General features: G+C 36.3%; 50 protein-coding genes, 4 tRNA genes and 2 rRNA genes (1 of these 56 running past the window's edge). 27 read left to right on the top strand and 29 right to left on the bottom strand.

Translation table 11 applies throughout. The annotated features are described in order from the left end of the window. Window positions 1-72: 72 nt before the first annotated feature. From AAFQ93_RS02100 to AAFQ93_RS02070, 7 genes are all read right to left on the bottom strand, one after another. On the bottom strand, window positions 73-339 hold the full coding sequence (locus tag AAFQ93_RS02100; RefSeq protein ID WP_000128621.1) for a Veg family protein: 267 nt from the start codon (window positions 337-339) through the stop codon (window positions 73-75). After that, window positions 336-1,694 carry a replicative DNA helicase gene (gene dnaB / locus AAFQ93_RS02095; protein WP_000852500.1) on the bottom strand — a complete coding sequence of 453 codons (1,359 nt, stop codon included), beginning with the start codon at window positions 1,692-1,694 and terminating at the stop codon, window positions 336-338. Before dnaB ends, AAFQ93_RS02100 begins: the two co-directional genes overlap by 4 nt. A gap of 42 nt (window positions 1,695-1,736) precedes the next feature. Beyond that, complete coding sequence (gene rplI, locus AAFQ93_RS02090) at window positions 1,737-2,189, bottom strand: 50S ribosomal protein L9 (protein WP_000864204.1); 453 nt, start codon at window positions 2,187-2,189, stop codon at window positions 1,737-1,739. Continuing rightward, on the bottom strand, window positions 2,186-4,159 hold the full coding sequence (locus AAFQ93_RS02085; RefSeq protein ID WP_375555473.1) for a DHH family phosphoesterase: 1,974 nt from the start codon (window positions 4,157-4,159) through the stop codon (window positions 2,186-2,188). The genes rplI and AAFQ93_RS02085 overlap by 4 nt, the downstream gene beginning before the upstream one ends. Window positions 4,160-4,307: 148 nt before the next feature. Further along, on the bottom strand, window positions 4,308-4,850 hold the full coding sequence (gene hpf / locus AAFQ93_RS02080; RefSeq protein WP_045762429.1) for a ribosome hibernation-promoting factor, HPF/YfiA family: 543 nt from the start codon (window positions 4,848-4,850) through the stop codon (window positions 4,308-4,310). A gap of 79 nt (window positions 4,851-4,929) precedes the next feature. Next, entirely contained in the window at window positions 4,930-5,592 is a 663-nt protein-coding gene (locus AAFQ93_RS02075; protein WP_223140380.1) for a ComF family protein, read from the bottom strand. Next, entirely contained in the window at window positions 5,589-6,887 is a 1,299-nt protein-coding gene (locus tag AAFQ93_RS02070; protein ID WP_223140379.1) for a DEAD/DEAH box helicase, read from the bottom strand. The genes AAFQ93_RS02075 and AAFQ93_RS02070 overlap by 4 nt, the downstream gene beginning before the upstream one ends. Window positions 6,888-6,942: 55 nt before the next feature. Here AAFQ93_RS02070 and AAFQ93_RS02065 point away from each other — a divergent pair, with 55 nt between their 5' ends. The 3 genes from AAFQ93_RS02065 to cysK all read left to right on the top strand — a co-directional run bounded on the left by AAFQ93_RS02065 (window position 6,943) and on the right by cysK (window position 9,061). Next, the gene (locus tag AAFQ93_RS02065; RefSeq protein WP_223140378.1) at window positions 6,943-7,578 is read left to right on the top strand and encodes a YigZ family protein; all 636 of its coding nucleotides are present in this window, start codon (window positions 6,943-6,945) and stop codon (window positions 7,576-7,578) included. Between the two features lie 16 nt (window positions 7,579-7,594). Continuing rightward, a complete protein-coding gene (locus AAFQ93_RS02060) occupies window positions 7,595-8,038 on the top strand; it encodes a PH domain-containing protein (RefSeq protein WP_045762425.1) in 444 nt (147 codons plus the stop codon). A gap of 96 nt (window positions 8,039-8,134) precedes the next feature. Further along, on the top strand, window positions 8,135-9,061 hold the full coding sequence (gene cysK, locus AAFQ93_RS02055; RefSeq protein WP_153224651.1) for a cysteine synthase A: 927 nt from the start codon (window positions 8,135-8,137) through the stop codon (window positions 9,059-9,061). 121 nt (window positions 9,062-9,182) lie between these two features. On the opposite strand, the gene tsf is transcribed toward cysK, so the two are convergent. The 13 genes from tsf to yfmF all read right to left on the bottom strand — a co-directional run bounded on the left by tsf (window position 9,183) and on the right by yfmF (window position 21,961). Then, the gene (gene tsf / locus AAFQ93_RS02050; RefSeq protein WP_000808094.1) at window positions 9,183-10,223 is read right to left on the bottom strand and encodes a translation elongation factor Ts; all 1,041 of its coding nucleotides are present in this window, start codon (window positions 10,221-10,223) and stop codon (window positions 9,183-9,185) included. A gap of 78 nt (window positions 10,224-10,301) precedes the next feature. Further along, window positions 10,302-11,084, bottom strand: coding sequence for a 30S ribosomal protein S2 (gene rpsB / locus AAFQ93_RS02045; protein WP_000268462.1), 783 nt, complete (start codon window positions 11,082-11,084; stop codon window positions 10,302-10,304). Window positions 11,085-11,519: 435 nt separating this feature from the next. After that, the gene (locus AAFQ93_RS02040) at window positions 11,520-12,734 is read right to left on the bottom strand and encodes an aminoacyltransferase (RefSeq protein WP_375555472.1); all 1,215 of its coding nucleotides are present in this window, start codon (window positions 12,732-12,734) and stop codon (window positions 11,520-11,522) included. A 198-nt stretch (window positions 12,735-12,932) separates the two neighbouring features. Then, window positions 12,933-14,150: a peptidoglycan hydrolase PcsB gene (pcsB, locus tag AAFQ93_RS02035; protein WP_045762422.1), complete on the bottom strand. Its 1,218-nt coding sequence runs from the start codon at window positions 14,148-14,150 to the stop codon at window positions 12,933-12,935. 91 nt (window positions 14,151-14,241) lie between these two features. After that, complete coding sequence (gene mreD / locus AAFQ93_RS02030) at window positions 14,242-14,736, bottom strand: rod shape-determining protein MreD (RefSeq protein ID WP_001237921.1); 495 nt, start codon at window positions 14,734-14,736, stop codon at window positions 14,242-14,244. Continuing rightward, entirely contained in the window at window positions 14,733-15,554 is an 822-nt protein-coding gene (mreC, locus tag AAFQ93_RS02025) for a rod shape-determining protein MreC (RefSeq protein ID WP_375555471.1), read from the bottom strand. The genes mreD and mreC overlap by 4 nt, the downstream gene beginning before the upstream one ends. Before the next feature lie 21 nt (window positions 15,555-15,575). Further along, window positions 15,576-16,370, bottom strand: coding sequence for an energy-coupling factor transporter transmembrane component T family protein (locus tag AAFQ93_RS02020; RefSeq protein WP_375555470.1), 795 nt, complete (start codon window positions 16,368-16,370; stop codon window positions 15,576-15,578). Further along, a complete protein-coding gene (locus AAFQ93_RS02015) occupies window positions 16,363-17,202 on the bottom strand; it encodes an energy-coupling factor transporter ATPase (protein WP_223140373.1) in 840 nt (279 codons plus the stop codon). Before AAFQ93_RS02015 ends, AAFQ93_RS02020 begins: the two co-directional genes overlap by 8 nt. Beyond that, window positions 17,187-18,014, bottom strand: a complete 828-nt coding sequence (locus AAFQ93_RS02010; protein ID WP_375555469.1) for an energy-coupling factor ABC transporter ATP-binding protein — start codon at window positions 18,012-18,014, stop codon at window positions 17,187-17,189. The genes AAFQ93_RS02015 and AAFQ93_RS02010 overlap by 16 nt, the downstream gene beginning before the upstream one ends. 2 nt (window positions 18,015-18,016) lie before the next feature. Continuing rightward, complete coding sequence (gene pgsA, locus AAFQ93_RS02005; RefSeq protein WP_375555468.1) at window positions 18,017-18,556, bottom strand: CDP-diacylglycerol--glycerol-3-phosphate 3-phosphatidyltransferase; 540 nt, start codon at window positions 18,554-18,556, stop codon at window positions 18,017-18,019. 12 nt (window positions 18,557-18,568) lie between these two features. Next, the gene (rodZ, locus tag AAFQ93_RS02000) at window positions 18,569-19,393 is read right to left on the bottom strand and encodes a cytoskeleton protein RodZ (protein WP_075226780.1); all 825 of its coding nucleotides are present in this window, start codon (window positions 19,391-19,393) and stop codon (window positions 18,569-18,571) included. 37 nt (window positions 19,394-19,430) lie between these two features. Next, the gene (gene yfmH, locus AAFQ93_RS01995) at window positions 19,431-20,714 is read right to left on the bottom strand and encodes an EF-P 5-aminopentanol modification-associated protein YfmH (protein ID WP_223140370.1); all 1,284 of its coding nucleotides are present in this window, start codon (window positions 20,712-20,714) and stop codon (window positions 19,431-19,433) included. Further along, complete coding sequence (gene yfmF, locus AAFQ93_RS01990; protein ID WP_375555467.1) at window positions 20,711-21,961, bottom strand: EF-P 5-aminopentanol modification-associated protein YfmF; 1,251 nt, start codon at window positions 21,959-21,961, stop codon at window positions 20,711-20,713. Before yfmF ends, yfmH begins: the two co-directional genes overlap by 4 nt. A gap of 161 nt (window positions 21,962-22,122) precedes the next feature. Here yfmF and yaaA point away from each other — a divergent pair, with 161 nt between their 5' ends. Beyond that, window positions 22,123-22,491 (top strand): S4 domain-containing protein YaaA, encoded by a 369-nt coding sequence (gene yaaA / locus AAFQ93_RS01985; protein WP_223140368.1) that lies wholly within the window; start codon window positions 22,123-22,125, stop codon window positions 22,489-22,491. Window positions 22,492-22,493: 2 nt separating this feature from the next. Further along, entirely contained in the window at window positions 22,494-23,585 is a 1,092-nt protein-coding gene (gene recF / locus AAFQ93_RS01980; protein WP_375555466.1) for a DNA replication/repair protein RecF, read from the top strand. A 54-nt stretch (window positions 23,586-23,639) separates the two neighbouring features. On the opposite strand, the gene guaB is transcribed toward recF, so the two are convergent. Then, complete coding sequence (gene guaB / locus AAFQ93_RS01975; RefSeq protein ID WP_045762410.1) at window positions 23,640-25,118, bottom strand: IMP dehydrogenase; 1,479 nt, start codon at window positions 25,116-25,118, stop codon at window positions 23,640-23,642. A gap of 162 nt (window positions 25,119-25,280) precedes the next feature. Further along, the gene (trpS, locus tag AAFQ93_RS01970) at window positions 25,281-26,306 is read right to left on the bottom strand and encodes a tryptophan--tRNA ligase (RefSeq protein WP_223140366.1); all 1,026 of its coding nucleotides are present in this window, start codon (window positions 26,304-26,306) and stop codon (window positions 25,281-25,283) included. 205 nt (window positions 26,307-26,511) lie between these two features. On the opposite strand from trpS, the gene AAFQ93_RS01965 reads away from it, so the two are divergent. Both AAFQ93_RS01965 and AAFQ93_RS01960 read left to right on the top strand, forming a co-directional pair. After that, the gene (locus tag AAFQ93_RS01965; protein WP_045762408.1) at window positions 26,512-28,134 is read left to right on the top strand and encodes an ATP-binding cassette domain-containing protein; all 1,623 of its coding nucleotides are present in this window, start codon (window positions 26,512-26,514) and stop codon (window positions 28,132-28,134) included. A 61-nt stretch (window positions 28,135-28,195) separates the two neighbouring features. After that, the gene (locus AAFQ93_RS01960) at window positions 28,196-30,745 is read left to right on the top strand and encodes a YfhO family protein (RefSeq protein ID WP_223140365.1); all 2,550 of its coding nucleotides are present in this window, start codon (window positions 28,196-28,198) and stop codon (window positions 30,743-30,745) included. 31 nt (window positions 30,746-30,776) lie between these two features. Here AAFQ93_RS01960 and AAFQ93_RS01955 read toward each other — a convergent pair whose 3' ends face one another. Continuing rightward, complete coding sequence (locus tag AAFQ93_RS01955; protein ID WP_223140364.1) at window positions 30,777-33,440, bottom strand: YhgE/Pip domain-containing protein; 2,664 nt, start codon at window positions 33,438-33,440, stop codon at window positions 30,777-30,779. A gap of 128 nt (window positions 33,441-33,568) precedes the next feature. Here AAFQ93_RS01955 and AAFQ93_RS01950 point away from each other — a divergent pair, with 128 nt between their 5' ends. Beyond that, window positions 33,569-34,111 carry a TetR/AcrR family transcriptional regulator gene (locus AAFQ93_RS01950; RefSeq protein WP_001158257.1) on the top strand — a complete coding sequence of 181 codons (543 nt, stop codon included), beginning with the start codon at window positions 33,569-33,571 and terminating at the stop codon, window positions 34,109-34,111. 212 nt (window positions 34,112-34,323) lie between these two features. On the opposite strand, the gene AAFQ93_RS01945 is transcribed toward AAFQ93_RS01950, so the two are convergent. From AAFQ93_RS01945 to rlmH, 6 genes are all read right to left on the bottom strand, one after another. After that, a tRNA-Asn gene (locus tag AAFQ93_RS01945) sits at window positions 34,324-34,397 on the bottom strand. Between the two features lie 120 nt (window positions 34,398-34,517). Then, the gene (comE, locus tag AAFQ93_RS01940) at window positions 34,518-35,270 is read right to left on the bottom strand and encodes a competence system response regulator transcription factor ComE (protein ID WP_049530388.1); all 753 of its coding nucleotides are present in this window, start codon (window positions 35,268-35,270) and stop codon (window positions 34,518-34,520) included. Further along, complete coding sequence (gene comD, locus AAFQ93_RS01935) at window positions 35,267-36,586, bottom strand: competence system sensor histidine kinase ComD (RefSeq protein WP_045762404.1); 1,320 nt, start codon at window positions 36,584-36,586, stop codon at window positions 35,267-35,269. Before comD ends, comE begins: the two co-directional genes overlap by 4 nt. A 22-nt stretch (window positions 36,587-36,608) precedes the next feature. Continuing rightward, the gene (gene comC, locus AAFQ93_RS01930; RefSeq protein WP_080936286.1) at window positions 36,609-36,743 is read right to left on the bottom strand and encodes a competence-stimulating peptide ComC; all 135 of its coding nucleotides are present in this window, start codon (window positions 36,741-36,743) and stop codon (window positions 36,609-36,611) included. A gap of 165 nt (window positions 36,744-36,908) precedes the next feature. After that, window positions 36,909-36,982, bottom strand: a tRNA-Arg gene (locus tag AAFQ93_RS01925). Between the two features lie 43 nt (window positions 36,983-37,025). Continuing rightward, a complete protein-coding gene (gene rlmH, locus AAFQ93_RS01920) occupies window positions 37,026-37,505 on the bottom strand; it encodes a 23S rRNA (pseudouridine(1915)-N(3))-methyltransferase RlmH (RefSeq protein WP_000695942.1) in 480 nt (159 codons plus the stop codon). Window positions 37,506-37,688: 183 nt separating this feature from the next. Between rlmH and AAFQ93_RS01915 the strand changes: the two genes are divergently transcribed. From AAFQ93_RS01915 to AAFQ93_RS01825, 19 genes are all read left to right on the top strand, one after another. Beyond that, window positions 37,689-38,873 carry a S1C family serine protease gene (locus AAFQ93_RS01915; RefSeq protein ID WP_000793272.1) on the top strand — a complete coding sequence of 395 codons (1,185 nt, stop codon included), beginning with the start codon at window positions 37,689-37,691 and terminating at the stop codon, window positions 38,871-38,873. A 56-nt stretch (window positions 38,874-38,929) separates the two neighbouring features. Further along, window positions 38,930-39,688 (top strand): ParB/RepB/Spo0J family partition protein, encoded by a 759-nt coding sequence (locus tag AAFQ93_RS01910; RefSeq protein ID WP_045762401.1) that lies wholly within the window; start codon window positions 38,930-38,932, stop codon window positions 39,686-39,688. A gap of 221 nt (window positions 39,689-39,909) precedes the next feature. After that, a complete protein-coding gene (gene dnaA, locus AAFQ93_RS01905) occupies window positions 39,910-41,265 on the top strand; it encodes a chromosomal replication initiator protein DnaA (RefSeq protein WP_045762400.1) in 1,356 nt (451 codons plus the stop codon). Window positions 41,266-41,422: 157 nt separating this feature from the next. Then, window positions 41,423-42,559, top strand: coding sequence for a DNA polymerase III subunit beta (dnaN, locus tag AAFQ93_RS01900; protein WP_045762399.1), 1,137 nt, complete (start codon window positions 41,423-41,425; stop codon window positions 42,557-42,559). A gap of 66 nt (window positions 42,560-42,625) precedes the next feature. After that, window positions 42,626-42,820, top strand: coding sequence for a DUF951 domain-containing protein (locus AAFQ93_RS01895; protein WP_000285188.1), 195 nt, complete (start codon window positions 42,626-42,628; stop codon window positions 42,818-42,820). Between the two features lie 85 nt (window positions 42,821-42,905). Further along, window positions 42,906-44,021, top strand: a complete 1,116-nt coding sequence (gene ychF, locus AAFQ93_RS01890) for a redox-regulated ATPase YchF (protein WP_045762398.1) — start codon at window positions 42,906-42,908, stop codon at window positions 44,019-44,021. 72 nt (window positions 44,022-44,093) lie between these two features. After that, entirely contained in the window at window positions 44,094-44,663 is a 570-nt protein-coding gene (gene pth, locus AAFQ93_RS01885) for an aminoacyl-tRNA hydrolase (protein ID WP_375555465.1), read from the top strand. Continuing rightward, window positions 44,656-48,159, top strand: a complete 3,504-nt coding sequence (gene mfd / locus AAFQ93_RS01880) for a transcription-repair coupling factor (protein WP_375555464.1) — start codon at window positions 44,656-44,658, stop codon at window positions 48,157-48,159. Before pth ends, mfd begins: the two co-directional genes overlap by 8 nt. Window positions 48,160-48,222: 63 nt before the next feature. Beyond that, window positions 48,223-48,489: an RNA-binding S4 domain-containing protein gene (locus tag AAFQ93_RS01875; protein WP_001234970.1), complete on the top strand. Its 267-nt coding sequence runs from the start codon at window positions 48,223-48,225 to the stop codon at window positions 48,487-48,489. Beyond that, window positions 48,482-48,850 (top strand): septum formation initiator family protein, encoded by a 369-nt coding sequence (locus tag AAFQ93_RS01870; RefSeq protein ID WP_000277028.1) that lies wholly within the window; start codon window positions 48,482-48,484, stop codon window positions 48,848-48,850. Before AAFQ93_RS01875 ends, AAFQ93_RS01870 begins: the two co-directional genes overlap by 8 nt. A gap of 6 nt (window positions 48,851-48,856) precedes the next feature. Next, entirely contained in the window at window positions 48,857-48,979 is a 123-nt protein-coding gene (locus AAFQ93_RS01865; protein WP_282434682.1) for an SP_0009 family protein, read from the top strand. Continuing rightward, window positions 48,972-50,240: a serine hydrolase gene (locus tag AAFQ93_RS01860; RefSeq protein WP_375555463.1), complete on the top strand. Its 1,269-nt coding sequence runs from the start codon at window positions 48,972-48,974 to the stop codon at window positions 50,238-50,240. Before AAFQ93_RS01865 ends, AAFQ93_RS01860 begins: the two co-directional genes overlap by 8 nt. Beyond that, the gene (gene tilS / locus AAFQ93_RS01855; RefSeq protein WP_375555462.1) at window positions 50,237-51,514 is read left to right on the top strand and encodes a tRNA lysidine(34) synthetase TilS; all 1,278 of its coding nucleotides are present in this window, start codon (window positions 50,237-50,239) and stop codon (window positions 51,512-51,514) included. Before AAFQ93_RS01860 ends, tilS begins: the two co-directional genes overlap by 4 nt. Before the next feature lie 4 nt (window positions 51,515-51,518). Beyond that, window positions 51,519-52,061 carry a hypoxanthine phosphoribosyltransferase gene (gene hpt / locus AAFQ93_RS01850; protein ID WP_375555461.1) on the top strand — a complete coding sequence of 181 codons (543 nt, stop codon included), beginning with the start codon at window positions 51,519-51,521 and terminating at the stop codon, window positions 52,059-52,061. 16 nt (window positions 52,062-52,077) lie between these two features. Next, entirely contained in the window at window positions 52,078-54,036 is a 1,959-nt protein-coding gene (gene ftsH / locus AAFQ93_RS01845; protein WP_223140359.1) for an ATP-dependent zinc metalloprotease FtsH, read from the top strand. Window positions 54,037-54,448: 412 nt separating this feature from the next. Beyond that, window positions 54,449-54,520, top strand: a tRNA-Glu gene (locus AAFQ93_RS01840). Window positions 54,521-54,762: 242 nt separating this feature from the next. After that, window positions 54,763-56,308 (top strand): 16S ribosomal RNA (locus tag AAFQ93_RS01835). 50 nt (window positions 56,309-56,358) lie between these two features. Then, window positions 56,359-56,430: transfer RNA gene (locus tag AAFQ93_RS01830), tRNA-Ala, on the top strand. A 126-nt stretch (window positions 56,431-56,556) separates the two neighbouring features. Further along, a 23S ribosomal RNA gene (locus tag AAFQ93_RS01825) occupies window positions 56,557-57,671 on the top strand; it runs 1,787 nt beyond the window's last position. The 16S and 23S rRNA genes sit together here with 2 tRNA genes alongside, the layout of an rRNA operon.

Genomic DNA, 57,671 nt, shown 5'->3' with positions numbered 1-57,671 from the left:
AGGTTGACCTCATCTATATCATTCGAAAGAAAATAAAAAAAGTGAGAAATCTTCTCACTTTCATGATTAGCCTTAATCCAAATAATGAATCAGGTTCTTTTCTGTTAAAATATCTGAATAGGTGAAAGATTCAACATAGACATTAGCCTGTTTGTCTCCTTCAACATTTCCAAACTCAACGATGAAGAGCGATGGGTAAACCTCAATTAGTTTTCCCAAACGATTCTTTTGGCGTTTACGACCATTTTCTAAGGTCATTTCTACCACTTGTCCCTCATGCGCCTTAATTTCTTCTTTGATTTTTTTCATTTTAGCCACATCTGTAAATGCGTCTGTCATCTTGGTTCCTCCATCTTCGAAATACTTGAAAATTTATTATATTCTTTTTGGAAAATCAATTCTACCGTTCCGCGAGCACCGCTACGGTTTTTCTCGATAATCACTTCTACTTTATTATTTGGAATGCCTTCCTCCTCTTCACCACCGCGCTCATAATAGTCATCACGATAGAGAAAGGCTACGATATCAGCATCCTGCTCAATAGATCCAGATTCACGAATATCAGACAAAACTGGTCTCTTATCTTGACGTTGCTCTACACCACGAGAAAGCTGACTGAGAGCTATAACTGGAACTTTGAGTTCTTTTGCTAGGATTTTCAACTGACGGGAAATCTCAGATACTTCTTGTTGACGATTTTCTCGACCAGTCCCTGTGATCAGCTGAAGATAGTCAATCAAAATCAAGCCTAGATTACCTGTTTCCTGAGCCAGTTTACGGGAACGAGAGCGAATTTCTGTGATCCGAATCCCTGGTGTATCATCAATGTAGATACTTGCATTAGCCAGATTACCCTGAGCAATCGTATACTTGCGCCATTCTTCCTCAGTCAATTGACCTGTACGGATAGAATGCGACTCTACCAAGCCTTCTGCAGCCAACATACGATCGACCAAACTTTCAGCACCCATTTCCAGAGAGAAAATAGCAACTGTCTTGTCTAATTTGGTTCCGATATTTTGCGCAATATTCAAAGCAAAGGCTGTCTTACCCACCGCAGGACGAGCTGCCAAAATAATCAATTCTTCCTCATGCAGACCTGTCGTCATGTGATCTAAATCTCGATAACCTGTCGCAATACCCGTGATATCTGAAGTCTGTTGCGAACGAGCTTCTAAATTCCCAAAGTTGATATTCAATACATCGCGAATATTTTTAAAGCCATTTCGATTGGCATTCTCACTAACGTCAATCAAGCCTTTTTCTGCACGAGCAATAATTTCGTCAGCAGGTTGAGAAGCTTCATAGGCTAGGTTTACAGACTCTGTCAACTTAGCAATTAGACGTCGAAGCATAGCCTTTTCTGCTACAATTTTAGCATAGTATTCCGCATTGGCAGAGGTTGGCACCGAATTGACAATCTCAACCAGATAAGACAAGCCTCCGATAGTTTGTAAATCACCCTGGCTATCTAGTATCGTCCGAACTGTGGTTGCATCAATAGCATCTCCACGATCAGATAAATCAACCATAGCCTGAAAAATCAAACGGTGAGCATACTTAAAGAAGTCCTGTGAATCGATATATTCTCGGACAAAAACGAGTTTAGTCTCATCAATAAAAATGGCTCCTAAAACAGATTGTTCTGCCAGGATATCTTGAGGCTGAACACGCAGTTCTTCAACTTCTGCCATCAGACTTTCCTTCCTTTTACAATATTGTCAACCAATCGTAAATTAAGCTTCCTTGACACGAAGATTGATTACACTTGTTACATCTTGATAAATCTTAACCGGAACATCAATCAAACCAACTGCTCGGATTGGTGATTGAACTTGAATGTGGCGTTTATCAATTTTAATACCAAATTGTTTTTGCAATTCTTCTGCAATCTTCTTGTTAGTAATTGACCCAAAAGTTCGTCCGTCTGGACCAACTTTTTCGACAAACTCAACGATTGTTTCTTCTGCTTCCAGTTTTGCTTTAATTTCCTTCGCTTCTGCAAGCATCTCTGCATGTGCTTTTTCTTCTGATTTTTGCTTACCACGCAACTCACCAATGGCTTGAGCTGTAGCTTCCTTAGCAAGGTTTTTCTTAATTAAAAAGTTTTGTGCATATCCAGTTGGTACTTCTTTAATTTCACCTTTTTTCCCTTTACCTTTAACATCTGCTAAAAAGATTACTTTCATTCTTCTGACTCCTTTTCTTTTGTTTCATTAAAAATAACAGTTTTCAGTTTATCTCCTGCTTCTTGCAGGCTCATATCTGTCAAACGTGCTGCAGCTAAGTTAAAGTGACCACCGCCACCTAACTCTTCCATAATTCGTTGGACATTGATCTTACTTCTGCTTCGCGCAGAAATGGAGATTGCTCCTTGACTATTTTTAGCAACTACAAAGCTGGCCTCTATACCAGACATGGCAAGCATAGCATCAGCAGCCTTACTAATAACAACCATATCGTACTCTTTATCCTCCAAAGCTTGAGCAACCAGGATTGATGGCTGTACCATTTGCCCTTGTAAAATTAATTCATTTACCAATCGATATTCTTCAAAATCAGTGGCCGAAATTTCCTGAATGACAATGCTATCACTCCCTCTCGTTCTGAGATAACTTGCAACATCAAAAGTTCGACTAGTTACCCGAGAGGTGAAATTTTTAGTATCCAACATCATTCCCCCCATAAGAACACTAGCCTGAATACGACTCAAACGTTTCTTCTTAGAGTTTTGAAATTGAATCAATTCTGTTACTAGTTCACTAGCACTACTAGCTCCACTCTCGATATAGGTAATGACCGAATTATCTGGAAAATCTTGGTCACGACGATGATGGTCAATGACAATTGTCTGGGTAAACAAGTCATAAAACTCTTTGGATAAGGTTAAAGCTGTCTTAGAATGGTCAACCATCACCAGTAAGGATCGTTTGGTAACCATTGTCATCGCTTGATTTAAAGGAAGAAGTTTTGAAACACCCTCATCTTCCAAATAATTGACAGCTCGAGCGATATCTGGAGACAGCTGTGTAGGATCATAAACCACATAACTATCTTCTAGTACATTACTCGAAAACAACTGCATTCCAACTGCTGAACCAAGAGCATCCATGTCAAGATTCTTGTGACCAACAACAAAAACTCGATCGACACTTTTAAGTTTATCTGAGATAGCTGTCATCATAGCACGAGTTCGTGTCCGAGTTCGTTTAACAGATGCTGCTGAACCGCCTCCAAAGTAGATTGGATTTTTGGTTTCATCATTCTCTTTTACAACTACTTGGTCACCACCACGAACTTCGGCTAAGTTGAGATTGAGGAGAGCAACCTTCCCAATCTGGTCATGATTACCATCACCATAGGAAACTCCTATACTCATCGTTAGTGGTAAATTCCGTTGCTTAGCTTCCTCACGAAAGGTATCAATTACAGAAAACTTATCCTGCATCAAGTGATCAAGTACAGTGTAGTCAGTAAATAGATAAAATCGATCCATACTCACTCTACGAGAAAACATGGCATGTTTCCCAGCAAATTCTGAAACAAAATTTGCAACAAAGCTATTAATATGACTAATATCTGATTCAGACGTTTCATTTTCCAAATCATCATAGTTATCAACTGAGATAATCCCGATTACCGGTCTACTTGTCACAAGCTCAGCAGTAGCCTCATACTCACCAGAAACATCAAAAAAGTATAAGACACCTGAATTTCTATCTAAATGCACTGCATAACGTTTCTCCCCAACAATGGCATAAGCCCCTGGAGTAGAAATCGAACTCTTTAAAATTTTTTGAAATTGAGGAAAATCAATTTCTCCATCCTCAGTTGTTAAAATTAATTCCGCATAGGGATTGAACCATTCAATCTCACTGCTGTTCATGTTTAATTTAACAACTCCGACAGGCATTTGCTCTAGGAGGGCACTCAAACTATCCGTAGCCTGATGATTGACATACTGGATTTGCTCGATATCTGTTTTTTTGTAATATTTTTTCTGGAAATTAAATAGCAGAACATAGAATACGATAAATAAAAATAGACTTGCTATAGTGATAAGATTATCCTTTACTAACACAATCAAAATGGTCATAATCGTAAAGGTTACCATAGCAATAAGATACATAAAAAAGGGATTTATTTCATTTTTTTTCATTACAAACCTCTTGCGCATTATTATACCATAAATATGGCCAAAATGCGACTTTTAAAGAGGTATCCCTAGAGTCAATCAAGAGTAAAATGTCCAAACTAAAAAGTGGTTTACACTAGTGTAAACCACTTTTACAAACTAATTATTAAGATTATTTAACTTCTAGAAGACCGATATCTCCATCTTCACGACGATAGATAACATTTGTTGTTTCATCTTCAACATCTACATAGATAAAGAAGTCATGTCCCAATAAATCCATCTGTAAGATGGCTTCTTCCAAATCCATTGGTTTCAAATCAATTTGTTTTGAACGAACAACTTTTGGTTGTGCTACATCTAAGTCCTCAACTAAAGCATCTGTAAAGAGTTGACTTGTTGATACTTTATTTCTGTTCTTACGTTCAATTTTAGTTTTGTTTTTACGAATCTGACGTTCAATCTTATCTGTCACCAAATCAATAGAACCGTACATATCTTGAGAAATATCTTCTGCACGAAGAGTAATAGATCCAAGCGGAATGGTTACTTCTACTTTAGCAGTCTTTTCGCGGTAAACTTTCAAGTTAACACGCGCATCCAATTCTTGGTCTGCTTGGAAGTATTTTTCGATCTTTTCGAGTTTAGAAACTACATAATCACGAATTGCTTCTGTTACTTCTAGGTTTTCACCACGGATACTATATTTAATCATATAAGTACCTTCTTTCTAAACATATTTGTTTTTCTAATTATATTATAACGCTTTCATAAAATTTTTGCAAACTTTTTCCTCATCTTGCGAGGGAAAAAGTTTTAATATTCTGACAACCAGCCTCTAATAGCATACTTTTAAGACGATTCAAGGTAGTTCCAGTTGTATAAATATCATCAAAGAGTAAGATATTTTCTGGGGGCTTCACGCCATCTTTCAGAAAAAATGGAAACTCTGTAAGTAAACGATCAGCTCGATTTTTTGAAGAACTAGCCTCCACTTCTTTTTTAACCAAAATATCCAGATATGCTAACCCAGTATCCTTTATCAAACCCTCAACTTGATTAAAGCCTCTGCTTTTTAAACGCTCGTCACTCAGAGGAACAATCACAATCTGATAGTCCTTATACTTCTTTAACTCTTTTTGCAATATCTCAGAAAATACCTTTCTAAGAAGATAATCACCATCAAATTTATAGCGACTAAAATATTCTTTCATGGCCTGATTATAGGAATAAAGAGCCACATGATCAACCTTTACACCTTTTTTACACCAAAATTGACAATCTTGACAAATAGTTGACAAACCTTTTTTAAAACAACTCGGACAATGATTACCACCAATGCTCTCGAAAGACGAAATACAGGATTCACAAACTAGTTCCTCCTCCTTTTTAAAACAGAGCAGGTTAGTAAAAGTTATCTCTGTTTGCAAGCTTTTACCACACAATAAACACTTCATACTCCTGCCTCCTGATTCATTTGCTTAATCTCCTTTATGGCTTTCTTAATGGACAGATTGAGTCCGTCATGGAAAAATATCAGTTCTCCGGTAGGACGATCCATGCTTCTTCCAACTCGCCCACCAATTTGTACTAAACTTGACTTGGTAAAGAGTTGATGATTGGCTTCCACCACAAAAACATCTACAAGAGGGAAGGTAACTCCACGCTCTAATATAGTTGTGCTTATTAATATCGTCAACTCTCCATCTCGAAAGGCCTGTACCTGCTCTAATCGGTCTTCTGTGATTGAAGATACAAATCCTATTTTCTCATTCGGAAACTTCGCCTGCAAAATTTCTTTTAGCTTTTCTCCCTTTTTAATCTCAGAGGCAAAGATTAGTAAGGGATAGGCCGTCTTTCTCTGTTTCTCAATGTAAAGTTTTAATTTTGGAGGTAAGCCATTTTTTTCTAAATATCTATTAAAATGCGATAACCAGATTGGCTTGGGAACAATGAGAGGATTTCCATGAAAACGACGAGGTAAACTAAGACGCTTTAACTCCCCTTGTTTAACTTTTCTATCTAACTCATCAGTTGAAGTTGCTGTTAAAAATATTCTCAATCCGGTCTCCTTTACACAATTATTGACAGCATGGTAAAGTACAGGATTATCAACATAAGGGAAGGCGTCTACTTCATCCACAATCAATAAATCAAAAGCTTGATAAAATTTTAATAGTTGGTGAGTGGTTGCTACAACTAAAGGTGTACGAAAATAGGGATCCGACTCCCCATGTAGTAGCGCAATATCACATGCAAAATCATTTTGTAGTCGTTTATGGAGCTCTAGGCAAACATCAATTCGTGGACTGGCCAAACAAACAGCTCCACCTTGATCAATCACCTTGGCAACAACTTGGTAAATCATCTCTGTCTTACCAGCTCCTGTCACTGCATGTACCAAGGTAGCCTCCTTCTTATCTACCGCCTGAAGGAGTCCTTGTGATACCCGCTCTTGAAATGGAGTCAGTTGACCTGACCATTTGAGTACATCTTGCTTGGGAAAACATTCTTGCGGAAAGTAATAGAGTTTTTGATCACTTCTTATTCGCTTCATAATCAAGCATTCTAGACAATAAAAAGCACCAATAGGCAAATGCCATTCTTCTTCTATCTGACTACCACAACGCTGACAAGATAGTTGCCCCTTTTCTTTTTTCATGGATGGAATTTGTTTTGCTTGTTGTCTCTCCTCATGACTTAATTCTTGCTCGGTAAAAAGGCGACCGAGATAATTTGGATTTACTTTCATATTTCTTTATTCGTAAAATGTAGAACTTTACGCTATTTTTTAGTACAATAAAAATATGGAATACATAACTATAAAAGAGGACGGACAAGTCCAAGAAGAAATCAAAAAATCACGCTTTATCTGTCATGCCAAACGTGTCTATAGTGAGGAAGAGGCTCGTGATTTTATCACAACTATTAAAAAAGAACACTATAAAGCTACCCACAACTGCTCTGCTTTTATTGTCGGTGAGCGTAGTGAAATCAAGCGAACTAGTGATGATGGAGAACCTAGTGGGACTGCTGGCGTTCCTATGCTAGGAGTTCTGGAGAATCACAACCTTACTAATGTCTGTGTTGTAGTTACTCGTTATTTTGGTGGTATCAAACTAGGGACTGGTGGTTTGATTCGCGCTTATGCTGGTAGTGTTGCCCTAGCAGTTAAGGAAATTGGCATTATTGAAATTAAAGAACAGGCAGGGATCCAAATTCACATGTCCTATGCCCAGTATCAAGAATATGGGAATTTTCTTAAAGAGCATAATCTCATAGAATTAGAGACAAACTTTACAGATCAAGTTGACACTATGATTTTCATTGATAAAGAAAAGAAAGAAGGTATCAAGGCTGATCTCATTGAATTTTTCAATGGAAAAGTTACTCTAACTGACAAAGGTTTACGTGAAGTTGAAGTACCTGTAAACCTATCGTAAAGAAAGGAAATATCATATGGCTTTTGGAAGATTAATTCAGGGACTCGCTGGAAACTTCAGTGAGCAAAGTAAAGAAGCTCTTACCAAGGAGTTTGGACAATATTTATTAGAAAATGAAGAAATTCAAAGCGGATATAAACTCATTCGTGACTCAATTATCTTTACAAATATCCGAATCATCTTTACAGATAAACAAGGGGCAACCGGACGGAAGATGTCTATCAAATCAATTTTCCTCATGAACATTGTCAATGTTGAAATGGAAACTGCTGGACTTGGGATTGATGATAGTGAGATTACGATTACTTATTTAGAAAATGCCTTTTTAAAATCTCACAATGAGCATTTTAATTCTCACAAATTTGAATTTCCAAAGAAAACTGATATTGTACCTCTTTACACCTATCTATTTGACTTAGCTTATCATAATCGTTTGAATATGAATGGTTTGAATCACTGATATAAAAAAATCCTATCACTCCGATAGGATTTCTATATTTTACAAAAGTTAAAGTTAGCGTTATACTAGTAGCATCTTATATAAAGAGGTGCTAATATGGCAATTTATAACAATATCACAGAACTCATCGGTAGAACACCGATTGTTAAATTGAATAACATTGTACCAGAAGGTGCAGCAGATGTTTATGTAAAACTTGAAGCTTTTAACCCAGGATCGTCAGTTAAGGACCGTATCGCCCTAAGCATGATTGAAAAAGCAGAACAAGAAGGTAAATTGAAACCAGGTTCTACCATTGTAGAAGCAACTAGTGGGAACACTGGTATTGGTCTCTCATGGGTTGGTGCCGCTAAAGGCTATAAAGTTGTTATCGTTATGCCTGAAACAATGAGCGTGGAACGTCGTAAAATTATCCAAGCTTATGGAGCTGAACTAGTCCTCACTCCTGGTAGCGAAGGAATGAAAGGTGCGATTGCAAAAGCGCAGGAAATTGCTGCTGAGCGTGATGGTTTCCTACCATTACAGTTTAATAACCAAGCTAACCCAGAAGTTCACGAAAGAACAACAGGAGCTGAAATTCTAGCTGATTTCGGAGCTGATGGTTTAGACGCCTTTGTTGCCGGTGTTGGTACTGGAGGAACTATTTCTGGTGTTTCTCATGCTCTTAAAACTGCTAACTCAAACATTCAAGTTTTTGCTGTTGAGGCAGACGAGTCAGCTATCTTGTCTGGTGAAAAGCCAGGTCCTCACAAAATTCAAGGTATCTCTGCTGGATTCATTCCAGATACACTTGATACAAAAGCTTACGATGGTATCGTTCGTGTAACATCAGATAATGCTCTTGCACTTGGCCGTGAAATCGGTGGAAAAGAAGGATTCTTAGTCGGTATTTCTTCTGCAGCAGCTATCTATGCAGCAATTGAAGTCGCTAAAAAACTTGGAGCAGGTAAAAAAGTCCTTGCGCTTGCACCAGATAACGGAGAACGTTACCTATCTACAGCACTCTATGAATTCGAAGTGTAGTCTCCTAAATACACTAAGCCCTTGTATAGGGCTTTTTGTTTATCTTTTAAAATAAAAAAGGATTCCTATGAGTCCCCTCTAACAAAAGAAAAGGAAGCAGATTTGCTTCCTTACTTTTTTATTAGTTATTCAAGGCTGCTGCCATTGTAGCTGCAACTTCTGCTTCAAAGTCGTTTGCAGCTTTTTCGATACCTTCACCAACTTCAAAGCGAGCGAACTCAACTACTGAAGCGTTAACTGATTCAAGGTAAGCTTCAACTGTCTTGCTGTCATCCATGATGTAAACTTGTGCAAGAAGTGTGTATGCTTGGTCAACTTTAGTGTTGTCAAGCAAGAAACGATCCATTTTACCTGGGATGATTTTATCCCAGATTTTTTCTGGTTTGCCTTCTGCAGCCAACTCAGCTTTAATATCAGCTTCAGCTTGAGCAATCACTTCATCAGTCAATTGAGCTTTTGATCCATATTTCAAGTGTGGAAGAGCTGGTTTACCAACCATAGCACGGCTTTCATTATCTTGGTCGATAACGTGGTTCAATTGTGCCAACTCATCTTTAACAAATTGCTCATCCAATTCTTTGTATGAAAGAACTGTTGGTTTCATAGCAGCGATGTGCATTGAAATTTGTTTAGCAAGTGCTTCGTCTCCACCTTCGATTACAGAGATAACACCGATACGTCCACCGTTGTGTTGGTATGCTCCGAAGTGTTGTGCATCTGTTTTTTCAATCAAAGCAAAGCGACGGAATGAGATTTTTTCTCCGATAGTTGCTGTTGCAGACACATAAGCCGCTTCAAGAGTTTCACCTGAAGGCATTGTCAAAGCAAGAGCTTCTTCGTTGTTAGCTGGTTTTCCTTCTGCGATCGCTTTAGCTGTTGCGTTTACCAACTCAACAAATTGAGCGTTTTTCGCAACGAAGTCAGTTTCAGCATTTACTTCAACAACTGCTGCAACGTTACCGTCAACATAAACACCAGTCAAACCTTCTGCAGCAACACGGTCAGCTTTCTTAGCTGCTTTTGCCATACCTTTTTCGCGAAGCAATTCGATCGCTTTTTCGATATCGCCTTCAACTTCAACCAATGCTTTTTTAGCGTCCATAACACCAGCACCAGATTTTTCACGCAACTCTTTAACAAGTTTAGCTGTAATTTCTGCCATTTTGATTCTCCTATATTTTTTAAAAATAGGAGAGCCGGGCTAAGCCCCGCCCTCCTAGGTAATTACTATTTATATGAATTAAGCGTTGTCGCCTTCTACAACTTCAACGATTTCTTCGATTGAGTCTGCTTGAGCTTCTGAAGCTGCAAATTCTGCTTCAACTGCTGCAACAGCATCTTCACCTTGGCGACCTTCGATGATAGCGTCTGCCAATTTAGCTGTAATCAACTTAACTGCGCGGATAGCGTCATCGTTAGCTGGGATGATTACATCGATATCGTCTGGATCTGTGTTTGTGTCAACCATCGCTACAACTGGGATTCCCAATTTTTTAGCTTCTTTAACAGCGATTTGCTCTTTATGTGGGTCAACTACGTACATTACATCTGGAATACGAGGCATATCTTCGATACCACCCAAGAATTTTTCAAGACGTGCACGTTGTTTGTTAAGAAGTGCAACTTCTTTCTTAGGAAGAACTTCAAAAGTTCCATCTTCTTCCATACGTTTGATTTCTTTCAAACGAGCGATACGTTTTTGGATTGTTCCCCAGTTTGTAAGAGTTCCACCCAACCAACGGTGGTTGATGAAGTATTGACCTGAACGTACTGCTTCTTCAGCAACTGCGTCAGCTGCTTGTTTCTTAGTACCAACAAACAATACAACTGCATCATTAGCTGCAGCATCACGCATGAAGTCGTATGCTTGGTCAGCGTATTTTACAGTTTGTTGCAAGTCGATAACGTGGATTCCGTTACGCTCAGTGAAGATGTACTTAGCCATCTTAGGGTTCCAGCGACGAGTTTGGTGACCAAAGTGTACACCAGCCTCAAGAAGTTGTTTCATTGAAATTACTGCCATGAGTATTTCTCCTTTTTGTTTTTTTCCTCTTCTTGATTTCAGCTTGCAAAACGACCCAAAGGCAACAGCTTCACAATTCATCAAGAATGAGTATTATCGTTTACACGACAAGTTACATTGTATCATAGTTAAGCTTTTTTTTCAAGTAATTTTGCTAGTTTTTCCTTCATAACCTAACTTCCCAACTGAAATTTTAAAAAAATTTATTCACTTTAAATAAAAAACATCCCAACATAAATTGTTACTGCTAAATATGCAATAACCACTTATGTTGAGATTCAGATAAATACAAAATATTTCGAGTTGATAACTTAAATGTTTTGATATGAAAGAATCTACTTTATATTTTTTTATAGCAAGTGTCATATCTTCATACTCTATGTTATCAAAAAAACAATTACTAAAGATTAAACTTACCAATAAGTCTTTAACTATCTACTTGCTACTTCGAAGTTTCTTTCGGATTTTATAGGCTATATTAAACAAGAAATACAATGAGCTAGTTGGGAAATTAAACTCACCAGTAAATTCCTCGATAGTGGGATTAAACTTAGATTTAAAATTAAATAACCCACCCTCTAAATTATTTTCAATTCCACCCATATTATGAGTCTCTGCTCCACGTTCAAATGAATGCTGAGCAGTCTCAAACCATGTTGGAATAGCAGGTTGATAATGTCTAAATTCCTCATTCATTCCAGCATATAAGTTTTCAGAAGTTTTCCCAAATTCGATGGTTAAAGTTCCAGACAATGGAACGACACTGTCCCCTCTATCAATATGGCTCTTAAGAAAAGAAATTTCTTCCTCTAATCGTTTTCTCTCTTGCTGATTCTCTTTTATTTTGCCTTCTTTTGTTTTATCAGTAAATTTCTGCGCTATTTTAAGATTCTTTTCGAGTTGCTGCTCAACTTCTTTCAGTCTATTAGGTAAATCTAAGTAGCTCAGTGTGATAAAAGAGTGATCAGGATAAGTAGTCAGTAACTTCTGATAATAATCTTTGCCTCGTAAACTGATATTCTTACGAGACTCTGTTTTCTTCATTAAAAATGAAAATTCATCTAATAAGTCGAGTCCACCGAATTTCACTTCCAATCCTTTATTTCTTGCAGTTCGGATTGCCTGTCTAGTAGACTTGGATAGTTGATCTAGCGAGAAGTTTTCTTTATGAATATTAGCTTGAAAACGAGGTTGTATGTTTTCTGCCATATCCTTTGTCAAACCTGTCCAATGAACTTTGTTTTTTTGCAATTCCTCAACAATTTCAAAAGTTTTAGAATTTTGAATAGTTTCTTGGTCGATAAGACTTCGACTGATAAACAAACTTGGATCAAATTTAACCATTATTGCATGGCTTTTTTTAGCAAGTTTTTTCAATGTTAAAAGCACAAATTTCAGAAGTTCTTTATCTTCATAATTAATAACTGGGCCTCTTGGAATATAGAACATGGAAAATCCTAATGGAAGAGGCTGAATTAAGATGTTCGCTACTCCAACTAGTTGATTCTCTTTATAAAATCCAACTCTCTCATTCCCCCAAGTATCCTTTATCTTGGCCCAATCACTACTCTGCAATAAATTCCCTTGAGGATGATTTTCTAAAAATAAATCCCACTCTTGAACATCAACATTCATTTTATAAGTAAACATAATTCCAGTACCAACTCTCTTAAAATCTTGTTATTATTTCGTTAGATAAACATATTTATTCTAGCTACATATCTGATAATTTTCATCCCATCTTTCATTCCATAATGACAAAAACATTCTGATGAAAATTTTTTATTAATACTATACAAAGGGTGAGATTCATAAAACCTCACCCTAAATTTAATAATAATTAATATGTTAGTTTGGATAAATGTATCTTACTGTACCACGTGATGCTGTAGGATTAAACCATCCACGATAATTTCCGATTGGTTGAGTTCCGCTACCATCATAGTTACATTCTGAAACTTGAATACGCGTTGTTGATTCAACAGCTGTAACAACCGCTACGTGTCCATATCCACCATCATCCCAACAAGCAATCGCACCAACTTGTGGTGTAGAACCTGTACGGAAACCTGCTGCTGCTGCACTAGTAGCCCACTGACCACCATTACCCCAATAATCACCAGCCCATGGAGCCAAAGTCTTAGCACCCCATGTACATTGACCTGTAGGGTAACTTGAAGCATTTGAACTATAAGTTGGTCGTTGACTTACAGTAGTTGCTGCAGGTGTGTAGCTTGATTCATCATCTGATGATGAAGATGATGAAGAACTTGAAGTTGCTTGTACTTGTGCAGCAAAAGTTGTGTTGGCTGAAGCTGCAAGTGATTGTTGTTGACTTGCTTGTTTAGCTTTATATGCTGCTTCTGCCTCCGCTGCTGCTTTAGCTTCTGCCTCTGCTGCTGCTTTTTTCTCTAGCAAGCTAGCTTTTTCGTTTTCTGCTGTAGCTTTTTCAGCTGCAAGATTTAACTCAGCTACTTTCAATTCTGCTTGTTTTGTTGTCAAAGCTTGAGCATCGTCAGCAAGCGTTTGTTGGTTAGCAATGACTGTATTGATTGCTTCGTTGTTTGCAACTTGTTTTTCAGAGATAGCTTTCTTATCTTCTTTTTGTTGCTGCAACATTTTATTGTTTGCTGATACGATTTCACTCATAGCTGCTACACGAGAAATAGCTTCTGTGATTGAGTCAGAGTTAATAATCGTATTAATGTAACTTGTAGCAGTTCCGTTCGTTTGTGCGCTACGAGCTTGGTTTTCAAGCGATTCGTTACGTGCTACGATGTTTTTTGAAAGCTCTGCGATTTCACCTTCAAGTTTTTTAGATTCTTCTTGAAGTTTTTCGTTTTCAGATTGTAATTTTTCTTGCTCTGATTGAATAGCTGAAACTTTAGTTTGAATTTCGTCTACTTGTTTTTGAGCTTCTTTCTGTTGAGCTGTCAAGTTACTAATTTTACTATCTTGAGCAGCAATCTTTTCATCTGTTGTATTTGCTTTAACACTTGAAAGAACAGCTCCTTGTGAGACCAATACTGTACTTAACAAAAGTGATGCTAGGATTTTTTTCTTCATAAGTGTAAATACTCCTTCTTTTAAGACAATACTAGTATATCAAAAAAAGGCTTAATAAATATTACGCCTTTATTACAGTTTTGTTTCTTTCTTATAGATATATTTTTTCAAAAATAAACTGGAAAACTAACATCCAGAGACAGTTTAATATCATTGACGGAACTAGACCATAAACGATAAAGACTGTTATATTTTCAGCAGTTAAGCCAATCATTTGCGCTAGAAGAAAACTACCAAATTCAAAAGAGAAAGTCATCATTAAAATAGCTAATAGTCGAGTCCATCTATTTGACAAAATAACTGAGTTGCTTTTATACACTATTGCTCCAATAATCACAAATAGAAGACTAGCGATTCCAATCAAATGGAAGAAATAAATATCGTATATAAGCCCTAGAACTAGACAATAAGCTAAAAACAGATACTCAGATACTTCTATTGTTTCAAACAACAAGAAGATGAAGATAAAGTGGCTCACAATTTGAAAATGTGGAAAAAAACTATTTACAAATTGCCCTAAATGACTGTCTATTAAGACAACTATAGGCAAGAGTAAAAACATCCCTATCTGCTTCAACAGTCTCATGATGGATTCCCCACTAACTCTACGACTTTTAGATTCATTGGATCAGCATGGAGTTTGACCATAACTTCTCTTGTTAGATAATCACTACTATGGGTAACTGATACAACCTCTCCTACGGGAATATCTGTAGTTTTAAAGTTGCCCAGACCTCCTGTAACTACCTTGTCTCCTTGGCTGATATCACTACTACTATTTAACTGGCTTATTTTAAGCAAGTCTTTTTCTTTGTCGTACCCAATGATAATACCATATATACTAGTAGAACCGTGTTGGATTTTAACGGAGATTTTCTCCGTATTTTCCGCGTTGGTCAATAAGTTGACCACAGTAGAGTTATCTTCAACCTTTCCCACGCTTCCAATCAGTCCCCCACCAGCAATCACAAGCATATTACTGGTCACACCTTGTTGAGAACCTGAATTAATTGTCAACTCTTGTTTCCAAGTTGCAGGAGTTCTCATGATGACATCAGAAGCAATCAACTTGGTTGCATTCAATTTTGACTTCATATCCAATAACTGACGTAGTTGCTCATTTTCTTCCTTCAAACTGTCTGCTTCATTCGTTTCCTTCTTCATCTGATAGAGTTCTTTTTTGAGAGTTTCATTCTCGTTATAGGTTCTAGTCAAACGACCTAAATCAGATTTTACGGAAGAAAGCCATTGAAAAGGCTTTTGCACTATTCTATCGACTAACGAAATTCCATCTCCAGCTTTTGTTACAACTGCACTTGATTGTGTTGTTACTAAAAAAACGGATACTACTAATACAACGACAAATAGAACAATGATATATTTTGATTTTTTAAAACGGTTCATACCTCTACCTTATATTACATTCTAAGATTTTAGCAAAAATAGAATTGCACCCAATACACAAACAAATAATAGCGCTATACTGTCTCTGTTCATCCAATTTAACTGTCGATACTGGCTACGTCCATTACCACCTTGATAGCCTCTAGCTTCCATGGCTGTAGCAAGAGAATCCGCTCGTTTCAAACTTGTAGCGAACAAAGGAATCAAAATAGGAATCATAGCCTTAACCTTTTGAATTACATTACCTTCTCCAAAATCAACACCACGCGCCTTTTGAGCATTCATAATGCGAATCGTATCATCCATCAAGGTTGGTACAAAGCGTAAACTCATGGACAACATGAGTCCAATCTCATGAACTGGAACCTTAAATCTTTTTAAAGGTCCGAGCAAGGATTCAACCGCTGTTGCCAAGCTCAATGGCATGGTTGTCAAAGTAAGCAAGGTTGAGAAAAAGATAATCAACACAAAACGACAAAAAATAATTCCTGCCTGCTCAATACCATAGCTTGTGATTTTTATAAATCCCATCTCGAACAAGACGTGACCACCAGAGATAAAGAACAGTTGAAAAAGGGTTGTAAAAGCAATCAGAAAAAACATAGACCGCAAACCTTTTATAAAAAAAGATAAGGGAACTTCTGATAAAACGACAAATAGGCCTGTTGCAATGAAGAGTATGAGATTTGTAATTGGATTATTGGCCCAAAAAGCGATGATGATCAATAAAATCATTGCTACTAACTTACTACGAGGATCTAGACGATGAATAATCGAATTTCCTGGTATGTATCGACCTAAAATCATATTATCCATTGATAAACTCCTTAAACTCCTCTATCGTTATCGGCAATTGTTTAAAAGAAACTCCTCTGTTAGCAAGCCTTTGAGCAAATCTTGTAATTTTTGGAACACCCAATTGGATTTTTTCCATAAATTCGACATTTTGAAAGACAAGACTTGGTTTCCCACTCTTAACTAATTTCCCTTTTTCCATTACGTAAACTTGGTCAGCAAATTCTGCTACATCATCCATAAGGTGAGTCACCAAAACAATCGCGATACCATCTTGATGAAGCTTTTTAAACAAGGCCATCAACTCTTTCCGACCAATTGGATCCAAACCAGCTGTTGGCTCGTCTAAGACCAAAATGCTAGGCTCCATCGCCAAAATTCCAGCAATAGCAACCCGTCTCATTTGTCCCCCTGAAAGTTCAAATGGACTTCGTTCAAAGAGTGACTCATCAATTCCTACTAAAGCTAGTTTTTCACGCGCAATAGCTTCTGCCTCTTCTACAGAAACTCCAAAATTTTGAGGGCCAAAAGCCACATCTTTTAGGACAGTTTCCTCAAAAATTTGGTTCTCTGCAAACTGAAATACCAACCCAACTTGTTTACGAATTTGACGAATTTGCTTATTGACGGATGTTGATGTAATCAATGTATCAAAAACACGAACACTTCCCTCTGTAGGAACCAACAAACCATTCAAAAGTTGAAGGATTGTAGACTTTCCGCTTCCTGTATGCCCAATAATCGCAGTATAAGAGCCATCCTCTATTGACAAACTGACGTCGGACAAGGCAGCTGAGGCAAACGGCGTTCCTTCTTGATACGTATAACTAACATTGTCTAGAATAATTCCCATAAAGCCTCCTCAAGTTCATCTTCTGTAAGATAGAACTCTGGCAAATTCAAACCACTAGTACGTAACGATTCTTTCAATTGGTTGACAAAGGGTTGATCTAAGCCAATTTGATCTAAATCCAATCTAGAAAATAATTCTCTAGGAGTGCTAGTTGACTCGACTTCTCCTTTTTTCATCACCAAAACTCTGTCACTCATGGCAACCTCATCCAGATCATGCGTAATGGAGATGACTGTCATCTGATGGTCTTTGCGAATCTTCTGGACTATCTTAATCAACTCTAATCGTCCCTCTGGGTCCAACATACTTGTAGCCTCATCCAAGATTAAAATATCTGGTCGCAGAGCAACAACTCCTGCAATAGCTACCCTCTGTTTCTGACCTCCTGACAAGCGAGCTGGTTCCTTTTTAGCAAATTCAGCCATCCCAACCAATGATAAAGCCTCAGAAACACGTTTCTTCATCTCTTCAAGTGGGATTCCTTGATTTTCCAGTCCAAAAGCAACGTCGTCTTCAACAGTTGCTCCTACGAATTGGTTATCAGGATTTTGAAAGACCATACCAATCTTACGTCTTTTTTCCCAGACATTTTCTGGAGTTAGGCAATCACCGTCTATCCAAATTTCTCCAGATTCAGCCTCGAGCAAACCATCAATCAAGCGAACTGTCGTTGATTTTCCACTACCATTATGACCAACGATAGACAACCATTCTCCACGTTTCACGTGAAACGTAATGTTATGAACATCATAATGTTCTTGATCTGCCTGATATTGAAAAGACAGGTCTTTTATCTCAATAATCGATTCCATATCTAATGAAAGGTTCCTTTAAACAAATATGCGCTTCCCTTGAAATAATCATAACCAGAATAAACTGTGAAGAACAAGGCAATATAAAGAGTTATCTGACCAAGCACATTCCAGTGAAGTAGCAAGAATATTATCGCAAACATCTGACTAAATGTCTTGATTTTTCCAGGCATAGCAGCAGCTAGAACGGTACCTCCTGTTTCAACTAAGAGCAAGCGCAAACCAGTGACTGCAAGTTCACGGCAGATAATAACTGCTACCACCCAAGCTGGTGCCATCCTTAGACCGACCAACATGATAAAGGCTGACATGACCAATAATTTATCAGCCATTGGATCTGCAAACTTTCCGAAATTACTAACCACTTGCCATTTTCTAGCTAAATAACCATCTAGATAATCAGTGATACTGGCAATAGCAAAAATAACTGCTGCTATTTTATGTAACACTGGAGATGGTCCAACTGATAGAAGGAGAATAAAAATCGGAATAAATAAAATTCTACCAAGCGTAAGCATATTAGGAATATTTTCTTTTTTCATGTTATCCTTTCTTTAGTTTGAACTTAATGTTAGAGTAATCCAACCAGTTTGACCAGTTAATTTTGAAGTGTCAATTTCCTTATTATCAATTTTCACTGACACTCCTTTAACAACACCCAATGTTATGGTTACTGGAGATCCTTTAGAAATGGTTGTTTTAGCTGTTTTATTATTAGGTTCAAGAGTTACTCCTCCTGCTAAATCAGTATCCGAAACACTAATCCAGCTTGTTGCATCTGTAACAGATAATTGAAGCTCCGCAGAATCTTTAGATGTCTTATATTCCACTGATAAAGCATCTCCCTGACCTGAAACAGTCAAAGTAGTTGCCTCGCTCGAACTTGATGAACTAGTAGCTTGACTACTACTTGATGCTACACTACTAGAGCTACTTGTTGAACTCACAACACTATAAGTTGCTGCAGAAGACGCAGTTGGTTGGGTTTGAATATAATTCCACACATAGTAGGTTACAAAAATTAAAATTGATAAAGAAAAAAGAACAAAGTAAAATAGCGGGAGAAATGAATTTTTCTTTCGATTAGACCGTCTACGTCCTGAAAGTTCAATCTCATCTACATCAACTTCTTCATAAGTAATCATACTTCCCGAATCATAGGCATCTAGAACGATATTTTCATCTAATTCAACAGCCCAAGCATACTTTCTCAAAAATGAACGAGCATAAAAAGTACTCGGTAGTTTGTCAAAATCATCTGACTCCATTGCCTCCAACAAATCCAGCTGAATATCTGTCTTTCTGTGCAATTCCTCTAAGCTCAGTCCTTGGTTAATTCTTGCAAGACGTAAGACCTCACCAATTGTTTTTTTTCTCATACTTAACATTCCTTCTTTCTAGTGTATTTTCTAGCGATTATATCGGGAAAATTGTACAATCAACCATATCGCTATTATCTATCAAATCATGTCCAGCCTCTAGAACATCTTCTAAAGTAATTTCCTGCAAAAGTTTAGGAAGGTCAAACAGGGTAGAACCTGTATCGGTTGGATGATACTGAGTCGCAATGTATTCTAGGGAATCCATACTATGAAGAAATTCTCCATACATCTCAGTTTTTACAATATCCAAGTGATCCTCAGTTACATCCTCATCTTTCATAAAATTACGAATAGCTTTACGAAATTGATGAGAAAGTGCCACAGGTTCCTTTGTATCCATTGTTAATATCACAAAATGGAAACGAGGATCTACTTCAATTTCTAAAGACAGGGAAGCATCCAGTTTACCTGTCTCATATAATTTTTGAAATCTTTGTGAAGTCCAACCAAACATCATTGTAAACAACAATTTCAATAAAAGATGATAACGATACTGATCTCGATTTCCGATATCTTCATTTCCTCTAATACCGATCGCTAGTTTTGGAGAAGCCACGTCCATCCGTAAACTTTCAGCAGTCTTTACAGGATGTAAAGGTATTCGTTCTCTCTTAAACTCATGTTTTTTTTCTTGAGGATGAGATTTCTTAGCAAAATAATCTTCAAGCAGTTCAAAATCAAAATTCCCCACTAAAAAGATATTACTATTGACAGGTCTGTAAAACTCTTTAAAGTTCTCTTTTAAATCCTCCAAACAAATAGCATCAATAGAGTTTTCACTACCAACAATATCTGAAGCTAAAGGACTTTCTGGATAGAGATTTGCCAAAGTCTTGAAAAATAGACAAGAATCCGGATCATCCTGATACATCTCTCTTTCCTGTTGAATGATATCCTTTTCGCGCTCCACAGATTCTTCAGTCATATTGAAAGTAGTGACAAGTTCGTCTAGTAAATCTAAACACTCTAGAACATTTTCAGAAGTCGAGAAAAGATAGCTAGTTTTCGTAAAGCTCGTAAAGGCATTACTTTCAGCACCCAACTCTGTAAAAGCTGCCATAACATCTCCAGAATCTTCTCTTTCAAAAAGCTTATGTTCTAAGAAATGAGCAATTCCTTGTGGATATTGTTGTAAGTCCTTATCATCCACTGTAAACCTTATGTCAACAGAACCAACTTGGACACTTACAACGCCATAAACCTCGTTAAAGTCCTTTTTAGGTAGTAAAGTAACTGTCAAACCATTTTCTAAGCTAGTTTGATACAAAGTTTCTTTTACAGCAGGATAATATTTCTTTTGAAAAGTAGGTCTGGTCATTCTGCTCCTTCCATAAAATAAATAGCCTGCAACTTAAAACTGTTTGCTGCTTCACAAATTGCTTCTCTATCAACTTGTTCAAGCTTATCGATTAAAGTTTTTGTGTCAAGATTCGCTTTTCCAAAAAAAGTTGACAGATAATATTTATCGACGATAGAATCTTGATTATCCTGAGCAAGTAGTATTGATCGACGAATCATTTGTTTGGTCTGATCAATCTCCTTATCTGTAAACTTGCCATTTTTTATGTCAAGCAACTGATGATTCATCAATTTTCTTACTTTATTTCGATTTTGCCGATCAATTCCAGCAAACAATCGTAAAAATCCACTAAAGAGATCCAAATGACTTGATACCGTATAGGCCAGTCCTTCTTTTTCTCGCACTTGGGTAAATAGTTTCGAATGAGGAAAGGCTCCTAAAAGACCATTGACAAGAAGCACTGCCATCTGTTCTTCATCACCATATGCCACTGAACTATGGTAGCCCATCTCTAAAACAGACTGTCCTAATCTCTTTCTAACAATACCTTCTCTAAGAATATTAGAATAGGGTTGCTGATATTGAATGTTTACAACTGATTTACGACCTGTTAAAGGAAATTTATGTAAAAACTCTAAAACTTCAATTTCATTAAAATCACCTAGGAAGAAAATATCTATTTGGTCTTCTTTTAGCATTTTTTGATAGCTTGAAAAACATGTTTTTGAAGTCTCTTCTGAAATTCTAGAAATCAAATCTTTTGGAACTAGCTGCATTGATTCTTCTTGGAAAAACAATTGATCCAACTCTTTATGTGCAAAGAAGAATGGGTCTTCTAATTCTGATTCCAGCCTTGATAAGATCTGTTTTTTCTCGATGTCAAAAGTATTTTTCTCGAATCCATCCTCATCCGACAATGGTGTAAACAGAACCTGATGCAGTAATTCTAAAATTTGAGAAGTTAATACGTTTTTCTTACTTAAAAATTCATCACGCACATAGGAAATACTCAAATCCACAAGATGACTTTGTCCTCTTCGATAGGCGTGCGCTGACAAATCAGTTCCATACAAGGTTGCTAAACGTTTTCGAAACAGTTGAGCAGTTGGATAACTTTGGTTGGCAGTTTCAAGCATACTGGCACTTAACATACGACTTGAAATTGAATCCAAAGACAATGGAGCTGTGAAACGCACAGTAATTTTATTGGTTTTAAATTTTTTTGATTGGATAAAATGCACTGCAATTCCAGGTACTAACTCCATCTCTTACCTCCTTCTACATAGAGTTCTATTATACCATGAAAAGAGAAAATTTTCTTGTTCTCTTTACCCCTTTTAGAATTAAAATCGCTTTCATTTCTAACGAATTTACCTCTGCCATTTCAAAGTAAAATATGGTATAATACCAAAGATTGAGGTGAACTATGGAACACAAATTATTTGAAGAATTTATCACTCTCCAAGCTCTCTTGAAAGAACTTGGTATTATACACAGTGGAGGAGCTATTAAATCCTTTTTAGCTGAGCATCATGTCTACTTTAATGGGGAATTAGAAAATCGTCGTGGGAAAAAAGTAAGAATCGGAGACTCTATCGACATTCCTGACATGAAAATCCAAATCATTCTGACGCAACCGAGCTTAGAAGAACAGGAAGAATATCTCCAAGAAAAACTTGAGAAAGAACGTGTGGCTAAACTTGTCAAAGAAATGAATAAGACGGTCAAAAAAAAGCCAACAAAAAAGATCCCGAAAGCTAAAACAAAAACTGCACCACGTTTTCCAGGTAGATAAGTATGTGGCTAAAAAACTTATCCATCAAACAATTTAGAAACTATCAGGATACCGAAATTGAATTTAATCCTAAATTAAATGTATTTGTTGGTCGAAATGCTCAAGGCAAAACCAATCTTCTGGAAAGTATTTACTTTTTAGCTTTAACTAGAAGTCATCGGACAAAGACAGACAAGAATTTAATCCGATTTGAAGAAGAGCAGCTTCAAGTTTCTGGAATTCTTCAAAAACGAACGGCTACTGTACCACTTGAGATTGACTTGACTCCAAAAGGTCGGATTACTAAGGTCAATCACTTAAAGCAAGCTCGGCTATCTGACTATATTGGACACATGAATATTGTTCTATTTGCACCCGAAGATTTACAACTTGTCAAAGGAGCACCTGCTATCCGACGTAAGTTTATAGATATGGAACTAGGACAAATCAAACCCATATACTTGTCAGATTTGTCAAGCTACAATCATGTGCTCAAACAAAGAAATACCTACTTAAAGTCAGCGAATCAGATTGACGAAACATTTTTATCTGTTCTAGATGACCAGCTAGTAGACTACGGTTGTCGGGTGATGGTCCACAGAGAAGAATTTATAAAAAAAATGGAATCTTTTGGTCGTAAAAAACACTTTGATATTTCGGACCAATTAGAAGAATTGTCAATTCGTTATCAACCATCCGTAAACTTCACTGACAAGGGAAAACTAGCAGAATCTTTCTATACCGCACTTCAAAAAAGTAGATCAAGAGATTTATTTAAGAAGAATACTGGAGTTGGCCCTCATCGGGATGATATGATTTTCTTAATCAATGGAATGGACGCAAGCTTTGGAAGTCAAGGACAACATCGTAGCCTTGTTCTTTCTATTAAACTAGCTGAAATCGAATTAATGGAGAGCATTACAAAAGAATCGCCTATACTTTTACTTGACGATGTTATGAGTGAACTTGACAATACTCGTCAACTTAAATTATTAGAAACTATATCTCAAAATATTCAAACCTTTATTACAACAACTAGTTTAGAGCATCTTCAAAACTTACCAGATAATCTCAGTATATTTACTGTAAAGAACGGTCAATTATCTGTAAACTAAATTTTACATTGGCGTAAACAACAAAAAATCTCCTGTTTTACAGGAGATTTTTTATTACATTGAGTAGTTTGGTGCTTCATTTGTGATTTGCACATCGTGTGGATGGCTTTCTTTTAGACCGGCACCTGACATTTCGATAAATTGAGCATTGTCATGCAATTCTTTAAGGTTAGCTGCACCACAGTAACCCATACCAGATCGGATACCACCAATCATTTGGAATACGATATCAGCTGCTGCTCCTTTATATGCAACACGTCCTTCAATTCCTTCTGGAACGAGTTTATTTGCTTCATTGACAGAGCCTTGGAAGTAACGGTCGCTTGAACCTTTCTTCATTGCAGCGATTGAACCCATACCACGATATGTCTTGAACTTACGTCCTTGGAAGATTTCAGTTTCTCCTGGAGCTTCATCTGTTCCTGCAAACATTGATCCAAGCATTACTGCATTTCCACCAGCAGCAAGGGCTTTAACAATATCTCCAGAATACTTGATTCCACCATCAGCAATGATTGTTTTGCCATATTCACGTGCAACTGCTGCTGCATCATAGATAGCTGTAACTTGTGGAACTCCTACACCTGCGATAACACGAGTTGTACAGATTGAACCTGGCCCAATACCAACTTTAACAACGTCAACTCCTGCATCATAAAGGGCACGTGCACCTTCAGCAGTGGCAATATTTCCGGCAATTAGTGTACGATCTGGGAAGTGCGCACGGATTTCAGCAATTTTACGAAGAACACCTGCTGAGTGACCATGGGCAGTATCGATAACAATGGCATCTGCTCCTGCTTCAAAGAGGGCTTCAGCACGTTCAAAAGTATCAGAAGTTACACCTACCGCACCAGCAACTAGAAGACGACCGAACTCATCTTTAGCTGCATTCGGAAACTCAATCACTTTTTCAATATCCTTAATCGTGATCAAGCCAGAAAGACGACCTTCTTCATCAACCAAAGGAAGTTTTTCAATACGGTGTTCTTGAAGAATGCTCTCAGCTGTTTCAAGATCTGTTCCAACAGGAGCAGTAACAAGATTCTCACTGGTCATATGATTTGAGATTGGTTGATTGTAATCTGAAATAAAACGAAGGTCTCGGTTTGTTAAAATACCAACCAATTTACGATTTTCAAGAGTTTCAACCACTGGAACACCACTGATACGGTAACGTCCCATGAGTTCATCTGCTTCTGCAATTGTATGCTCTGGAGTCAAGAAGAATGGATCAATGATAACACCATTTTCAGAACGTTTTACCTTACGAACTTCATCTGCCTGCTGTTCAATAGACATATTTTTATGGATAACACCAAGACCACCTGCACGCGCAATAGCAATAGCCATTTGGCTTTCTGTTACAGTATCCATGGCTGCTGTAATAATTGGGATATTTAAAGTCAAATTATCTGCCAATTTTGTTGTTAAATCCGCATCATTAGGCAATACATGACTCTCTGCTGGAATAAGCAATACATCATCAAAGGTAAAACCTTTTTTCAAAAATTTAGTGTCCCAATTAGACATTGAAGTTTCCTCTTTTCTTTCTTTTTGAGCTTGACGCTTTTTGTATTGTATCTATCATACCATTCTATGAAAATTTGTCAATTATATTGATAATAGATAATGTAAAAAAACTATCCCTTTAATTTTAAAGAAGAGATAGTTTTAGAGTTCATATTTTATCTATTAATGAAAGTAATTTAGACCCATTGCAGCTTTTACTTCTGAAAGCGTTTGACCAGCAACTTCTCGAGCTTTTTCACTACCTTTTTGAAGCATATTATACACTTCACCCATATCTTTAGCATATTCTAGACGACGTTCACGGATTGGACCAAGTTCACGTTCTAGGATTTCCAGTAGATACCGTTTAGTCTTGACATCACCTAAACCTCCACGTTGATAATGCTCTTTCATGTCAGAAATTTCTTGAGCATCTTCAGGACGTCCGAAAACATCTAAGTAATGGAAGACCATATTTCCTTCAATCTTACCTGGATCCTCGACACGAATGTGATCTGGATCTGTATACATACTCATTACTTTCTTACGCAAAGTATCTGCATCATCTGACAAGTAGATACCATTATTAAGCGATTTAGACATTTTGGCATTTCCATCAAGACCAGGTAAGCGACCTGCTCCTTCATTTTCAGGATAAATTCCTTCCGGTTCTACTAAAACATCACAATTATAGGCATGATTGAATGAACGCACAATCTCACGCGTTTGTTCAATCATCGGTTTTTGGTCTGTACCTACAGGAACAAAGTTAGCCTTAAAAGCTGTGATATCTGCTGCTTGAGCAATTGGATAAACTAAAAATCCAGTTGGAATACTTTCTCCAAATCCTTTCTGAGCAATTTCTGTCTTTACAGTAGGATTACGCTCCAGACGAGCCAAAGACACTAGATTCATGTAATACATAGACAACTCTGCCAATTCTGGAATCTGGCTTTGAATGAAAATCGTTGATTTATTAGGATCCAATCCCACTGCAAGATAGTCCAAGGCAACATTCCCTATAGACTCTACAATAGTTTGTGGATCTTTTGCATGGTCAGTTAAAGCTTGCTGGTCAGCCAAAAAAACAAACATGTCATATTTATCTTCTTCCTGTAATAACACACGATTTTTTAAGCTACCAACGTAGTGCCCAATATGTAATTTCCCCGTTGGACGATCTCCTGTTAAAATAATGGGTTTATTCATCTTATTCTCCTTTGATATGGTCCTTTCAATTATAGCATTTTTTTGATAAAAAGACAGATAATTTTTTTATCAAATAATTACGATTTCAACTACTTAACTGTAAACTTTCTGTAAATATTATTTACAAATAATTGACAGATAAAAATTTGAATATTTGCTGATTTTCTAGTAGAATTAGAGTATTACATATAATAGGAGAAAAAAATTGCTAACAGTATCTGATGTTTCACTACGTTTTAGTGATCGCAAACTTTTTGATGAGGTCAACATCAAATTTACAGAAGGAAACACCTATGGTTTAATTGGTGCTAACGGTGCAGGTAAATCAACATTTTTAAAAATCTTAGCTGGTGATATCGAACCTACAACTGGTCATGTTTCTCTTGGTCCTGATGAACGTCTTTCTGTGCTTCGTCAAAATCACTTTGACTATGAGGATGAACGTGTTATTGATGTTGTTATCATGGGTAATGAAAAACTATACAACATCATGAAAGAAAAAGATGCTATCTATATGAAAGCAGACTTTACTGATGAAGATGGAGTTCGTGCAGCTGAGCTTGAAGGAGAATTTGCTGAACTAGGTGGTTGGGAAGCTGAGAGTGAAGCTTCACAACTCTTGCAAAACTTGAATATCCCTGAAGATCTTCATTATCAAAATATGAGCGAACTTGCAAATGGGGACAAAGTGAAAGTACTTCTTGCTAAAGCTCTATTTGGTAAACCAGATGTACTTCTTCTAGATGAGCCGACCAACGGTCTTGATATCCAATCTATTACTTGGTTAGAAGATTTCTTGATTGACTTTGATAACACCGTTATTGTCGTATCCCATGACCGTCACTTCTTGAACAAAGTATGTACTCACATGGCCGACCTTGATTTTGGAAAAATCAAACTCTATGTCGGAAACTACGACTTCTGGAAAGAATCTTCTGAGCTTGCTGCTAAATTGCTAGCAGACCGTAATGCAAAAGCAGAAGAAAAAATTAAGCAACTCCAAGAATTCGTTGCTCGTTTCTCTGCTAATGCTTCTAAATCAAGACAAGCAACATCACGTAAGAAAATGCTTGATAAGATTGAACTTGAAGAAATTGTGCCATCTAGTCGTAAATATCCATTTATCAACTTTAAAGCTGAACGTGAAATCGGAAACGATCTCTTGACAGTAGAAAATCTATCTGTCAAGATTGATGGCGAAACTATTCTTGACAACATCAGCTTTATCTTGCGTCCAGGTGACAAGACAGCTCTAATCGGTCAAAACGACATTCAAACAACTGCATTGATTCGTGCTATTATGGGTGATATTGACTATGAGGGAACTGTCAAGTGGGGAGTTACAACTAGTCGCTCATACTTGCCAAAAGACAATTCAGCTGATTTTGCTGGGGGTGAATCTATCCTTGACTGGCTCCGTCAATTTGCAAGTAAAGAAGAAGATGACAATACCTTCTTGCGTGGTTTCCTTGGTCGTATGCTCTTCTCTGGAGATGAGGTTAACAAACCTGTAAACGTCTTGTCAGGAGGAGAAAAGGTGCGCGTGATGCTATCGAAACTCATGCTTTTGAAATCAAATGTTCTTGTACTTGACGATCCTACAAATCACTTAGATTTGGAATCTATTTCAAGCTTGAACGATGGATTGAAAAACTTCAAAGAATCTATCATCTTCGCCAGTCATGACCATGAATTCATTCAAACATTGGCCAACCACATTATTGTCCTATCTAAAAACGGTGTAATCGACCGTATCGATGAAACTTATGATGAATTCTTAGAAAATGCTGAAGTACAAGCAAAAGTCAAAGAACTTTGGAAAGACTAAATAATACTTTAAAACTCAGTTGGATTACCCAACTGGGTTTTCTAACATTCTATGAGGTAACATGAAAACATTTTTCAGAAACTATTGGACCTATCTTATTTCTTTCATCATTCCCCTAGTGATTATGTTCGGAGTCTATCTTTCTCAAGGTATCTACTGGAACAGTGATACTTCACCTTTATTAGGAGATGGATTTCATCAATATGTTATTTTTGATCTTAATCTTCGTAATATTTTACATGGGAGTGATAGTCTATTTTATACTTTTACCAGTGGTCTAGGTCTCAATTTTTATGCCTTGTCCAGTTATTATCTTGGTAGTTTTCTATCTCCTCTTGTTTATTTTTTTGATGTATCAAGCATGCCAGACGCAGTCTATCTGTCAACCTTGTTGAAATTTGGCTTGATAGGTCTGTCAACCTTTTTTAGCTTGAGTAAAATATTCAAAAATATACCAGCCCTACTTCGATTAGCTCTATCTACCTCATATGCATTAATGAGCTTTACAGTTAGTCAACTTGAGATTAAAACCTGGTTAGATGTTTTTATTTTAATCCCCTTAATTTTAACTGGTTTACATCTACTCATAACGGAAAAAAAACGCATTCTATACTTTACAAGTTTGTCAATATTATTTATCCAAAATTACTATTTTGGTTATATGACTGCCCTGTTTTTGGTAGTTTGGTATTTTTGCCAACTTTCCTGGGATTTTAAAAGTCGCAAGTTCTCTTTCCTTGATTTTTTCCTAACATCCTTACTCGCTGGTTTAACAAGTTTCATCATGACACTCCCAACCTTGTTTGACTTAAGAACTCATGGTGAAAAACTAACTGCTATTACAAAAATAAAAACAGATGCCAGTTGGTATCTAGATCTATTCGCTAAACAATTTATTGGTGCTTTCGATACAACTAAATATGGTTCTATCCCAATGATTTTTGTAGGCCTCCTTCCTTTTATCTTAACAATTGTATTCTTTACATTAAAATCAATTAAGTTTCACGTGAAACTATGCTATGCAACTCTACTCATTATCATCATTGCTAGTTTTTATCTAGAAGCCTTAGATCTATTTTGGCAAGGAATGCACGCGCCAAATATGTTTCTTCATCGCTATGCGTGGATTTTCTCTACTCTTTTGATTTATATATCTACGGAAGTTTTAGATAGATTTAAAGATATTAAGTTATGGAATGTTTTATGCCCAATAACCTTCCTTTTATCTGGTTATCTAGCAACCATTTATTTTAAAAATCATTATTCATTTTTAACTAAATTAAATATACTCTTAACGCTTGAATTCTTAGTGGTATACTTACTGTTATTATTAGCACTTATTAAAAAACTGATTTCTCTAAAAATCTTTTCAATCCTTATTTTGATCTTTACAATAAGTGAAATTAGTTTTAATGCTTCATCTCAACTAAATGGAATTACGAAAGAATGGGGATTTGCTTCTCGTAGTACCTATGATAAAGATATTCCAAGTATGGAAGCTATTTTGGAGTATACCAAACAGCAACCAGATACATTTACACGAACTGAAAAGTTACAAACTCAAACTGGAAACGATAGCATGAAATTTAACTACAATGGCATCTCACAATTTTCATCTGTTCGTAATCGTTCTGCAAGTACAACGTTAGATAAGTTGGGTTTTAAATCTTCAGGTACCAACCTTAATCTTCGTTATGCAAATAATACTATCATTGCAGATAGTTTATTTGGAATCAGCTACAATATTTCTGAAACCTATCCAGATAAATATGGTTTTCATCCAAGCTATCAAAAAAATAATCTAACCCTTTATAAAAATCAATTCGCTCTCCCAATTGCTTTTGCTACACAGTCTCTTTACAAAGATGTCACTTTTAATGACCATACTCTTGATAACCAAACTCAATTTTTAAATCAAATTGCTGGCTTAAATGAAGAGTACTTTTATCCGATAAATCATTATACAGACTCTGATGACAATGTTGTCAATCTAAACGGAACTGATACTGAAGATGCAACTATCAGCTACAGCATTGAAGTACCTGATAATAGTCAGGTTTACCTTTCCATGACCAAGCTAAATTTTTCAAATGATAAGAAAAAGCAAGTTGACATCATTGTCAATGGTGAAAAAAAATCCTTTACCACAGATAATGTTTTTACATTTTTTAATCTTGGATATGTAGAACATAAACAAACTTTTGATATCCAAGTTAAGTTTCCAGGAAATGCTCAAGTATCATTTGAATCTCCAACTTTCTATCGCTTAGATACTAAGAAATATACGGAGGCTATACGCAAAATAAAAGAAAATCCAGTAGAAGTGAGCTCTTATAAAAATAAAGTCACTGTAAATTATAAGGTAAAGAATGAGACATCGATCTTTTTCACAATTCCTTACGACCGAGGATGGTCTGCTTACCAAAATGGTAAAAAATTACAAATTCAACAGGCACAAACTGGATTTATGAAAATTGATGTTCCTGAAGGTGAAGGAACTATTACCCTTTCCTTTATTCCAAAAGGATTTGTTGCTGGTGCAAGTTGTTCTCTTATAGCCATTATTGTCTTTATTTTTTATGATATTCAAAGAAAAAAATATTCTAGATAAAAAAACAATCGACCGAATTGGTCGATTGTTTTTAGTCTTCTTCAGCTTTTTTAGGTTGATAGACTAGCATTCCTAAAGCAACAAAAATCATTATTGTAAAGATAAGGAAAATAATCTGACTATGAATATTACCTGTCATAGAAATGGTTTGTCGAAGACCTGAAACTGAATAACTCATAGGTAACCATGGATTAATAGTTTTAAAGAATTGATTCGTCAAAGCTAAAGGATAAGTTCCTGCACTTGATGCTAATTGAAGGAGTAATAAAATTAAGGAGAAGAAGGCGCCTAGGCGAGAATTCCAGGTTGTCAATGCTGTTACCATCGCCATGAAAGCAAGACTAGTTAAAATAATCAAAGCAAAGGTTTTGAATTCGTGAACTGCAGTAAGTCCAATTAAATGTACTCCACCATAAACTAATACTCCTGCCAAACCAGCAATGATACCGTTAATTTCAAAGCGAGACTTAAACCAAGCCCAGCGACTTTCTGGATGGCGCCCAGAAGGCAATTTAGCAAAAATCATATTAGTTGAAATAGCAGCAACAAAAAGAGCAACTGATATCATATACGGAGCCATAGCAATCCCATTAACAGCAACTTGATCCGTATCAGTTTTTGAAAGACTTAAAGGATCAGCCAGTAAGTCTGCATTTGTTGGTTCAGTTGAAGCCTGTTGCAATTGCCCCTCAGCCTCTGTCAAACCTTGATTTAATTGACTTGAACCATCACTTAATTTTCCAAGTCCTGATTGTAAAATTTCAGATCCTTGAGCAAGTTGATCTGCTCCACTAGCTATTTTTTCAGAACCATTAGCTAGTTGATTTGCTCCTGAAACTAGCTGGTCTGATTTATCAGCTAATTGTTGAGAACCCGCTTGTAATTGATTAAATCCAGCAGTTAAATCTGATGTTTTATTGTTTACTTGGTTGACACCTGATGCAAGTTTATCAATTCCTGTTGCTAATTCTGGCCCATTCGCTGCTAATTTAGCAGTAGCACCTGTCAATGTAGAAGATTTTTCTGTCAACTGATTAGAGCCTTGTAGCAACTTATTGAAACTTCCTGTCAAGTTCGAATTTTTCGAACTCAGCTGACTTGCTCCTAAAGCTACTTGGTCTACAGATTTTGTATAGCTGTCAATACCAGATGCAAGAGTTTGACTAGCTGGCAATAACTGACCATCAATTGCTGTTTGAACCTGTGTTAATCCGCTTGACAAACTTGTCAATGTTGAAGAAGCAGTTGGTAATAATTGACTTGAGTGATTCTTTAATTGAGTTAGACTATCTGTTTGAGTGGTTACATTTTCTAAAGAAGATTGTAAAGTTTGAACTGTAGTTAAAATTGTTCGTGCTGACTCACTAGCAGAAGATGATTGATTAGAAACCACAGAAGTTATCTCTGCCTGTTGGTCAGGAGTTAAGCTTTGATAAGCACTCGTAGATTGAATAGCTGATAAAGTAGTTTCTTTTTCAGATTGATTTGAAGTAATGATGCTTTGTGCTGAATTTGCAATCGTTGATAGACTACTAGAAAGCTGGTTTGTTACTTGTGTTATCTCTCCACTATCTGCTGTTTGAATATTTTGAATAGCTTGATTAAATTGCTCTAAACTAGTTGCTAATTGTTTAATCTGATCTTTTTGTTGGGTTGTCCCATCTAATTGAGTAGAAAGTTCTTGAATACCTTGATTAAGTTGTGTTAATCCTGTACGTAGAGTCTCTGATTTTGTAGAAATCTGATTTGCACCTGATGATAGACTTTGAACTCCATTTGTATAAGTATCAATACCAAGTGAAAATTGATTTAATCCTGAATTGAGTTGAGAAACACCACCTGTATAGGCTTGTGTGCCTGCATCAAGTTGAGTCAATCCTGATACCAGTGCCGGTGTCTGTGAATTCAGTTGGTTTAATCCATTATCAATTTGTGAAATAGCGCTGGTATATTGATTTAAACCAGTATTAAAATTACCAAGACCAAGATTTAACTGATTTACACCAGCTGTATAGGTTCCTAAACCTGTAGATAATTGATCAGCACCATTAGAAAATGTGAGACTCGATTGAGCTAAGGTTTGAAGATTGGTTGATAAGGTTTGACTCCCATCAGAAAGCTGATTCGAACCATCAGCCAACTGTAAACTTGCATTTGCCGCTTGAGATAAACCAAGTTTTAAATCCCCCATCTTTTCAAATAAAGCTTTGGTATAAGATTGAGTAACATTAGTAGCCACAGTCTGTTTGATTTGTGTCATAGCAGAATCACTCATCTTGCTAGCAATAAAACTATGACCACTTGATGTCTGATAGTCAATCGTCATCTGTTCAGGATGATTTGTAAGGATAGAAGAAGCTTTCTCAGAAAGATTACTTGGCAACGTTACAACCATGTAATAATCTCCATCCCGCAGTCCTCTTTCTCCCTCACCTTCATCTACAAAATGAAAATCCAGGCTATTACTATCTTTTAAATTAGACACCATGTCTTCACCAATAGTGAGTTTTTCATCATTATAAGTAGCAGTTTGGTCCTTATTAACAATTGCTACAGGTAACTCCGAAAGTTTACCGTATGGATCCCACATTGATGATAAGAAAATGATATTGTAAAGAGCTGGAATTAAGGAAATTCCTATCATGACAATAATAAATGTCGGTTTTTTAAAGATTGCTTTCCATTCTTTAAACATATTGTCTCCTTTTTTAAACTACTTGTCTAAATTTTTGATATAATAGATTATACATAAAAAAATTAAAAAGACAAGATAAAAAATCTGTTTTTAAACACATTGTCTAAAATTGTTCATCTGGAGGGAACATGCAAGAAAGTAATAAACGATTAAAAACCAAGCGCATTATCGAAAATGCCATGGTAGAATTATTGATGGAACAACCATTCGATCAGATTACAACTGTTAAATTAGCACAAAAAGCTGGAATTAGCCGCTCCAGTTTCTATACTCATTACAAAGATAAATACGACATGATTGAACATTACCAAAGTAAACTATTCCATACCTTCGAATATATCTTTCAAAAACATGCTAATCACAAACGAGATGCTATTCTAGAAGTATTTGAATACTTGGAATCAGAACCGCTTCTAGCAGCTCTTTTATCTGAAAATGGAACCAAGGAAATTCAAAATTTCCTGAGAAATAAGCTTCACATCCTACTGAGCACGGACCTTCAAAAACGTTTTATGCAACTCAAACTAAATGAAGTAGAATTAGAATATAGTAGCGTCTACCTAACAAATGCTCTCTTTGGAGTCTGTCAAACCTGGATTGCCCATGGAAAAAAAGAAAGTCCACAAGAAATCACGGACTTTTTAATGAAAATGTTAGGAGATACAAATTAACAAAAAAGCTCTATAATAGTTATAGGGAATCAAACCCCTATGGATATTATGGAGCCTATTTTGTTGTTCTTATTAGACTAATACTAATTTTGCTTAGTTTTATTTTCGGACACAAATCATTCTCTTTCAATATTTTAGATATGCCTCCCCTCATTACATCGGACAAAGAATCAAAAAAAAAGGAACACCAAATTAGTGTTCCTTTCATCTGACTCCGCCAGTAGGACTCGAACCTACGACATCATGATTAACAGTCATGCGCTACTACCAACTGAGCTATGGCGGATTAAATAGTCCGTACGGAATTCGAACCCGTGTTACCGCTATGAAAAGACGATTTCTTAACCAACGGACCCTCTACCTGTAGCAGATATAACCATTATATCAATTTATCAAAAATTGTCAATTACTTTTTTTGGTTTTTAGCCATTAGTTCTCTCAATTTTTTAGTTTTTAGGCGAGAGATAGGACAACGATGATCTTCATAAAATACAACTTCCATTTTTTTACGATCAATTTCTCTCACATTACCAATATTGACTAAAAATGACTTGTGAGCTAGATAAAAACGTTGGGTTTCCTTATCCTTTTCTTGAATATCTGTCATTGTTCCATAGAATTCTTTTGCAAAATTCTTACCTACAATTCGTAATTTATGAGAAGTTCCCGTTGTTTCAATGTAGAGAATATCATGATAAGGAATACAAAGATCATTTCCTTTATAACTATAATCAAAATAATCAACGACTGATTGGTTTTCAAGTAAAGTAGTCTTAGTGTAAAGCACACAGTCGGCAACTCTATTTTTAAAAACTTGATCACTGGTTTCTTTATCAATGAAATCCAATGCTGAAACTTTGTATTTATAAGTCAAAGTAGCAAATTCAGATCGACTTGTAATAAAAACAATAATCGCATAAGGATTGCGATGGCGAATAAATTGAGCAACCTCAAATCCTTTTCTCTCAATCCCATTGATATCAATATCTAGAAAATAAAGCTGATTGACTTCATCATGCTCTACATATTCCATAAACTCTCTTACTTTTCCTGTTGTTTTATAGGAGATAGGAATATTTGTTTCCTTAGAAATTTTATTTAGAGTTGTTTCCAACCTTACTTGGTGTTCTATAATATCTTCTAAAATCAATACTTTCATATCAGTTCCCTCTTAAATCTAATCACTTGTTTAAATACATCATTATCAATTTCTGTTTCTAAAATAACATTGTCATATTTTCCTAAAATTTCTTTAACATTATTAAGTCCAAGTCCTCTATGTCTTCCTTTAGTTGAAAATCCTAATTCAAATAAATCTTCGGATTTTACCTTTCTTTTTTTACAAGAGTTTTGGATGACAACTAGGGTTTCAAGATCCAACTTGATAATAGCTACCTCTAGTTGTTTTTGATAGCTTTCAACTGCCCCTTCAACAGCATTATTGAGCAGAACGCTCATCACGCGCACTAAATCTAACAATTCCATAGATAAAGGTGTAATAATATCTTTTACCTCTAATGTGTACTCTACATCATTAGTTTTCGCATTGACAATAGATTGGGCAATTAAACTACGAAGTGCTGAATCCTCAATATTGTTCAAATCGAAATAGGTATACTTGTCTGAACGTAATTTTTGATTCGCCTTTACAAGTACTTCACTGTAAACTCTGTCAATTTCTTGTAAATCTTTACTTTCGATCGCCATTCTTAAGCTGACAAGCATGCCTGTATAATCATGGCGAAAACCACGAATTTCATTATATAAAGTAACAATCTCATCCGTGTAAGTTTGTAAATGTTTTTGCTCAAACTTCTTTTGTTCCAATTCAATCTCTTTTTCTATCTGAACTTTATGAGAATTCATGGAGAAAAAAGTCAAAAGTAGGCCAACAAAAACAATGGATGATAAAATACTTCCAAAACCATTTAAGTGACGAATCGTACTCACAATATCTGAAGTGAAAGAGACAACGTGTAGAAAAATAAATGCAAAGAGCACTTTCTTCAGAAAAGGATATAGATAGTCTTTATCAAAATATTTAAATTCGAGATGGAAATAAGACACAACAACTTTAATAACCAAATAAGTTAAGATCAGGATAAATAGAGAAAAATAATTGTTATACTTCAATGCAAACTCATCTCCTGTAATAGATGATAAGGTTACTGATAAAAAGTTATTAGTACTATTATATAAAAGAGAAAATAATAGACTGATAAAAATTCCCTTAGATTTCTCATACTTCTTAAATCCAACAAAGTAACCAAATAGGAGGAAAGGAAATAAAAATTTAGACAAACTAAAACTATCTAATTTCAAGAAATAGAGAATTATTTCCAATACTAATGGTATTAGAAATATATAAAGACTAAAAAAATATTGGTCTTTTCTAGTTGCTTTACAAACCCATTCATGAATTTTACTAATAATAAAAACATAAACAATAGCAATTACTAATCCGAATAAATTCATTATTTCCCACCTTTATTTTTACTTACTTTCTTTTTGGAAAAAGAAAATTATTTATTGTATATGGAGGTCTCCATTCCCCACCTCTGATTTCCTGCAGTTCTTTTTCGTTCAATTCTTGGAAATCTTTCATTTGAGCAAAATCTGTATTCTTTTTCATAATATAAACTCCTATAATGTTTTTCTTGTAAATTAACTTACAAAAATATTATATAAAATCTACGATTCCTATAGAGAATTATTTCTCAAATGCTCAAATTTTATTCTGAAATGTCAAATTTTTACAAAAAAAGCTGGGATTTTTTCCCAGCTTACGATTTAACACTGATCCCAGCAGGATTCGAACCTGCGACCGTTCGCTTAGAAGGCGAATGCTCTATCCAGCTGAGCTATGAGACCTTACTAATCTATCTTATCAAAAAAAGCTAGCTTAGTCAATCATCTATTTATGATAGGGAGAGCCCTGTTGAATCGAAAACGCTCTATAAATTTGTTCTACTAAGACTAATCTCATTAGTTGATGAGGAAGCGTCAATCTCCCAAAACTAACAGAGAGATTGGCTCTCTTTTTCACCTCTGGAGATAGTCCTAAACTCCCACCAATGATAAAAGTGATTGTCGAAAATCCATTGATAGAAGCCCTTTCAAGCTGCTTACTGAACTCTTCAGAAGAAAAAGTAGTTCCTTCAATAGCTAAAACAACTACAAAATCACGTTCCCCTACTTTAGCAAGAATGCGGTTCCCTTCCAACTCCAAAATCTTTTGATTTTCAGATTCGCTGGCCCGATCTGGTGTTTTTTCATCAGCCAACTCAATCATTTCTAGATTAGCAAATCGTGAAATTCTCTTGGAGTATTCTGCTATGCCATCTTTGAGATATTTTTCTTTCAGTTTTCCAACTGTTACCACTTTAATTTTCATTCTTCTATTCTAACATATTCACACTCAATTTCACATCTTATTCACAGATAAGATTTTGAAAAACTTCAATAAATTCACAGGTTTTCGAAAGTTATCCACAAGTTGTGAAAAACTTTTTGTTTTTAAGCTTGGATTAAGCTAGCTATTTTATACTTTCATTGATTAAAAAACATGGAGGCTTCTATGAAAAACTTAAAAACTAGTTCCAAAAAATGGGGACAACTTTTAGTAGTCATTCTCATTAGCTTTTTTAGTGGTATTTTAGGTACTTTTACCACATTGCAGCTCAGTCAAAAACAAAATAGTGGTACGACAACTACAACGACTGTCAGCAAAACAGCTGTAAAAAATGAAAACTCAACTACTCAAGCAGTTGATAAAGTTAAAGATGCTGTTGTATCTGTCATTACTTACTCATCAAACTCTCAAAACAGTTTACTCGGATCTGATGAAACTGATACAGATACCAATGCTGAACAAGTATACAGTGAAGGTTCTGGTGTCATTTATAAAAAGGAAGGGGATACTGCTTACCTTGTAACCAATACTCACGTTATTAATGGTGCTAAAAAAGTTGATATTCGTTTAGCAGATGGTACAAAAGTCCCTGGTGAAATTGTGGGTTCTGATACTTATTCAGATATTGCCGTTGTAAAAATTGCTGCAGATAAGGTCACAACAGTAGCCGAATTTGGTGATTCTAGTCAACTAACAGTTGGAGAAACAGCTATTGCAATCGGAAGTCCTCTAGGTTCTGAATATGCCAATACTGTGACACAGGGGATTGTATCAAGTTTAAATAGAAATGTATCTCTAAAATCTGAAGACGGACAAGCTATCTCAACTAATGCTATCCAAACAGATACAGCTATTAACCCTGGGAACTCAGGTGGTCCTTTGATTAATATCCAAGGCCAAGTCATCGGTATTACATCAAGTAAAATTGCCTCTAATGGTGGAACATCTGTCGAAGGTCTCGGTTTTGCCATTCCTGCAAACGATGTAATTAATATTATTAAGCAGTTGGAAAAAGATGGAAAAGTAACTCGACCTGCTCTTGGAATCCACATGGTTAACTTATCAAATCTTAGTACAACTGATCTTCAAAAACTAAAACTTCCTGGAAATGTTACTTCTGGTGTAGCTGTTCGTTCTGTTCAAAAAAATATGCCTGCCAATGGACATCTGCAACAATATGACGTCATTACAAAAATAGATGATAAAGCTATTTCTTCCACTACTGAATTGCAAAGTGCTCTATATAGTCATTCTATTGGAGACAGTATGACTGTTACTTACTACCGTGATGGTAAGGAAGAAACAACAACTATTAAATTAGATAAAAGTACTAGTGATTTAGATAAGTAGTTTACAGATATGTAAAGTTGCTTTACAGAATATCTAAGTTGTGTTAATGTAGAATTATGGAAGAATTTAAAATTGTTCAAATAAAAGATATTCAAAAAAATCCCTATCAACCTCGTAAGGAATTTTCAGAAGAAAAAATTCAAGAACTGGCACAATCTATTAAGGAAAACGGCTTGATTCAGCCTATTATCGTTAGAAAATCTCCAGTACTTGGATATGAAATTCTAGCTGGAGAAAGACGGTATCGTGCTTCAATAGCTGCTGGACTTTCAGAAGTTCCAGTCATTGTTAAGCAACTTTCTGATCAAGATATGATGCTTCATTCTATCATTGAGAATCTCCAACGAGAAAATTTAAATCCTATCGAGGAAGCTAAAGCATATCAATCCTTAATTGATAAAGGTTTTACCCACACAGAAATTGCTGAAAAAATGGGGAAATCTCGACCTTATATTACAAACCTAGTTCGATTGTTAGGATTACCTAAACATATCCTGACAGAAGTTGAAAGTGGTAGACTTTCTCAAGCTCATGCTAGACTCCTCATTCAATTATCAAGTGATAAACAAGATAAACTCTTGAATCGTATTCAAACTGAAAATCTCTCTGTTCGACAAGTTGAACAAATACTACAAAAAACGAAGAAGAGCAGCAGAAAAGAAAAAGACCACTTTGTCAAAGACGAAGAGCAAAAATTGAAAAAAATACTCGGATTAGATGTTCAGATTAAGCTACAAAAAAAAGATAGTGGTAAAATTTCAATTTCCTTCCATAACCAAGATGAATACCAACAATTTATTAACAGCCTGAAATAAGGCTGTTATTTTAGTATTCTTAACTAACATGGTTATCCACTGCATTTTAGTTTTTAAAAGCCCAGTATTTCAGAATCTTTCTTAGTTATCCACATTTTGTGGATAACATTTAAAAACATTGTTAATTGTTTTCCACAACTTGTGGAAAAATAATCTTATCTATGGTAAAATGATTCTATCAATAAACCTTTTAAATTCTATAGTAAAGGAGGAGAAAATCATTGAAGGAAAAACAATTTTGGAATCGTCTTTTAGAACTTGCACATGATAAATTAACTCAGTCAGTTTATGATTTCTATATTTTAGACGCAAAACTGGTTAAAGTTGAAGAAAATACTGCAACGATTTTCTTACCCCGCGATGAAATGCAGATATTCTGGGAACGAAATATCAATGGGATGCTTTTAGCAGCAGGTTTTGAAATCTATGATACTGAAATAAAAGCTCATTATATCTTCACGAAAGTTGAAGAAGCTAGCTCACAAGTAGCTTTCGAGTCTGAACCTGGCAACGATTATCAACCAAGTCAATCCACTATTCCATATTCTGAAACTGGACTCAAGGAAAAGTATACTTTCGATAATTTTGTTCAAGGGGATGGTAATGTTTGGGCTAAGTCTGCTGCTTTGGCTGTTTCTGAAGATCCAGGATTAACTTACAATCCTCTATTTATCTACGGAGGGCCTGGACTTGGAAAAACTCACTTGTTAAATGCCCTTGGAAATGAAATTCTAAAAAAGAGCCCAAATGCGCGTGTAAAATACATACCTGCTGAAAGTTTCATTAATGAATTTCTAGAGCATTTGAGACTCAATGATATGGAAAAATTCAAGAAAACTTACCGTAGTTTAGACCTCCTACTCATTGATGATATTCAATCACTTAGTGGAAAGAAAGTACAAACTCAGGAAGAGTTTTTCAATACATTTAACGCCCTTCACAATAATAATAAACAGATTGTTTTGACGAGTGACCGTAGACCTGAACATTTAGAGAGTCTGCCCGAACGTCTGGTCACGCGCTTCTCATGGGGATTAACGACAGATATCACACCACCTGATTTTGAAACACGTATTGCTATTTTACAGAGTAAGACTGAACATCTCAACTATCACTTTCAGAATGATACACTCGAATATCTGGCTGGACAATTTGACTCTAACGTGCGAGAACTCGAGGGAGCACTCAACGACATAAGCCTAATGGCCAAAGTCAAAAAGATTAACGATATCACAGTTGACATTGCAGCTGAAGCTATCCGTGCTCGTAAACAAGACGTTAGCAAAATGATCGTGATTCCAATTGATAAAATCCAGACAGAAGTTGGAAACTTCTATGGTGTTAGTGTCAAGGAAATGAAAGGAACTAGACGTGTTCAAAATATCGTTTTAGCCCGTCAAGTTGCCATGTATCTAGCCAGAGAAATGACTGATAATAGCCTTCCTAAGATTGGAAAAGAGTTTGGTGGTAAAGACCACACAACGGTCATTCACGCTCATGGAAAAATCAAATCCATGCTTGAAACAGATGATAATTTACGTATAGAAATTGAAAACATCAAAAAGAAAATTAAATAACTTGTGGATAACTTTTTAAAAAATCTCTTATTTATCCACATCTTTTAAACAAGGCTCTGTCCTTGAGTTTTCTTGATTACAAGTGTTTTTCCACAGATTTCACACGCTCTATTATTACTATTATCCTTCTAATAATAAAAAGAATAAAGGAGAATCCATGATTCATTTTTCAATTAATAAAAACTTATTTTTACAAGCTTTAAATACAACAAAGAGAGCTATTAACTCAAAGAATGCAATTCCTATTTTATCAACTGTAAAAATTGATGTTACCAATGAAGGAATTACCTTGATTGGATCAAATGGTCAAATCTCAATCGAAAATTTTATCTCGCAAAAAAATGAAAATGCAGGTCTCTTGATTAACTCTTTAGGTTCAGTTCTACTGGAAGCTTCTTTCTTTATCAATGTTGTTTCAAGTCTTCCAGATGTAACACTTGATTTTAAAGAGATTGAACAAAAGCAAATTGTCTTAACTAGTGGAAAATCAGAGATTACTCTTAAAGGAAAAGATAGTGAGCAATATCCACGTATTCAGGAAATTTCTGCAAGCAATCCTTTAGTTCTTGAAACAAAACTTCTTAAAAAGATTATCAATGAAACAGCTTTTGCAGCTAGTACCCAAGAAAGCCGTCCTATTTTGACAGGTGTCCACTTTGTTTTAAGCAACCACAAAGAATTAAAAACAGTTGCGACAGACTCTCACCGTCTCAGTCAGAAGAAATTGACTCTTGAAAAAAATAGCGATGATTTTAATGTTGTCATCCCAAGTCGTTCGCTACGCGAATTTTCAGCTGTTTTTACGGATGATATCGAAACAGTAGAGATTTTCTTCGCTAATAATCAAATTCTCTTTAGAAGTGAAAATATTAGCTTCTACACACGTCTCTTAGAAGGAAATTATCCAGATACCGATCGATTGATTCCAACAGATTTCAATACAACAGTGACTTTTGATGTTGCTAAACTACGCCAGTCTATGGAACGTGCTCGCCTCTTATCAAGTGCGACACAAAATGGTACTGTTAAATTAGAAATCAAAGAAGGAGTTGTAAGTGCCCATGTCCATTCTCCAGAAGTAGGGAAAGTAAACGAAGAAATTGATACTGAAAATGTAAGTGGTGCTGATTTGACGATTAGTTTCAACCCAACTTATTTGATTGAAGCACTAAAAGCTTTGAATAGCGAAAAAGTTACAATCAGCTTTATTTCAGCAGTTCGTCCATTTACTCTAGTTCCAGCTGATACAGATGAAGATTTCATGCAGCTCATCACACCAGTTCGTACAAATTAATGGAAAGAGGTTGAGCCTAGCTCGCCTCTTTTATGATATAATCGAAAAAGAAAAAGGAGATTAACTATGTATCAAGTTGGAAATTTTGTTGAAATGAAAAAACCACACGCTTGTACAATCAAATCAACAGGTAAAAAAGCCAATCGTTGGGAAATTACCCGTGTTGGTGCAGATATCAAAATAAAATGTAGCAATTGTGATCATGTGGTCATGATGAGTCGCTATGATTTTGAAAGAAAAATGAACAAAATCATCGACTAGGAACCCCATAGTAAGAGGGTTAGCAAGTTTTCCCTTTTTGTGTTATAATATTGAAGATTGAAATGTGAACGGAGAATGAGAAACTATGGCTTTAACAGCAGGTATTGTAGGTTTACCAAACGTTGGTAAATCAACCCTATTTAATGCAATTACAAAAGCAGGAGCAGAGGCTGCAAACTATCCTTTTGCGACCATTGATCCAAACGTTGGAATGGTAGAAGTTCCAGATGAACGCCTCCAAAAATTGACGGAAATGATTACTCCTAAAAAGACAGTTCCAACAACCTTTGAATTTACAGATATTGCAGGGATTGTAAAAGGAGCATCAAGAGGAGAAGGTCTTGGGAATAAATTCTTGGCCAACATCCGTGAAGTTGATGCGATTGTTCATGTGGTTCGTGCCTTTGATGATGAAAATGTCATGCGTGAGCAAGGTCGTGAAGATGCCTTTGTGGATCCGCTAGCAGATATTGATACCATTAACCTAGAGTTGATTCTTGCTGATTTAGAATCAGTCAATAAACGTTATGCGCGTGTGGAAAAAATGGCACGTACTCAAAAAGATAAGGAATCAGTTGCAGAATTTAACGTTCTTCAAAAGATTAAACCTGTTCTTGAAGATGGAAAATCAGCTCGTACCATTGAATTTACAGATGAAGAGCAAAAAGTTGTAAAAGGACTCTTTCTCTTGACAACGAAACCAGTTCTTTATGTAGCTAACGTTGATGAGGATGTGGTTGGAGACCCAGAATCTATCGATTATGTGAAACAAATTCGTGAATTCGCAGCAACAGAAAATGCAGAGGTAGTGGTTATCTCTGCGCGTGCTGAAGAAGAAATTTCTGAATTAGACGATGAAGATAAAAAAGAGTTTCTTGAAGCTATTGGTTTGACAGAATCAGGTGTGGATAAGTTGACTCGTGCTGCTTACCATCTACTAGGACTTGGAACTTACTTCACAGCTGGTGAAAAAGAGGTTCGTGCTTGGACATTTAAACGTGGTATGAAAGCTCCTCAAGCAGCTGGTATCATCCACTCTGACTTCGAAAAAGGTTTTATTCGTGCAGTGACCATGTCTTATGACGATTTGGTAAAATACGGCTCTGAAAAGGCTGTAAAAGAAGCTGGACGTTTGCGTGAAGAAGGAAAAGAATATGTCGTGCAAGATGGCGATATTATGGAATTCCGCTTTAACGTTTAATCAATATTTAAAATAATGTCAATTAGGTTGGAAAAAAATTCCAACCCTTTTGACTTTTGAAAGGAAATATAAATGACAAAATTACTTGTAGGATTGGGAAATCCAGGAGATAAATATTTTGAAACTAAACATAATGTTGGCTTTATGCTGATTGATCAACTAGCCAAAAAACAAAATGTTACCTTTACACACGATAAGATATTCCAAGCTGAACTAGCTTCATTTTTCCTTAATGGGGAAAAAATTTATCTGGTGAAACCGACGACTTTTATGAATGAAAGTGGAAAAGCTGTTCATGCATTGTTAACTTATTATGGTTTAGATATTGAAGATTTACTGATCATTTACGATGATCTTGACATGGAAGTCGGAAAAATTCGTCTTCGTGCTAAAGGATCAGCTGGTGGTCATAATGGAATTAAGTCGATTATTCAACATATCGGTACACAGGTTTTCAATCGTGTAAAGATTGGTATTGGTAGACCTAAAAAAGGAATGTCTGTTGTTAACCATGTTTTGAGTAAGTTTGATCAAGAAGATTATATTGGTATTTTACAGTCAATTGACAAGGTTGACGATTCTGTAAATTATTATTTACAAGAAAAAAACTTTGAAAAGACGATGCAGAAATATAATGGGTAAGGAAATGACATTAATCGATTTCTTTTTAGAGAATAAACAAATCCTATCTTGGCATGAGAACTTACCACAGAAACAAAGACAATTATTACTAGGTCTTTCTGGCTCAGCAAAATCGTTAGCGATTGCTAGTAGTCTGAAGAGTCAGGATAAGGTTTTAGTGATGACTTCCACATATGGAGAAGCTGAGCGTCTGATTAATGATCTAATCTCCATATTAGGTTCTGATCTTGTTTATCCATTTCTAGTAGATGATTCACCAATGGTTGAATTTTTGGTATCATCTCAGGAAAAGATTTTTTCTCGGGTTGAAGCTTTGCGTTTTCTAAGAGATGAGTCTCAAAGAGGGATTTTAGTTTGTAACATCGCAGCTAGTCGAGTATTCTTGCCGAATCCTCAAGTTTTTGATGATAGTATCTTAGAACTTCAAGTGGGGCAAGAATGCGAACAAAGAGAATTAAAAAATCACTTGATTTCTCTTGGTTATAAGAAAGTTACACAAGTTCAAAGTCAGGGAGAATTTAGCCTTCGTGGAGATATTCTAGACATATTTGAAACCTCTCAAATTTGTCCTTATCGGATTGAATTTTTCGGTGATGAGATTGATGGCATTAGAGAATTTGATACTGAAACTCAATTATCAAAAGATAGTCAAACTCAAGTACTAATCTATCCAGCTAGTGATATTTTGTTAACGAATGAAGATTATCATCGTGGTCAGAAATTTTTAGAACATGAGATTGATAAGGCACTTTCTCCAACTTTAAAGTCTTATCTAGAAGAAGTTTTTAGTTGTACGAAAGAGCAAGTTCTTCATGCAGATATTCGCAAGTTTTTGTTCGTATTTTATAAAAAACAGTGGACCTTGATAGACTATTTGAATCAAGTTCCTGTTATATTTGATGATTTTCAAAAAATCATGAACCAGTACGATGCTTTTGATAAGGAAACAGCTAGCTACTTTACAGAAGATTTACATAATAGTAAAGCAGCATCAAGTTTACAATATTTTGCTGATGTAGAAAGTCAGTTTAAAAAATATGTACCAGCGAGTTTCTTTTCAAATTTTCAAAAAGGGCTTGGAAATTTGAAATTTAATAATCTGTACCAGTTCAATCAATATTCTATGCAAGAGTTCTTTAATCAGTTTTCTTTTCTGAAAGAAGAAATTGAACGTTACAAAAAATTAAAGTATACGATTGTTCTTCAATCAAGTAGCAAAACTGAACTAAAGAAACTGTCAACGATTCTTGATGAATACGATATTAAAGTTGATAATAGTAATGAAAGTAAAATCTGTAAAGGAACTGTCAATCTTGTTGAAGGAAATCTACGACATGGCTTTCATTTTGTAGATGAAAATCTTGTATTTATCACTGAATATGAAATTTTTAAAAAGAAGATTAAACGCAAGTATCGAAGACAAAATATCAGTAACGCTGAACGATTAAAGGATTATAATGAACTCCAAAAAGGAGACTATGTTGTTCATCAAATCCATGGTATTGGTCAATATTTAGGGATTGAAACGATTGAAATCAAAGGAATTCATCGAGACTACGTAAGTGTCCTATATCAAAATGGTGATCGTATTTCTATTCCTGTAGAACAAATTCAAACCTTATCTAAATATGTTTCAAGTGATGGAAAAGCTCCAAAGTTAAATAAACTAAATGATGGACGTTTTAAAAAAGCGAAGCAAAAAGTAAAGAGTCAAGTTGAAGATATTGCAGATGACTTAATTAAGTTATATGCAGAGAGAAGTCAACTTAAAGGTTTTGCATTTTCAAAAGATGATGAAGACCAAAACGCTTTTGACGAAGCTTTCCCATATGTAGAGACTGAGGACCAACTTCGAAGTATCGAAGAAATAAAAAAAGATATGCAGGCTCCTCAACCGATGGACCGACTATTAGTTGGAGATGTTGGTTTTGGTAAGACAGAAGTTGCCATGCGAGCTGCATTTAAGGCTGTCAATGATCATAAACAGGTTGTCGTTTTAGTGCCAACAACCGTTCTTGCTCAGCAACATTACAGTAATTTTAAGGAAAGATTTGAACAATTTGCTGTCAACGTAGATGTTTTGAGTCGTTTCAGAAGTAAAAAAGAACAGACTGAAACACTTGAGAAGTTAAAAAAAGGTCAAGTAGACATCTTGATAGGGACTCATAGAGTCTTGTCTAAAGATGTTGAGTTTGCTGATTTGGGGTTGATGATTATTGATGAAGAGCAACGTTTTGGTGTTAAGCATAAGGAAGCTTTGAAGGAATTAAAAAAGAAGGTTGATGTCTTAACCTTGACAGCTACACCAATTCCTCGAACTCTTCATATGTCTATGCTAGGTATCCGAGATTTATCAGTCATCGAAACTCCTCCAACCAATCGATATCCTGTACAAACCTATGTCCTTGAACAGAATGATCGTGTCATTCGTGATGCTGTATTGAGAGAAATGGATCGTGGTGGTCAAGTTTACTATCTTTACAACAAAGTTGACACTATTGAAAAGAAGGTTTCAGAGTTACAAGAACTGATTCCAGAAGCTTCTATTGGATTTGTCCATGGTCAAATGAGTGAAATTCGCTTAGAAAATACACTTCTTGATTTCATTGAAGGACAATATGATATTTTAGTGACTACAACAATCATTGAAACAGGTGTAGATATTCCAAATGCTAATACCTTGTTTATTGAAAACGCAGATCACATGGGCTTGTCAACTTTGTATCAATTAAGAGGTCGGGTTGGTCGGAGCAATCGAATTGCTTATGCCTATCTCATGTACCGACCAGATAAATCATTAACTGAAGTTTCAGAGAAGAGATTGGAAGCTATCAAAGGCTTTACTGAATTGGGTTCTGGTTTTAAAATTGCTATGCGTGATTTATCCATTCGTGGAGCTGGAAATCTTTTAGGTAGTTCGCAGTCTGGTTTTATCGATTCTGTCGGTTTTGAGTTGTATTCTCAGTTGTTAGAAGAAGCAATAGCTAAGAAAAATGGAACTGACAAAAAACGTGAAAAAGGAAATGCTGAGTTACTTCTACAAATCGATGCCTATCTCCCAGATGATTATAAATCGGATGAAAGACACAAAATTGAGATTTACAAGAGAATTCGTCAGATTGACAATCGTGTCAATTATGAAGAATTACAAGATGAGTTGATCGATCGTTTTGGAGAATATCCAGATGTGGTTGCTTATCTTTTAGAAATTGGATTAGCTAAAGCATATCTTGATAAAGTATTTGTTAATCGAGTTGAAAGAAAAAATAATAAACTTATCGTTCAATTTGAAAAAATTTCGCAACAATTATTTTTAACACAAGATTATTTCCAGGCTCTTTCTCAGACAAGTTTGAAGGCTAATATTTCAGAAAATCAAGGTTTAATCGAAGTTGTTTTTGATATTCGTAATAAAAAGGATTATGAGATTTTAGAAGGTCTTTTAACTTTTGGAGAATCATTAGCAAACATAAAAGATTCAAAAGAGTCGAATTAGGTATGACATTTTTCTTCTATAAAAGGGATAAAAATGGTACAATAATAATTTGAGGTAATAAAAATGAGATTAGATAAATATTTAAAAGTATCAAGAATTATTAAGCGTCGTACAGTAGCTAAAGAAGTTGCAGATAAGGGACGTATCAAGGTAAATGGTATTCTCGCTAAGAGTTCTACAGATTTAAAAATCAATGACCAAGTTGAAATTCGTTTTGGAAATAAATTGTTGCTCGTAAAAGTGTTAGAAATGAAAGATAGCACTAAAAAAGAAGATGCTGCAGGTATGTATGAAATTATCAGCGAAACAAGGGTAGAAAACGATGTATAAAAAAATTGTACAAATGAATAATTCTTTTATTCAAAATGAACACCAACGTCGTAAATACTTGATGGAAGAACGACAAAGACGAAATCGTTTTATGGGCTGGGTTTTGATTTTGATTATGTTGTTGTTCATCCTACCAACCTATAATTTGACTCAAAGTTATCAGCAACTACTCGAACGTCGCCAACAGTTAGCCGATCTGAAAAAACAGTATCAAGAATTGAGCGATGAAAAAGATAAAGAATCGAATCTTGCAACCAAATTAAAGGACGAAACATACGCAGCCAAGTATTTGCGTGCAAAATATTACTATTCAAAATCATGGGAGGAAGTTTATACTATTCCGGACTTACTTCCTAGGTAATGTAAAATGGAAAATTTATTAGATATTGTAGAAAAGTTTTTAAGTCAATCGGATGAAAAATTAGAAGAGTTAGCTCAAAAAAATCATCTGTTACGGCTACAAGAAAAAGAGGAAAAAAAGAATGCGTAAATTTTTAGTGATATTACTACTTCCTATTTTTTTTAAAAGTGTTCAAGTAGTAAGCACTGAGAATCCAGTTATCATTCCAAACCAAGAAGTTTATTCCTTAACCCACGCTTCGTATCATTTTTACTATCAAGATGTTATAGAATCTCCAAAATTTTATGGTGAAACGTCTGTTTATTCTACAGAAGATTTGATTAAAGAATCAGGAAAAGTCAATGCAGATACAAAATTATCTGTTTTAGAATGGAGATTAAATAAACAAGGACAGCCTGTGTTTAAATTGTCAAATAATCAATTTGTGATGGCTGATAAACGACTTTTATACGATAGTTCCATCGTAAACGATTTTTCTAAACGAGTATGGTTAGAACCAGGATTTGTCGTTTATAATAGTCCTTATGATCAACAAGAATTAAAGTCTACTTTAGCAGCTTATCAAGAGGTTGAAGTAGATATGTCTATTTTTGCTGAAGGTCGTGAATTCTTACATATCAAACAAATTGGTTGGATTTCGACGGATTACATTTCCAACGATGACAATCGTATCCAGAAAGTACAAGAGTTGTTATCTGCGAATTATCAAAATGAACAGTTTTCTATTTATGTTAAACAATTGAGCACGGGTAAGGAAGCTGGAATTAATGAAGATCAAAAAATGTACGCTGCTAGTGTTATGAAATTGCCTTATCTTTATTATGTTCAAGAAAAAATCAATCAAGGTGATTACCAACTTGACACGAAATTGAAGTACCTTTCTGAAGTAAATGATTTCCCTGGTTCTTATAAACCCGAAGGAAGTGGAAGCCTCCCTAAAACAGCGGACGATAAAGACTACACTCTTAAAGATTTAATTACAAAGACAGCGAAAGAATCTGACAATGTAGCTCATAATATTCTTGCTTATTATATTACGAATAAATCAGATGAAGCCTTTAAAAAAGAAATGGCTACTATCGCAGGTGAAGAGTGGGATGTGACAGATAAGTTGGCTTCAGCTAGAATGGCTGGTCAAGTTATGGAATCTATTTACAATCAAAATGGTTTTGTTTTAGAATCGCTATCGCAAACAGCTTTTGATAATCAGCGGATTGCTAAGAATATTTCTGCTAAGATAGCCCATAAAATTGGGGATGCAGATGAATTTAAACACGATGTAGGAATAGTCTATACAGATTCTCCTTTCATTATTTCAATCTTTACCAAAAATTCTGATTATGATACCATTTCTAAAATTGCTAAGGATGTCTATGAGGTCCTAAAATGAGAGACCAATATTTTTTAAATCATTTTCTAGAAAAAGGTTATTTTAAAGATCATTCACGAGTTGTACTAGCCTTGTCTGGTGGATTGGATTCGATGTTTCTCTTTCACCTGCTATCAACCTATCAAGAAGAACTCGGGATTGAATTATTTTTAGCTCATGTAAACCATAAACAACGACTAGAATCGGATAATGAAGAATATGAATTAAGAAAACTGGCAGAACAAGTTGGGGTTCCAATTTATGTAGCTTGTTTTACTGGAGATTTTTCAGAAGCAAATGCTCGTCAATTTCGCTATGATTTTTTTAGAGAAGTGATGGGGAAAACGTCATCTACAGCCCTTGTAACAGCTCATCATGCAGATGATCAGGCTGAAACGATTTTTATGCGAATGATTCGAGGTGTTAGATTACAACATTTATCAGCTATAAAAGAGAGACAAACGTTTGATAAGGGAGAATTAATTCGTCCTTTGCTGTCTTTTTATAAGAGGGATTTTCCTGAACTTGAGCATTTTGAAGATAGGACGAATAAAGAAAATCATTATTTTCGCAATCGAGTTCGTAATATTTACTTACCACAACTGGAAAAAGAAAATATTCAGCTCAAGAGAGCGTTTTTAGAGTTTGGAAAAGAAGTATCTGACTATCAAATTGCTCTGACTGAATTATCTCAAACAGTCAATGTGGAAGATTTAACTCAGTTTTTATCTTTTAGTGAAGCAACACAGCGAGTTTTACTACAACAATACCTTAGTTGTTTTGCTGATTTAAATGTAACAAGAGAACAATTTCAAGAAATTTATCATATTTTAAAAACTAAGAGTCAATATCGCCATTGTATAAAAAATGGTTATGAACTTGTAAAAGAATACCAGCACTTTCGAATTTGTAAAATCAGACCAAAGTCTGATGAAAAAAGTAGTGATTGTGTGTTAGACTATCAAAATCAAGTTCATTATGAAGGTTATTTATTCTCATTTGGAATCCCCTTAAAAGGAGAAAATGTTCAAAAGATGAATGTTTCTCGTGAAACATCGTTGATTTTACGGCATCGACAGCCTGGTGATTATTTGATAAAAAATGGTCATCGTAAAAAACTAAGACGACTTTTTATGGATTTAAAAATTCCTAAAGAAAAACGAGAAAAAGCTATTATCATTGAGCAATTTGGAAAAATTTGTTCAGTTTTAGGAATTGAAATCAGTGATTTGAGTAAAAAAATGAAAAATGATATAATGAACACTGTACTTTATATAGAAAAAATAGATAGGTAAAATCATGTTAGAAAAAGATATCAAGAAAATTTTGATTTCACAAGATGAAATTACAGAAGCAGCTAAAAAATTGGGTGCTCAGTTGACAAAAGATTATGAGGGAAAAAATCCGATTTTAGTTGGAATTCTAAAAGGTTCTATTCCTTTTATGGCAGAATTGGTGAAATATATTGATACACATCTTGAAATGGACTTTATGATGGTCTCTAGCTATCATGGTGGGACTGTAAGTAGTGGTGTCATTAATATTAAACAAGACGTAACTCAAGATATTAAAGGTCGACATGTTGTCTTTGTAGAAGATATCATTGATACTGGTCAAACCTTGAAGAGTTTGAGAGATATGTTTACTGCAAGAGAAGCAGCTTCTGTTAAGATTGTCACAATGCTTGATAAACCAGAAGGTCGTATAGTAGAAATCGAAGCAGATTATACATGTTTTACAATTCCAAATGAATTTGTTGTAGGCTACGGTTTAGACTATAATGAAAACTATCGTAACCTTCCTTATGTAGGTGTATTGAAAGAGGAAGTTTACTCAAAATAGAAGGGTAAGTGTTTGAATGCAAAAACAAAATAATGGTTTCATAAAAAATCCATTTCTTTATTTGTTGATGATTTTCTTGCTAGTGACAGGATTCCAGTACTTTTTTGCTGGCAGATCTGCTGGTCATAGTCAACAAATTAAGTACTCAGAATTGGTTCAGGAAATCACTAACGACAATGTAAAAGAAATGACCTACCAACCAAGTGGTAGTGTTATTGAAGTGTATGGTGTCTACAAAACTGCTAAGACAGAGAAACAGGAAACGGGAATTCAATTTTTTACACCCTCTGCTACAAAAGTAGAGAAATTTACAAGTATTGTCCTCCCATCAGATATAACTGTAGCGGATTTGCAAAAGCTAGCAAGTGAACATCAAACACAAATTGAAGTGAAACACGAAAGCTCAAGTGGTATGTGGATTAACATCCTGGTTTCAGTAGTACCATTTGCTATCTTATTCTTCTTCCTCTTCTCTATGATGGGAAATATGGGCGGAAATAGCGGACGTAATCCAATGAGCTTTGGACGTAGTAAAGCTAAGGCTGCTAACAAAGAGGATATTAAAGTCCGCTTCTCAGATGTCGCAGGCGCAGAGGAAGAAAAACAAGAACTTGTTGAAGTTGTTGAATTCTTAAAAGATCCAAAACGATTTACAAAATTGGGTGCCCGGATTCCAGCTGGAGTTCTCTTAGAAGGACCTCCAGGAACTGGTAAAACATTACTTGCCAAAGCAGTCGCAGGAGAAGCTGGTGTACCATTTTTTAGTATTTCAGGTTCTGACTTTGTAGAAATGTTCGTCGGTGTCGGTGCAAGCCGTGTACGTTCTCTCTTTGAGGACGCAAAAAAAGCAGCACCAGCTATTATCTTCATTGATGAAATTGATGCCGTTGGTCGCCAACGTGGTGTCGGTTTAGGTGGAGGTAATGATGAACGAGAACAAACCTTAAACCAACTCTTGATTGAAATGGATGGTTTTGAAGGAAATGAAGGAATTATTGTTATTGCGGCAACAAACCGTTCAGATGTTCTTGATCCGGCTCTACTTCGTCCAGGTCGTTTTGATAGAAAAGTATTAGTTGGTCGTCCAGATGTTAAGGGACGCGAAGCAATTTTGAAAGTCCATGCTAGAAATAAACCTTTAGCTGAAGATGTAGATTTGAAATTAGTAGCACAACAAACTCCAGGTTTTGTTGGTGCCGATTTGGAAAATGTATTGAACGAAGCAGCTTTGGTTGCAGCTCGTCGTAATAAATCAGTGATTGATGCTTCTGATATTGATGAAGCTGAAGATCGTGTTATCGCTGGACCATCTAAGAAAGATAAGACAGTTTCACAAAAAGAACGTGAATTGGTTGCCTACCATGAGGCAGGACACACCATTGTCGGTCTAGTATTGTCAAATGCCCGTGTTGTTCATAAAGTTACCATAGTACCACGTGGACGTGCAGGCGGATATATGATTGCACTTCCTAAGGAAGACCAAATGCTTTTATCTAAAGAAGATATGAAAGAACAATTAGCTGGCTTGATGGGTGGACGTGTTGCCGAAGAAATTATCTTTAACGTCCAAACAACTGGAGCATCTAATGACTTCGAACAAGCTACTCAGATGGCGCGTGCAATGGTTACAGAGTATGGTATGAGTGAAAAACTTGGTCCAGTACAATATGAAGGAAGTCATGCCATGTTTGGTGCGCAAAGCCCTCAAAAATCAATTTCAGAACAAACAGCTTATGAAATTGACGAAGAAGTTCGTTCATTATTGAATGAAGCACGAAACAAAGCTGCTGAAATTATCCAGTCAAATCGTGAAACTCACAAGCTAATTGCAGAAGCATTATTGAAATACGAAACATTGGATAGTACACAAATTAAATCTCTATACGAAACAGGAAAGATGCCTGAAACAATAGAAGAGGAATCACATGCACTATCTTATGATGAAGTAAAATCAAAAATGAGTGAAGAAAATTAATTATCTTAAATACTATAAACAGAGGAAGCGCAAGTTTTCTCTGTTTTTTTTAAAAAAGTTGAGGGAACTCGAATTTAAATCAAAGATTTCGATATATAGAAAACAAAATACAAGTTCACCTATGTCAATGCTCTCTTAGAGAAAATGATTCAAATTTTCTGAAAATAAGAATGCAAGAATTACTTGAGTAATATGAAGAAATGTTTTTAAAAAATGATATATGCTTCATAAAAAACGATTATTGTAAGAAAAATATTATCCGAAACTTTGGGCAGACGAACGATTTAAAGGCCGCAAAGCCCTTCTCAGAGAGCTGAAGGAAACATTACAAGACTTCTAAAAAAAATTAAAAAAAGGTGTTGACAAAGCAAAAAAAGTCGGTATAATAGTAAGAGTTGAAAATAACAACTCCGGTCCGTTGGTCAAGGGGTTAAGACACCGCCTTTTCACGGCGGTAACACGGGTTCGAATCCCGTACGGACTATAGTATGAAGCAGTTGGAACACTGAATGAAAAAAATTAAAAAAAGTTTCAAAAAAGTGTTGACAAGCGAAAGCGACTGTGATATACTAATATAGTTGTCACTTGAGAGAAACGAGTGACAAAGACCTTTGAAAACTGAACAAGACGAACCAATGTGCAGGGCACTACAACTAAGGTTGTAGTACTGAACAATGAAAAAAACAATAAATCTGTCAGTGACAGAAATGAGTGAGAACTCAAACTTTTAATGAGAGTTTGATCCTGGCTCAGGACGAACGCTGGCGGCGTGCCTAATACATGCAAGTAGAACGCTGAAGGAGGAGCTTGCTTCTCCGGATGAGTTGCGAACGGGTGAGTAACGCGTAGGTAACCTGCCTGGTAGCGGGGGATAACTATTGGAAACGATAGCTAATACCGCATAACAGTAGATATTGCATGATATCTGCTTGAAAGGTGCAATTGCATCACTACCAGATGGACCTGCGTTGTATTAGCTAGTTGGTGGGGTAACGGCTCACCAAGGCGACGATACATAGCCGACCTGAGAGGGTGATCGGCCACACTGGGACTGAGACACGGCCCAGACTCCTACGGGAGGCAGCAGTAGGGAATCTTCGGCAATGGACGGAAGTCTGACCGAGCAACGCCGCGTGAGTGAAGAAGGTTTTCGGATCGTAAAGCTCTGTTGTAAGAGAAGAACGAGTGTGAGAGTGGAAAGTTCACACTGTGACGGTATCTTACCAGAAAGGGACGGCTAACTACGTGCCAGCAGCCGCGGTAATACGTAGGTCCCGAGCGTTGTCCGGATTTATTGGGCGTAAAGCGAGCGCAGGCGGTTAGATAAGTCTGAAGTTAAAGGCTGTGGCTTAACCATAGTACGCTTTGGAAACTGTTTAACTTGAGTGCAAGAGGGGAGAGTGGAATTCCATGTGTAGCGGTGAAATGCGTAGATATATGGAGGAACACCGGTGGCGAAAGCGGCTCTCTGGCTTGTAACTGACGCTGAGGCTCGAAAGCGTGGGGAGCAAACAGGATTAGATACCCTGGTAGTCCACGCCGTAAACGATGAGTGCTAGGTGTTAGACCCTTTCCGGGGTTTAGTGCCGCAGCTAACGCATTAAGCACTCCGCCTGGGGAGTACGACCGCAAGGTTGAAACTCAAAGGAATTGACGGGGGCCCGCACAAGCGGTGGAGCATGTGGTTTAATTCGAAGCAACGCGAAGAACCTTACCAGGTCTTGACATCCCTCTGACCACTCTAGAGATAGAGTTTTCCTTCGGGACAGAGGTGACAGGTGGTGCATGGTTGTCGTCAGCTCGTGTCGTGAGATGTTGGGTTAAGTCCCGCAACGAGCGCAACCCCTATTGTTAGTTGCCATCATTCAGTTGGGCACTCTAGCGAGACTGCCGGTAATAAACCGGAGGAAGGTGGGGATGACGTCAAATCATCATGCCCCTTATGACCTGGGCTACACACGTGCTACAATGGCTGGTACAACGAGTCGCAAGTCGGTGACGGCAAGCTAATCTCTTAAAGCCAGTCTCAGTTCGGATTGTAGGCTGCAACTCGCCTACATGAAGTCGGAATCGCTAGTAATCGCGGATCAGCACGCCGCGGTGAATACGTTCCCGGGCCTTGTACACACCGCCCGTCACACCACGAGAGTTTGTAACACCCGAAGTCGGTGAGGTAACCTTTTAGAGCCAGCCGCCTAAGGTGGGATAGATGATTGGGGTGAAGTCGTAACAAGGTAGCCGTATCGGAAGGTGCGGCTGGATCACCTCCTTTCTAAGGATAAGGAAAGCACATTGGTCTTGTTTAGTCTTGAGAGGTCTTGTGGGGCCTTAGCTCAGCTGGGAGAGCGCCTGCTTTGCACGCAGGAGGTCAGCGGTTCGATCCGCTAGGCTCCATTGGTGAGAGATCACCAAGTAATGCACATTGAAAATTGAATATCTATATCAAATAGTAACAAGAAAATAAACCGAAAACGCTGTAGTATTAATAAAGAGTTTATGACTGAAAGGTCAGAAAAATAAGGTTAAGTTAATAAGGGCGCACGGTAGATGCCTTGGCACTAGGAGCCGAAGAAGGACGTGACAAACGACGATATGCCTTGGGTAGCTGTAAGTAAGCGATGATCCAGGGATTTCCGAATGGGGAACCCAACAGGTACTACCTGTTACCCATATCTGTTAAGGATATGAGGAGGAAGACGCAGTGAACTGAAACATCTAAGTAGCTGCAGGAAGAGAAAGCAAAAGCGATTGCCTTAGTAGCGGCGAGCGAAACGGCAGAAGGGCAAACCGAAGAGTTTACTCTTCGGGGTTGTAGGACTGCAATGTGGACTCAAAGATTATAGAAGAATGGTTTGGGAAAATCAGCCAAAGAGAGTGATAGCCTCGTATTCAAAATAGTCTTTGTACCTAGCAGTATCCTGAGTACGGCGGGACACGTGAAATCCCGTCGGAATCTGGGAGGACCATCTCCCAACCCTAAATACTCCCTAGTGACCGATAGTGAACCAGTACCGTGAGGGAAAGGTGAAAAGCACCCCGGGAGGGGAGTGAAATAGAACCTGAAACCGTGTGCCTACAACAAGTTCGAGCCCGTTAATGGGTGAGAGCGTGCCTTTTGTAGAATGAACCGGCGAGTTACGATATGATGCGAGGTTAAGTTGAAGAGACGGAGCCGTAGGGAAACCGAGTCTGAATAGGGCGTCTTAGTATCATGTCGTAGACCCGAAACCATGTGACCTACCCATGAGCAGGTTGAAGGTGCGGTAAGACGCACTGGAGGACCGAACCAGGGCACGTTGAAAAGTGCTTGGATGACTTGTGGGTAGCGGAGAAATTCCAAACGAACTTGGAGATAGCTGGTTCTCTCCGAAATAGCTTTAGGGCTAGCGTCGACATTAGAGATTCTTGGAGGTAGAGCACTGTTTGGGTGAGGGGTCCATCCCGGATTACCAATCTCAGATAAACTCCGAATGCCAATGAATTATGGTCGGCAGTCAGACTGCGAGTGCTAAGATCCGTAGTCGAAAGGGAAACAGCCCAGACCACCAGCTAAGGTCCCAAAATAATTGTTAAGTGGAAAAGGATGTGGGGTTGCACAGACAACTAGGATGTTAGCTTAGAAGCAGCTATTCATT

This window comes from Streptococcus nidrosiense (assembly GCF_042140045.1).
GTDB lineage: Bacteria > Bacillota > Bacilli > Lactobacillales > Streptococcaceae > Streptococcus > Streptococcus nidrosiense.
The sequence above is the reverse complement of the archived record's forward strand: the minus strand, read 5'-3'. Positions and strand labels throughout refer to the sequence as shown.

Coding starts and splice junctions, on each gene's coding strand:
- AAFQ93_RS01870 (WP_000277028.1), top strand. CDS start 48,482: ATGTATAAAAAAATTGTACAAATGAATAATTCTTTTATTCAAAATGAA.
- dnaN (WP_045762399.1), top strand. CDS start 41,423: ATGATTCATTTTTCAATTAATAAAAACTTATTTTTACAAGCTTTAAAT.
- rpsB (WP_000268462.1), bottom strand. CDS start 11,084: ATGGCAGTAATTTCAATGAAACAACTTCTTGAGGCTGGTGTACACTTT.
- yfmH (WP_223140370.1), bottom strand. CDS start 20,714: ATGACCAGACCTACTTTTCAAAAGAAATATTATCCTGCTGTAAAAGAA.
- AAFQ93_RS02040 (WP_375555472.1), bottom strand. CDS start 12,734: ATGTTTACTTATAAAATGAATGTTGATGTTCAAGAGTGGGATTTATTT.
- AAFQ93_RS01950 (WP_001158257.1), top strand. CDS start 33,569: ATGCAAGAAAGTAATAAACGATTAAAAACCAAGCGCATTATCGAAAAT.
- AAFQ93_RS02020 (WP_375555470.1), bottom strand. CDS start 16,370: ATGGATAATATGATTTTAGGTCGATACATACCAGGAAATTCGATTATT.
- trpS (WP_223140366.1), bottom strand. CDS start 26,306: ATGAATAAACCCATTATTTTAACAGGAGATCGTCCAACGGGGAAATTA.
- mreD (WP_001237921.1), bottom strand. CDS start 14,736: ATGAGACTGTTGAAGCAGATAGGGATGTTTTTACTCTTGCCTATAGTT.
- AAFQ93_RS02015 (WP_223140373.1), bottom strand. CDS start 17,202: ATGGGAATTATTCTAGACAATGTTAGTTATACGTATCAAGAAGGAACG.
- AAFQ93_RS02065 (WP_223140378.1), top strand. CDS start 6,943: ATGGAATACATAACTATAAAAGAGGACGGACAAGTCCAAGAAGAAATC.
- AAFQ93_RS01875 (WP_001234970.1), top strand. CDS start 48,223: ATGAGATTAGATAAATATTTAAAAGTATCAAGAATTATTAAGCGTCGT.
- hpf (WP_045762429.1), bottom strand. CDS start 4,850: ATGATTAAATATAGTATCCGTGGTGAAAACCTAGAAGTAACAGAAGCA.
- comC (WP_080936286.1), bottom strand. CDS start 36,743: ATGAAAAAGAATACAGATTTTGCTCAAATGAAAGATTTCCAAGAATTG.
- AAFQ93_RS01910 (WP_045762401.1), top strand. CDS start 38,930: ATGGAAGAATTTAAAATTGTTCAAATAAAAGATATTCAAAAAAATCCC.
- mfd (WP_375555464.1), top strand. CDS start 44,656: ATGGGTAAGGAAATGACATTAATCGATTTCTTTTTAGAGAATAAACAA.
- hpt (WP_375555461.1), top strand. CDS start 51,519: ATGTTAGAAAAAGATATCAAGAAAATTTTGATTTCACAAGATGAAATT.
- ychF (WP_045762398.1), top strand. CDS start 42,906: ATGGCTTTAACAGCAGGTATTGTAGGTTTACCAAACGTTGGTAAATCA.
- AAFQ93_RS01960 (WP_223140365.1), top strand. CDS start 28,196: ATGAAAACATTTTTCAGAAACTATTGGACCTATCTTATTTCTTTCATC.
- guaB (WP_045762410.1), bottom strand. CDS start 25,118: ATGTCTAATTGGGACACTAAATTTTTGAAAAAAGGTTTTACCTTTGAT.
- tsf (WP_000808094.1), bottom strand. CDS start 10,223: ATGGCAGAAATTACAGCTAAACTTGTTAAAGAGTTGCGTGAAAAATCT.
- comD (WP_045762404.1), bottom strand. CDS start 36,586: ATGAATTTATTCGGATTAGTAATTGCTATTGTTTATGTTTTTATTATT.
- AAFQ93_RS02075 (WP_223140380.1), bottom strand. CDS start 5,592: ATGAAGTGTTTATTGTGTGGTAAAAGCTTGCAAACAGAGATAACTTTT.
- comE (WP_049530388.1), bottom strand. CDS start 35,270: ATGAAAGTATTGATTTTAGAAGATATTATAGAACACCAAGTAAGGTTG.
- AAFQ93_RS02085 (WP_375555473.1), bottom strand. CDS start 4,159: ATGAAAAAAAATGAAATAAATCCCTTTTTTATGTATCTTATTGCTATG.
- AAFQ93_RS02010 (WP_375555469.1), bottom strand. CDS start 18,014: ATGGAATCGATTATTGAGATAAAAGACCTGTCTTTTCAATATCAGGCA.
- AAFQ93_RS01915 (WP_000793272.1), top strand. CDS start 37,689: ATGAAAAACTTAAAAACTAGTTCCAAAAAATGGGGACAACTTTTAGTA.
- AAFQ93_RS01860 (WP_375555463.1), top strand. CDS start 48,972: ATGCGTAAATTTTTAGTGATATTACTACTTCCTATTTTTTTTAAAAGT.
- AAFQ93_RS02070 (WP_223140379.1), bottom strand. CDS start 6,887: ATGAAAGTAAATCCAAATTATCTCGGTCGCCTTTTTACCGAGCAAGAA.
- recF (WP_375555466.1), top strand. CDS start 22,494: ATGTGGCTAAAAAACTTATCCATCAAACAATTTAGAAACTATCAGGAT.
- cysK (WP_153224651.1), top strand. CDS start 8,135: ATGGCAATTTATAACAATATCACAGAACTCATCGGTAGAACACCGATT.
- dnaB (WP_000852500.1), bottom strand. CDS start 1,694: ATGGCAGAAGTTGAAGAACTGCGTGTTCAGCCTCAAGATATCCTGGCA.
- AAFQ93_RS01895 (WP_000285188.1), top strand. CDS start 42,626: ATGTATCAAGTTGGAAATTTTGTTGAAATGAAAAAACCACACGCTTGT.
- pgsA (WP_375555468.1), bottom strand. CDS start 18,556: ATGAAAAAAGAAAATATTCCTAATATGCTTACGCTTGGTAGAATTTTA.
- yaaA (WP_223140368.1), top strand. CDS start 22,123: ATGGAACACAAATTATTTGAAGAATTTATCACTCTCCAAGCTCTCTTG.
- ftsH (WP_223140359.1), top strand. CDS start 52,078: ATGCAAAAACAAAATAATGGTTTCATAAAAAATCCATTTCTTTATTTG.
- AAFQ93_RS02100 (WP_000128621.1), bottom strand. CDS start 339: ATGACAGACGCATTTACAGATGTGGCTAAAATGAAAAAAATCAAAGAA.
- AAFQ93_RS01865 (WP_282434682.1), top strand. CDS start 48,857: ATGGAAAATTTATTAGATATTGTAGAAAAGTTTTTAAGTCAATCGGAT.
- rlmH (WP_000695942.1), bottom strand. CDS start 37,505: ATGAAAATTAAAGTGGTAACAGTTGGAAAACTGAAAGAAAAATATCTC.
- rplI (WP_000864204.1), bottom strand. CDS start 2,189: ATGAAAGTAATCTTTTTAGCAGATGTTAAAGGTAAAGGGAAAAAAGGT.
- pcsB (WP_045762422.1), bottom strand. CDS start 14,150: ATGAAGAAAAAAATCCTAGCATCACTTTTGTTAAGTACAGTATTGGTC.
- rodZ (WP_075226780.1), bottom strand. CDS start 19,393: ATGAGAAAAAAAACAATTGGTGAGGTCTTACGTCTTGCAAGAATTAAC.
- pth (WP_375555465.1), top strand. CDS start 44,094: ATGACAAAATTACTTGTAGGATTGGGAAATCCAGGAGATAAATATTTT.
- AAFQ93_RS02060 (WP_045762425.1), top strand. CDS start 7,595: ATGGCTTTTGGAAGATTAATTCAGGGACTCGCTGGAAACTTCAGTGAG.
- yfmF (WP_375555467.1), bottom strand. CDS start 21,961: ATGGAGTTAGTACCTGGAATTGCAGTGCATTTTATCCAATCAAAAAAA.
- AAFQ93_RS01955 (WP_223140364.1), bottom strand. CDS start 33,440: ATGTTTAAAGAATGGAAAGCAATCTTTAAAAAACCGACATTTATTATT.
- mreC (WP_375555471.1), bottom strand. CDS start 15,554: ATGAACCGTTTTAAAAAATCAAAATATATCATTGTTCTATTTGTCGTT.
- tilS (WP_375555462.1), top strand. CDS start 50,237: ATGAGAGACCAATATTTTTTAAATCATTTTCTAGAAAAAGGTTATTTT.